A 56,070-nucleotide genomic window follows, 5' to 3' on the forward strand; every position below is an offset into this window, starting at 1 on the left:
CCACACCACGGGGGAAAGTGCGGGGGGGGGAAGGCAGAAGAACCCCCCCCCCCCCCCGGGACCCCCCCGGTGGGCTGGGCCACCCCCCCCCCGCGGGCCTCCCCCGGTCCGGTGGGGGCCGGGAACGGGTGCGGACCGACGGGTGATCGATCGGCGTCCGAACGGTTCCACCGACGGGTGAACCGCACCGGCCAGAGAACTCTGCACGATGACCACGTGAATGTTCGAGCGTCTCCGGGGGTTGTGAGACACTTCCGTCCGTCTCAGCGCCATGACCTGGGGTTTGGGACGCCAGGCCGATCAGGTTGGAGAAGCGGAGACGCCGAACGGCCCGGGCCGGGACCTGCCGCTCACCCGTTCCCCGTCCCCGTTTCTCGAGTTTGGAGCGCCCGCGTTGGGTTCCGCCTGGAAGCAGCTGCCCGAGGAGCTGTCCGAGCCCGCCAGACGCCTGGCGGAGGAGCTCCGGGCCATCAAGGACACCGCCGGACTGTCACTGTCCGAACTGGCCGCCCGGACCCACTACAGCCGGGCCTCCTGGGAGCGCTGGCTCAACGGCAAACGGGTCGTCACCGAGCAGGCGCTGGACGCGCTGGTCGGGACGGTCGACTGCGACGCGGCCGCGCTGCGGGCGCTGTGGCGGCGGGCGGTGGCGGGGCCGGAGGCCGCGGCGCCGGTCACGGGCCCGGACGCGGGCTCCGGCGCGGGCGCGAACGCGGGCGCGGGCGCGGCGGTCGCCGAGGAGCGCGACGGCCAGGGCCCGCAGCGGCCGGCCGTCGCTGAAGAACCCCCGGGCCCCGAGGAGCCCGCGGCCGAAAGCCCCGCCCCCGAGGAGACCACCGCCCCTGAACCGGCCGCCGGCGAGGCGCCGGTGACCGGGCAGGAGTCCGGGCCCGCCCCCCTCGTCTGGTGGCGGCGTCCGGCGGCGCTGCTCTCCGGCGCGGCCGTGCTGGCGCTGCTGCTGGTGCTGGTGGGCCTGCGGATCAGCCGGCACGACGGGCAGGCCTCGGCGGCCGACCGGCCCGCCGCGACGGCCGACGCCGGCACCTCCCCCAGCGCCAAGCCCGCCCCGGGCGCCCCGGCCTGTCAGGCCGTCGGCTGCGCGCACAAGGACCCGAAGACCACCGGCTGCGGCAAGGACGCCCGGACCCTGCAGACCCAGGTGATCGGCAAGGTGGTCGTCTACCTCCGGTACAGCCAGACCTGCCGGGCGGCCTGGGCGGCCATCACCGAGGGCGAGCCGAAGGACTACGCGACGATCAGCGACAGCGCCGGCGACGCCGAGACGGCGCTCATCCACTGGGGCTACGACAACTACTCGGCGATGCTGAACGCGGCGGACCCGACCGTCACCTTCCAGGTCTGCGGCTACCAGCCGGCCGGCCACGACTGCACCGGGGTGGTCTCCGACCTGGCCATGGTGGTGGCCTCCACCCCGATCCCGATCGGTCCCGCCTCTCCCCCGCCGGGCACCGGCGCGGGAGCGCCCACGACTCCGGCCCCGGCCACACCGGCCGACCCGTCGGCACCCGTCGACCCGCCGGCACCGCCGGCACCGACGGCACCGACCGGGCCGGCAGCACCGGCCGCCGCTCCGACCGAGTCGGCCGGTCCGTCCTGACCACGACCGGCCGCTAGTCGAGGTAGCCGCGCAGCTGCTCCGCGCCGGCGTGGTCGCGGAGCTTGACCAGGGTCTTCGACTCGATCTGGCGGATCCGCTCCCGGGTCACACCGAACACCGCGCCGATCTCCTCCAGCGTGCGCGGGCGGCCGTCGTCCAGCCCGTAGCGGAGCTGGACCACCTGGCGCTCCCGCTCCCCCAGGGTGGCCAGGACCGCCTCCAGGTGCTGGCGCAGCAGCAGGAAGGTCGCGGACTCGGCGGGCGAGGCGGCGTCGGCGTCCTCGATCAGGTCCCCGAGCGCGACGTCCTCCTCCTCGCCGACCGGCGTGTGCAGCGAGATCGGCTCCTGGGCCAGCCGCAGCAGCTCGCGCACCCGCTCCTCGGTCAGCTCCAGGGCGGCGGCGATCTCGGCCGCCGTCGGTTCCAGGCCGCGCTCCTGGAGCAGGCCGCGCTTGGCCCGGACCACCCGGTTGATCAGCTCGACCACGTGCACCGGCACCCGGATCGTCCGGGCCTGGTCGGCCAGCGCCCGGCTCATCGCCTGCCGGATCCACCAGGTCGCGTACGTGGAGAACTTGAAGCCGCGGGTGTAGTCGAACTTCTCCACCGCCCGGATCAGTCCCAGGTTGCCCTCCTGGACCAGGTCCAGCAGGGTCAGTCCGCGGCCGACGTAGCGCTTGGCGACGGAGACCACCAGCCGCAGGTTCGCCTCGATCAGCCGCCGCTTGGCGATCCGGCCCCGCACCACCAGGGAGTCCAGCTCGCCGGCCAGCGGGTCGGGCGGCGGCGGATCGCCGTTCAGCCGCTCCTCGGCGAAGATGCCGGCCTCCACCCGGCGGGCCAGCTCGACCTCCTCCGCGGCGGTGAGCAGGCGGATCCGGCCGATCTCGCGCAGGTACTGGCGCAGCAGGTCGGCGGCCGGGCCGGTGTCCTCGACGGGCCCCCGGCGCTCCCGCCGGTCCTCGGCCCCGGCCCGCGCCAGGGGCGAGGGCTCGGACCCGGACCCGGCCCCGAACTCGGCCTCGGGGACGGCCTCGGGGACCGGGCTGTCCGGGTGGCCCTCCGGCAGGCCCTGGGCGGGGATCCGGGCACCGTCCGGGGGCGCGGCCCGGGCCCGGCCGTGATGGGTCTCCTGCTCCCCGGTCTCCTGCGGACCGGCCGGTCCGGCCGGTCCGGCGGGCTTCGTTCCCGTACTGGTGGTGGTCGCTGCGACGAGGCCTTGCTCCACGGGCATCCCCTCGGGGCGGGCGCGACTCTGGCGGACCCGCGCTGTACGGAGGTGGGACGTCCTCCAGTGTGCGGTACGCCACGCTCCGTGGCCGAGACTCGTGCGCCGACTTTCTGTGGAGCGAACGCTAGAGAGCGGCCGCACCCCGGCTGCGCAGCTCCTGCCCGTACTGCTGGAGCTGCCACAGCTCGGTCTGCACCGCGTGAAGCTGTTCGGCCTCGGCCCGGGGGCCGAGCCGCTGGAGGTAGCCGCGGACCTCGGTGATCCGCCGGTCCACCGCCAGCATGCGCAGCTTGACCAGGAACTCCCCCGCGTAGATCGCGTCCACCTTGCGGCGCGAGCGCACCGGCTCGACGGTCAGCTCGGTGACCAGCGAGCGCACCCGGTCGTCCGGGGACGCCTCGCGCACCGCGCTGGTGAAGTCGGGCAGGCCCGCCCCGTGCGCGGCGCCGCCGGCCTTGGCGATGGCCTGCCGGACGGCGGTGTACGGCGGGGTCGGGAACTCGTCCTCGCCGTAGTGGTCGAAGGCCGGACTGACCAGGTCCGGGTGCTGGAGCGCCAGCTTGAGCAGCTCGCGCTCGACGAACTGGGCCGGGTCGCGCGGGTTGAGCCGGAAGGCGGGCTGCGCCGGGCGCTGCGGCTGGGCCTGCTCCGGGCGGCGCTGGGCGGCCGCGCCGCGCGGGTTCTGCTGGCGCTCGCGGTCCCAGCGGGCCAGCTGGGAGATCCGGCGGACGACGAACTGCTCGTCCAGGATGCCGAGCATGCCGGCCAGGCGGACGGCGTACTCGTGCTGGATCGAGCGGTCCTTGATCTTGGCGACGATCGGGGCCGACTCCTCCAGTGCCGCCGAACGCCCCTCCGGGGTGTCCACCCGGTGCCGGGCCACCACCGAGTTCAGCGCGAACTCGAAGAGCGGGACCGGGTTGTCGATCAGGTGCTTGACCGCCTCGTCGCCCTGGGCCAGGCGCAGCTCGCACGGGTCCATGCCGCCCGGGCTGACCGCGATGGAGGTCTTGGCGGCGAACTTCTGGTCGTCCTCGAAGGCGCGCAGGGCGGCCTTCTGGCCGGCCGCGTCGCCGTCGAAGGTGAAGACGGTCTCGCCCCGGTACTGCGAGGTGTCCATCAGCAGCCGGCGGATGATCTTGATGTGGTCCTCGGCGAAGGCGGTGCCGCAGGTGGCCACCGCCGAGGTGACCCCGGCCAGGTGGCAGGCCATCACGTCGGTGTAGCCCTCGACCACCACCGCGCGGCCCGACTTGGCGATCTCCTTCTTCGCCAGGTCGATGCCGTACAGCACGTGGGACTTCTTGTAGATCGGGGTCTCGGGCGTGTTGAGGTACTTCGGACCGTTGTCGTCCTCGCGCAGGCGGCGGGCGCCGAAGCCGACCACCTCGCCGGCGATGTCCCGGATCGGCCAGACCAGCCGGCCCCGGAAGCGGTCGATCAGGCCGCCGCGCTGGCCCTGCGAGGCGAGGCCGCCCAGCAGGATCTCCTTGTCCGTGAAGCCCTTGCCGCGCAGGTAGCGGACCAGGTGCTCCCACCCCACGGGGGCGTAGCCGACGCCGAAGACCGTGGCGGCCTCCTCGTCGAAGCCGCGCTCGGCCAGGAAGCGGCGGCCGATCTCCGCCTCCGGCGAGGCCAGCTGCTCCCGGTAGTAGGCGGCGGCCACCTTGTGCGCCTCGACCAGCCGGGTGCGCTCGCCCTGCTGGTGGCGGGGGCTGTAGCCGCCCTCCTCGTAGCGCAGGGTGATGCCGGCCTGGGCGGCCATCCGCTCGACGGCCTCGGCGAAGGTGAAGTGCTCGATCTTCATCAGGAAGGCGATGGTGTCGCCGTTCTCCTGGCAGCCGAAGCAGTGGAAGACGCCCTTGGCGGGGTTCACGTAGAAGGAGGCGGACTTCTCGTCGTGGAAGGGGCAGACGCCCTTGTACTCGCCACCGCCACCGTTGGTCAGCTGTACGTAGTCGCCGACCACCGCGTCGATCGGCAGTGCGCTGCGCACCGCCTGCACGTCTTCGTCCCTGATCCGCCCGGCCACCCCGGAAGTCTACTGGGACGGCCGGGCATTCGATCCGTGGCGGCCGCCTCCGGGCGGCTACGCCCAGGCGGCGCCGACCAGCTTGGCGTGCAGGGCCAGGGCCGAGGCGTCCGTGAGGGTGGCGATCTGGTCGATGACCGTGCGCAGGGCGGCGCGGTCGTCCTCGGCCTCGCGGTACATGGCGGCGAACACCGGGTCCAGCCCCTCGGGGGCGCGCTGGGTGAGGACGTACGCCAGCTCGGCGATCACGATCCGCTGGCGGGCCCGCAGCTGGGCCTGCTCGTCGCGCTGCATGACGTAGCGGACGGCGACCGCCTTGAGCACCGCGCACTCCAGCCGGACGTCCCTCGGCACCACCAGCTCGGCGGTGTAGCGGGTGAGCCGGCCGGGGCCGTAGCGGGCGCGGGTGGCCTGCTCGGCGGCCAGGCAGAAGCGGCCGATCAGCTGGCTGGTGAGGTCCTTGAGCCCGCCCCGGGCGCGGGCGGTGCCGTCGTAGGAGCGGGGCCACCACTCCTGGGCGAGCAGCCGGTCCAGGGCGTCGGACAGCTCCTGGGGCTCGGCGTCCCGGGCGTAGCGCTCGGCGACCTTGAAGAGCTCGGCGCGCTCACCGGGGGCGCGCAGGGCGGCCGGGTCGATGTGGCCGGCCTGGAGGCCGTCCTCGACGTCGTGGGTGGAGTAGGCCACGTCGTCGGACCAGTCCATCACGGTGGCCTCGAAGCACTTGCGCCCGGTCGGGGAGCCGGCCCGCAGCCAGCGGAAGACCGGCAGGTCGTCGGCGTAGACGCCGTACTTGGGCGAGGCCGGGTCGGTGGGGTGGGCGCCCTTGGTCCACGGGTACTTGGTGGCGGCGTCGAGGGCGGCCCGGCTCAGGTTGAGGCCGACGCTGCGGCCCGGCCAGGGGGCGAGCCGGGTGGCGGGCTGCTCCTCCTGGGGCGCGAAGCGCTTGGGTTCGAGCCGGGTCAGGATGCGCAGCGACTGGGCGTTGCCCTCGAAGCCGCCGCAGGCCTCGGCGGCCTGGTCGAGGGCCTCCTCGCCGGTGTGGCCGAACGGCGGGTGGCCGATGTCGTGGGCCAGGCAACCGGTCTCCACGAGGTCCGGGTCGCAGCCCAGGGCGGCCCCCAACTCCCGCCCGACCTGGGCGCATTCGAGGGAGTGGGTGAGCCGGGTGCGCGGGAAGTCGCTGCGCATCGGGGCGACCACCTGGGTGGTGCCGGCCAGCCGGCGCAGCGCGGCCGAGTGCAGCACCCGGGCACGGTCGCGCTGGAAGGCCGTACGGCCCGGGCGCTTGTCGGGTTCGGGGACCCAGCGGGCCTCGGCAGCGTGGTCGTACGGGATCGGGGCGGCGAGGCGGTGCGTGGTGTCGTCCATATGCCCTTCACCGTACGCCGGGCCCCCGACACGCGGGGTGTGCCGCGCGCGAAGGAGCGCGGGCCGGGGCGTGAACGGTGCGCGGCGCGCGGGTGCCCGCCCCGGCGAGTCGACCCCACCCGGACGGCGCAGCCCCGCGCGCCCCCTGCGCCCCCGCGTCTGCGTCCCCGCGTCTACGCCCCTACGCCCTGCGTCCCGAACCTCCCCCGGCCCGGGCGGCCTCAGCCCCTGATCGCCTTCAGGACCACGCCGGACACCGCCTCCTGCCCCTTGGCGTTGGGGTGGATCGGCACCAGCCCCTGGGCCGGCAGGGGCGGCTCCACCCAGCGCTTGTCCTCCCCCGCGCACATGTCGTGCCCGGCCGAGGGCCCGGCGAGGTCCACGAACACCGCTCCGGCGGCCTCCGCGCGCTTCTTGAGCATGCCGTTCAGCTGCTGCTGCTTCTCCACCAGGAAGCCCAGGTCGGAGGCGGCCACGGCGTTGCCGAGCACCGGCAGGCAGTTCGCCGGGTCGGCCGGGAGCAGCCCCGGGTACCCGATCACGTACACCCTGGCCTTCGGGGAGCGCTTCTTGACGTCCTGGAGCACCTGGCCGATCCGGTCGCCGGCCGCCTCCACCTTGCGCTGGACGTCGTCGGTGCCGCTGCCGGCCGCGTAGTGGTCCCGGCAGGGCGACTCGCTGATCCGGTCGGCACTGTCGGTGATCACGCCCTTGACGATGTCCACCAGGTTGGCCTTGGCGCACTCGGTCACGACCTCCATGAAGCCGGCGTCGTTGCCGCCGATCCCCAGGGTGACCAGCCGGGTGTCCGCGGTCAGCGCGTCCAGCTGGGCCGGGTTGGTGCCGTCCGCGACCTTCTGCGGACCGGTCAGGTCCCCGGTGCGGGCGCCGCTGCAGCTGACGTCCTTGAACTGCCCGGCGGCGAGCGAGAGCTCCTTCGCCACCAGGGACGGGTAGTTGGCCCCGGAGCGGTAGCAGGCGCCCGGCTCGCCGACCTGCGGCGGGAGCTTCATCCCGGCCGTGTACGAGTCGCCGAGCGCGACGTACGGGCCGGTCGGCGGCGGGGCGGCGGTCGGCGACGGGTTCCCGCCGGCCTGCGCGCGGGCGGGCGTCGCGCCCGCGGCGGCGCTCCCCTGCTGGTCGGTACCGGCGTTGTCGGTGCAGCCGGCCAGCAGTACTGCGGCCAGTCCGACGGTCAGGGCGATGGTCGGGCGTGCGGTCCTCGGCATGGTCTCCCCCCGGGGATACGGGTCACGGTCGGCTCCTTACGGCGGCCCGTCCCCCGGGCACACCAGGGGCCAACGAACGATCGCGGCCGATCACTCCCACCCGCGCCCGATCGCCGCGCGACGAGCCGGATCCGGCCGGAATCCGCCCCTGGGACCCCGTCCGGCCGCCCGGTTCCGCCCGCCCGCTCCGGCTGCCCCGGCTACTCCGCGCCGCGCTCGTGCTCGGCCAGGAACTGCTCGAAGCGCCGCCCCAGTTCGTCCGCCGAGGGCAGGTCCGCCGGCTCGGCCAGCAGGCTCTCCCGGCCCTCCGCGCCCGCCACGGCGTCGTACTGGCCCTCCATGCCGCGGATCGCCGAGCGCAACTCGCCGTCCCCCTGGGCCAGCTGCTCCTCGATGTCGGCGTAGACCTCGGGGACCCGCTCGCGCAGCCCGGTGCCGGGCAGCACCAGCCCGGTGGCGGACTGCACCGCCTCCAGGACCTGCACGGCCGCCGCCGGGTAGGCGGAGCGGGCCACGTAGTGCGGGACGTGCACGGCGAAGCCCAGGACGTCGTGCCCGGCCTCGCCCAGGCGGTACTCCACCAGCGCCTGGGCACTGCCCGGGACCTGCGCCTGCTCGAACCACTGCGGGTAGCCCGGGGCGAGGTCCAGCCGGTTGCCGTGCGGCGTCAGGCCGACCGGGCGGGTGTGCGGCACGCCCATCGGGATGCCGTGGAAGTCGATGGAGAGCCGCACCTCGAAGCGGTCCACCAGCTCGCGGACGGCACGCGCGAAGCGCTCCCACTCGACGTCCGGCTCGGGGCCGGTGAGCAGCAGGAACGGCGCACCGGCGGCGTCGTGGACGAGCTGGAGCAGGATCTCCGGCGGGTCGTAGGACGTCCAGTGGTCGTGGTCGAAGACCATCGCCGGGCGACGGGCCCGGTAGTCCACCAGACGGTCGTGGTCGAAGCGGGCCACCACCTGCGGCGCGCCCGTCTCCAGCAGGTGGGCCACCACCTGGCCGCCGGCCTCCCCGGCGTCCATGAAGCCCTCGAAGTGCTGGAGCAGCACCAGGCCGGCACCGGTGTCGCGCAACTGCTCGTTGGCCGCGGCAACGGCGGCCACGCCCTGCTGATCCAGCTCGTACAACGCCTGGAAGTCACGCACCGCGCACCCAACCCCGTTCCCTGCTCGTCCCGGTCGACCGGCTTCTCGTCCTGTCCAGCGCGCCGGGCGCCGCCGGAATTCCCGCGCCCGGCCCCCGTCCTGCGGACCTCCCGTCCGCGCGCCCCGCGGGGCGCGTCCTACGGCTCCCCGGGGGGCTCGCCCGACGGCCTCGGACGAGCGCTCCGGACCATGATCGCACCCGGCCGAAGACTCCCTGGTCAGGGCCCTGCGAGGGGTCGGTCCGCAGGGCACGCGAACGGCCCGCGCGGCCATTCGCGTGCCGCGAAGTGACGCACCGCCTTCTGGCGGGTATCGTCCTCTCGCTGCCTCGCATCGTCGCGTCGTCGCCACGTCGTCCGTAACGCCGTCGGCCACGTCCCGGTCCGGTGCTCGGCCAGCCACCCACGACGCATCTTGCCTTCACCTGGCCGCCTGCTTCCCTTCGCGCTCTCGTACCCTCCTCGGCCATCTCGCGGACGCACACTGTCCCGTCGCTCTTCCCGCCGGACCGGTCCGAGGATCCGTGTCCGTTCCGGCACCCCGCGCCGCCCGTTCCGGGCCGCCGCCCCCACCCCGTCCGACCGGACCTCCGGCGTGCGCGGGTACCCGGCCGGCGGACCCGGGCCCAGGCGTACCCAGCCCAGAGCACCCCGAGCCGTACCCCGGCGCGGGAGGCACCCTCCGACCGATGAAGGACCAAGGTTCCGTGCCCGTACCTGTCATCCTCACCGGCCGCACCGTGCGGCTGGAGCCACTCGCCGCGCACCATGCCGAGGCCATCGCCGAGGCCGGCGCCGAGGACCGTACGACCTACGCCTTCACCCCCGTCCCGCACGGCCGGGAGGCCGCCCGCGACTACGTCGCGCGGGCGCTCGCCGACCAGGCCGCGGGCCGGTCACTGCCGTTCGCGACGGTGAACCTCGCCGACGGCCGGGTGGTCGGCTCCACCCGGTTCCTGGAACTCGACTACTGGCAGGGCCCGATGGTGTGGCCGCCCGCGCCCGGGGTCCCGTTCGGCGATCCGGCCACGGCCGTCCCGGACGCGGCCGAGATCGGCAACACCTGGCTCTCGCCGCGTGCCCAGGGCACCGGCATCAACACCGAGGCCAAGCTGCTGATGCTGCGCCACGCCTTCGAGACCTGGGGCGTGCAGCGGATCTCGCTGCGCGCGGACGCCCGCAACCTGCGCTCGCGCGCCGCCATCGAACGGCTCGGCGCGACCTCCGAGGGCGTCCGCCGGGCGCACTCGCGCGGGCTGGACGGCGTGGTGCGCTCCACCGCGTTCTACTCGATCCTCGACGACGAGTGGCCGGCCGTCCGGGACATCATCGAGCTGCGGATCGCCGCCGCCACCTCGCCGAGCGCCCCGGATCCGGCGATCAACCAGGAGTGCCTTAGACAGGGCGGCAGCGGCGCCGGGCAGCTGATGATCACCGCCTGAGGCCGTCCCGGAACGGCTCGTGGCCGAGGCTCGCGGGTCCTGGCCCGACGCGAATGGTCAGACACGCCCCAGGACGGCCGGCAGGGTGGTGCGGTCGTCCCAGGCCCGGTGGCGTCCCGGGTGCGCCTCGACCAGGGCCTCCACCGGCCGCCAGCCGCCCCGCACCCGGGCCACCCGGACCCGGTAGACCTCCGCGCCACCCACGCCGCGGTGCAGGTGCAGCACGCCCTCGGAGACCACGGAGGCCCAGCGCTCGTCCGCCTCCCGGGCCCGCAGGCCGCGCCTGATCCGCTCCCAGTCGGCGTCCGACCAGAGCAGGTCGGGCACGGGGTGCGGGCGGGGCAGGCCGATCGGCGTCAGGTGCGGCTCGCCGGCCGCGCGGACGCCGCCCGGCTCCGGGAACGCCCAGTCGGGCAGCGGCTCGCAGGCGGCCAGCCAGGTCCGCGGGATGCCGCCGGTGCCGGTGTGCGCGGCCACCACCCCGCCGGTGATCGCCGCGACGGTGTCCATGTCGCCGCCGGCCGCGATCGCGTCCCACACGGCGGCGCGGTAGTCGGCCAGGTTCCGGGCGGCGCACCACAGCGCGTACGGGACGGTGTCCGCCGCGGACGTCCGGCCGCCGTTGCCGAGCACCTGCGCGGCGAGCCGGAAGTCCGGCCGGGCGAGCAGTCCGCGGGCCTCCACCAGGCCGTCCCTGACCGCCCCGTTCGGGGTGAGGCCGGCCACCGACTCCAGGAAGCGCTCCGGTGTCATCGGCCGGGTGCGGGCCCGCACCGCGTACGCGGCCGCCACCGCGACCGCGATCGCGCCGTCCACGGCCTGCGGATGGGTGTGGGTGATCAGGGCGGTGTCGGCGGCGGGCCGGACGACGGCGGCCGGATCCTCGGCGTACGCCGCCCCCAGCGGGGCGACCCGCATCGCGGCGCCGTTGCCGTAGGAGCCCTGGCCGTCGAAGAGTTCGGCGGCCAGCCGCCGGGCGTCGCCGCCCTCGCGGATCAGCCGGAGCAGCCGGTTGGCGGCCGGGCCGTAGCCGCGGTCGAAGTCGTGGCGCAGGGCGAAGGCGTAGGTGAGGTCGAAGGTGTCGATCGCGCCGCGCTCGGTGTGCGCGGCGTGGACCGAGCAGGCCATCTCGGTGTCGTCGGTCCAGGGCCAGGAACCGGGCGGTTCGGTGCGGGCGGCGAGGTGGGTCCGGGCGGTCTCCGGGACGAAGAACTGGGCTCCGAGGGCGTCGCCCGTGCGGAGGCCGAGGAGCGCGTCCAGCGCGGGGCCGGCGTGCGTGAATGGAATGGTCATATGGCATCCAGCTCAGCGGCTCGGCCGCCGTCGCGTCAACACCCGTGACCTCCGTCCCCACCGACGGGGGATGTTTCGCATACCTCCGATTCCGGCGGGCAGGCACCGGGGCATGACCCGCGCGAATCCCCTCGATCCGGTCGCCCTGCTCGGCGCCGACCAGCAGCACATCGCCACCCGCGCGCAGCTGCGCCGGCTCGGGGTGCCCTCCGGCACCATCGCCCACCGGCTGCGGCCGGGCGGGCCGTGGCAGCAGGTGCTGCCCCGGGTGATCTGCCTGCAGAGCGGAAGACTGACGTTCCATCAGCGGCTGCGGGCCGCCCTGGCGTACGCGACGCCGAAGGGGCGCGAACCACGGACCGGGGAGGTGCTGCTGACCGGCCTGGCGGTCCTGGCCGAGGCCGGACTGCCGAGCGCCGGCCACCCGTCCGACCTGAACGCGGTCGACATCCTGATCCCCGGCCAACGACGGGTCGGGGACCGGGAGTTCGTCCGGATCCACCGGGCGTCCGGGGCGATGCCGGGCGGCTTCGAGCGCGCCGACGGACTGTGGAGCACCACGGTCGCCCGGGCCCTGGCGGACCTCGCGCCGAGGGAGACCGGGCAGCGCCGGTTCCGGGCGCTGTGCGCGGAGGCCGTCCAGCGGCGGCACTGCGAACTCGGCGAACTGCTCGACCAGTTGCTGTCCCGCCCGGGTGCGCTCGGGCTGCCCCAGGTGGCCGGGGTGGTGGAGGAGCTGACGGTCGGGGTGCGGTCGGTGGTGGAGGGCGAGGCCCGCGAACTGCTGGCGCACGCCGGGCTGCCGGACCCGCTGTGGAACCCGGTGCTCTTCCTGGACGGCCGCTTCCTCGCCGTCCCGGACGCCTACTGGCCGCACGCCTGCGTGGCCCTGGAGATCGACTCCCGCGCCTGGCACCTGCGCCCGGCCGAGCACGAACGGGGCCTGGCCCGCGCCAACCGCCTCACCGCCGCCGGCCTCCCGGTGGTGCGCACCACCCCGGCCCAGCTCCGCCGCGACCCGGCCCCGGTGCTCCACGAGCTGACGGCCCTGGTCACCACCGGCCCGCACGCACCGCACCCCCGGATCACCTGGCGGCGGGCGAGGTGAGGCGGGCCCGCGCGGTGAGGCGGGCCGACGGCGCGGTGCGGGCGGCCCGGCCGGCCCCGCTCAGCAGCGGGAGTCGATCTCCTGGAAGGTGGCGTAGTGGTCGGCGGACCAGTACTGCTCGCCGGAGTCGCCGGTCACCACCCGGCGGGTGCCGCGGTCGTTGGAGCCCGGGGTGACCACGGTGTACTCGTGGTAGTAGCCGCCGGTCTTCTTGGGGAGGCGGCTCTCCCGGTTCTCGAAGACGATGCCGTCGCGGTTGTACGGGTAGGGCCCGCCCTTGGCGATCAGACCGAGGGTGTCCTGGGCCTGGCCGGGGAGCTTGGTGCGGCAGACGTCGGCCATTGCCGGGTCGGTCGGGACCCAGGAGCCGGCCGGGGCCGGGGTGCTGCCGGCGCCCCCGGCGGGCGGGGTCGGCTTGGGGGCCGAGGGCTTGGGCGCCGCGGACCCGGACGTCGTGGCACCGGTGCCGGCGGCCGCGCCGGCACTCCCGGTGGCGCTCGCGGCGGCCTTGGGGTGGCTGCTCCCCCGGTTGGCGAGGAGGTACCCGGCCCCGGCCAGGAGCGCCAGGATCAGCACGGCCACGACGACGAGCGGGTTTCTGCGGTTGGTCATGCGGTCCAGCTTGGCAGGCGGCCGGGCCGCCCCGGGGGAACCGCACACGTGGCCGCCGCCACACCGGCCGGCGCGGCGGGCCGGCACACGACGTACGGCAGGGGGGGGGAGAGAAAAAGGGGGGGCACCTGGGGGAAAAGAAGCCGGGGGTCGCTACACAAGGGGGCGGGAAGGGGGGCTGGAAAAATGAGGGCTGTTCGGGGGGGAGCGGACTCTTTTTTCCTTTCCCCCCCGGCCGTGTCACGTACGCCGGTTCTCCTGCGCCGAGCTCCGGTGTACGCCCTCCCGACGGGAGGGAGAGCGGTCAGTCGTACCCGCGCGTGCGGAGGGGATGCCTACCCTCCTCAGCGCGAGTCGCTGCCCGCCGTCTCGATGGCGGCGCGGCCGGCCTCCAGGCGCGCCACCGGGATCCGGAAGGGGGAGCAGGAGACGTAGTCCAGCCCCACCTCGTGGAAGAAGTGGACCGAGTCCGGGTCGCCGCCGTGCTCGCCGCAGACGCCGAGCTTGAGGTCGGGGCGGGTGGCCCGGCCGGCCTCGACGGCGTGCTTGACCAGCGAGCCGACGCCGTCGCGGTCGATGGTCTCGAACGGGGAGACCCCGAAGATGCCCTTCTCCAGGTAGGCGGTGAAGAACGAGGCCTCCACGTCGTCCCGGGAGAAGCCCCAGACCGTCTGGGTCAGGTCGTTGGTGCCGAAGGAGAAGAACTCGGCGGCCTCGGCGATCTGCCCGGCGGTCACCGCGGCGCGCGGCAGCTCGATCATGGTGCCGAGCTTGATGTCCAGCTGGACTCCGGTGGACCGGGCGACCTCGGCGAGCACCCGCTCGCACTCGTCGCGGACCAGCTCCAGCTCCTGGACGGTGCCGACCAGCGGGATCATCACCTCGGGACGCGGGTCCGCCCCGGCCAGCTTGCGCTCGGCGGCGGCCTCGGCGATGGCCCGGACCTGCATGCCGAACAGGCCGGGGATGACCAGGCCGAGGCGCACACCGCGCAGGCCGAGCATCGGGTTCTGCTCGTGCAGCTTGTGCACCGCCTGGAGCAGGCGCAGGTCGTTCTCGTTCGGGTCCTTGCGGGCCTCGGCGAGGGCGACGCGCACCGACAGCTCGGTGATGTCCGGCAGGAACTCGTGCAGCGGCGGGTCGAGCAGGCGGACGGTGACGGGCAGGCCGTCCATCGCCTGGAAGAGCTCCAGGAAGTCGCCCTTCTGCAGCGGCAGCAGGGTGGAGAGCGCGGCCTCGCGGTCCTTGTCGTTGTCCGCCAGGATCAGGTGCTCGACCTCCTTGCGGCGCTCCTCGCCGAGGAACATGTGCTCGGTGCGGCACAGGCCGATGCCCTGGGCGCCGTAGCGGCGGGCGCGCGAGCCGTCCTCGGCGTTGTCGGCGTTGGCGCGCACCGCGAGGCGGCGGCGGCCGTCGGCGTGGGACATCAGCCGGTGCACGGCCTGGACCAGACCGCCCTGGACGTCGGCGCCGGCGTGCAGGGTGCCCTCGAAGTACTCCACCACCGCGGAGGGGAGCACGGGTACCTCGCCGAGGTAGACCTTGCCGGTCGCGCCGTCGATCGAGACGACGTCGCCCTCCTCCAGCACCAGGCCGTCGGCGGTGGTCATCCGGCGGCGCTTGGTGTCGACCTCCAGCTCCTCGGCGCCGCAGACACAGGTCTTGCCCATGCCGCGGGCGACGACGGCGGCGTGCGAGGTCTTGCCGCCGCGCGAGGTGAGGATGCCCTCTGCGGCGATCATGCCGTCCAGGTCGTCCGGGTTGGTCTCGCGGCGGACCAGGATGACCTTCTCGCCGGAGCGGGACCACTTGACGGCGGTGTACGAGTCGAAGACGACCTTGCCGATCGCGGCGCCGGGCGAGGCGGCCAGGCCCCTGGCGATCTGCTGCGACTCGGAGTCGGGGGCGAAGCGGGGGAACATCAGCTGCGAGAGCTGGCCGCCGGTGACCCGCATCAGGGCCTCGTCCAGGTCGATCAGGCCCTGGTCGACGAGCTGGACGGCGATCCGGAAGGCGGCCGCGGCGGTGCGCTTGCCCACGCGGGTCTGCAGCATCCAGAGCTTGCCGCGCTCGATGGTGAACTCGATGTCGCAGAGGTCGCGGTAGTGGTTCTCGAGCTTCTGCATGATCGCCATCAGCTCGTCGTACGACTTCTTGTCGAGCTTCTCCAGCTCGGAGAGCGGCAGGGTGTTGCGGATGCCGGCGACGACGTCCTCGCCCTGGGCGTTGGACAGGTAGTCGCCGTAGACGCCCTGGGTGCCGGTGGAGGGGTCGCGGGTGAAGGCGACGCCGGTGCCGGAGTCCTCGCCGAGGTTGCCGAAGACCATGCTGCAGACGTTGACCGCGGTGCCCAGGTCGTTCGGGATGCGCTCCTGGCGGCGGTACAGCCGGGCGCGGTCGCCGTTCCAGGAGTGGAAGACGGCGTGGATCGCGAGGTCCATCTGCTCGCGCGGGTCCTGCGGGAAGGCCCGGCCGGTCTCGCGCTCGACGATGCCCTTGAACACCTCGACCAGGCCCCGGAGGTCGGCGGCGTCCAGGTCCAGGTCGTTGACGGTGCCCTTGGCGTGCTTGGCCTCGTCCAGGGCCTCCTCGAACAGCTCGCCGTCGACGCCCAGCACGGTCTTGCCGAACATCTGGACCAGGCGGCGGTAGGAGTCCCAGGCGAAGCGCTCGTTGCCGGACTGGGCGACGAGGCCGGCCACCGAGACGTCGGAGAGGCCGATGTTGAGGACGGTGTCCATCATGCCGGGCATGGAGAACTTCGCGCCGGAGCGCACCGAGACCAGGAGGGGGTTGTCGGCCTGGCCGAGCTTCTTGCCCATCCGCTCTTCGAGGGCGTCCAGGTGGGCGCTGATCTCCTCGTGCAGGGAGGACGGCTCGCTGCCGGTCTCCAGGAAGACCTTGCAGGCCTCGGTGGTGATGGTGAACCCCGGAGGGACGGGGAGGCCCAGGTTGGTCATCTCGGCCAGGTTCGCGCCCTTGCCGCCGAGAAGGTCCTTGAGGTCCTTGTTTCCTTCGGTGAAGGAGTAAACAAACTTCTGCTGGGACGGCACGGGTCGGTCTCCTCGTACGCGGTTGCCCTGACGCCGGAGAACATACCCATTTCGAAGGCACTTCTCTGCCCTGAATAGGCCACCCGAGGCTGGTACCCAGCGGTAACCCGCTAGATCGAAAGCACATAAAGGCGTTCACCTCTGTTGGTGAAATCGTCCGCCTGACGCGAGCAAGCGTTCAATTCTTGAACACAAGCAAACCCGAAGATCGCACGATCCGGACGCACGGTAGCGACCGCGGGTCGATGGCGTTGCCCCGGCTTGATTTCCTGCACCCGGATCGCCCGATCACCGGTCGACCGACTTCGGGAAGCGATTCACAGCCGACCTGTCCATTTCGTCCACTGACCGGCCGTCAGCCCCCACCGCATGTGGCAAGCGTCACCAGCGCATCTCACGGGTCGAACGTAGAGCGACTCCGCCGATCGTCGCACACCGTCCAGAAATGTGCTCTCTCCGTGACATTCGGACGACGAAAAGGAGCCCTCTTGTCCAGGATGGACAAGAGGGCTGGGACCTAGTGGCAGTCGGCCCCATCGGGCCGTTTTTGCCGGTCCGTACAGATCATCCGCCAGAGGTGTCCGATTCGGCGTCCACGCCCGGTCGGGCGCAGTCGTACGGATCGTCCAACCAGCCCTCCGGCAGGACCACCCGGTTGTTGCCGCTGGTCCGTCCGCGCGGGCCGTCCGCACCGTCCGGCCAGCCCTGGGACTGCTCCACCTGGGAGAGGGTTTCGGCCAGTTCGGCCAACGAGGAGGAGCCGGCCAGCTTCACCCGCAGCTCCGAGCCGACCGAGAAGCCCTTGGTGTACCAGGCGACGTGCTTGCGGAAGTCGACCACGCCGCGCGCCTCGTCGCCCAGCCACTCGCCGAGCAGCTGCGCGTGCCGCACCATCGCCGCGGCCACGTAGCCGAAGTCGGGGCGGGCGTAGTCCACGTCGCCCTCGAAGATCGCGACCAGGTCCCTGAACAGCCACGGCCGGCCCAGGCAGCCCCGGCCCACCACCACGCCGTCGCAGCCGGTCTCGCGCATCATCCGCAGCGCGTCGTCGGCCGACCAGATGTCCCCGTTGCCCAGCACCGGGATGTGCGCCGGGACGGACTCGCGCAGCCGGGCGATCGCCGACCAGTCGGCCGTCCCGCCGTAGTGCTGGGCGGCGGTGCGCCCGTGCAGGGCGATCGCCGCCACGCCCTCCTCCGCGCCGATCCGGCCGGCGTCCAGGTAGGTGAGGTGGTCGTCGTCGATGCCCTTGCGCATCTTCATGGTCACCGGCAGGTCGCCGGCGTTGGCGACGGCCTCGCGCAGGATCTCGCGCAGCAGGTTGCGCTTGTACGGCAGCGCCGAGCCGCCGCCCTTGCGGGTGACCTTGGGGACGGGGCAGCCGAAGTTGAGGTCGATGTGGTCGGCCAGGCCCTCGTCGGAGATCATCCGGGCGGCCTTTCCGACGGTCACCGGGTCCACCCCGTACAGCTGGATGGAGCGCGGCTTCTCGCTCGGGTCGAACTTGATCAGCTGCATGGTCTTGGCGTTGCGCTCGACCAGCGCCCGGGTGGTGATCATCTCCGAGACGTACAGGCCCCGGCCGCCGCTCTGCTCACGGCACAGGGTGCGGAACGGCGCGTTGGTGATGCCGGCCATCGGCGCCAGCACGACGGGCGGCCACACCCGGATCGGGCCGATGTCGAGCGGCGCGAACTCGGTGTCGGACGCGGTGGGTGCGGGCGTGGCTGTCATGCGCGGCTGACCTCGGGTGATGGGGACGGGACTCTCCATTGTCCCCCACCCGTCCGCCGCCCGGGTGAGCGGCCGCCGCCCGCTCCGAGGCGCTCCCGTTACGGAGCCGACGGCGGCACCGACGGCGCCGCGGACTGCGCGGGCTCCGCCGGGTCCGCCGGTTCCGCGGGCTCCGGCGGCTCCGAGCTCGCCGGGACGACGGTGATCGACCCGGAGGTGACCGCGGCGTGCAGCCGGTTCGGACTCGACGAGTCCGCCAGCCCCGTGTCGATCCGGCCGCTGCCGCTGCCGATCTCACTGGAGACGGCGTACCGGCTGTCCTTCGGCACGGTCAGCTCCACCGAGCCGGAGGTGGCCGTGGCGTCCACCTCGCGCGGGGCCTTCGCGAAGCCCAGCTGCACGGAACCCGAGCCGACCCGCGCCGTCACCCGCCGGGTGCTCAGGTTGGTGCCCCGCACCTGACCGGAGGTGGCGTGCGCGGACACGTTCCCGGAGGTGTCGAACAGCAGCAGCTGGCCGGAGGTCAGCTCCATCCGCACGTCCCCGCTCAGCCCCTCCACCTGGACGGAGCCGGAGCCCACCGAGCCGGACACCTCGGTCGCCGCCGGCACCTCCAGTTCGATCTCGGCGCCGCAGCCGACGTCCACGAACGGCAGGACCAGCCGACAGTGCATCCCGACCGTCAGCACGTCGCCGTCGAAGACGGTGGACACCACCGGTTTGCGCACCAGCCAGTCCAGGCTCTGCCGGACCACCACGTGGCCCTCCCGACCGGCCCGCACCTTGACCGAGGCGTTGCCGGTCTCCAACTGGAGCCGGTGGATCGCCACGTCGTACGGCCGGCTGGTGCTGGTCCGCTGCTGCACCGCCATCGACCAGGTCTGCAGTCCGGCCCCGATCATGACCAGCACGATCACGACCGTCCCGGCGGCCCGCCAGCGCTTCGCCCCCTTCACCGCTACCCGACCTCCAGGAAGCGCAGCACCGCCATCACCCGGCGGTGGCTGTCCGCGACCGGCGGCAGGTCGAGCTTGGTGAAGATCGAGTTGATGTGCTTGGCCACCGCGCTGTCGCTGACCACCAGCGAGCCCGCGATCGCGGCGTTGGAACGGCCCTCCGCCATCAGGGCGAGCACGTCGCGCTCGCGCGGGGTCAGCTTCTCCAGCGGGTCCCGGTGGCGGCGCACCAGCAGCTGGGCGACCACCTCCGGGTCCAGCGCGGTACCGCCCTCGGCGACCCGCTGGAGCGCGTCCACGAAGTCGTCGACATTGGCCACCCGCTGCTTGAGCAGGTAGCCGACGCCGCTGGTGTTGGTCGCCAGCAGGTCCGCGGCGTAGCGCTCCTCCACGAACTGGGAGAGCAGCAGGACGGCGGTGTCCGGCCACTGCCGGCGGATCACCATCGCCGCCTTCACCCCCTCGTCGCTGAAGCCTGGGGGCATCCGGACGTCGGCCACCACCACCTTCGGGCGGTGCTCCTCGACGGCGGCCAGCAGTTCGGTGGCGTCCCCGACGGCGGCCACGACCTCGAAGCCCACCGCCTCCAGGACCTTGACCAGGCCGACCCTCAGCAGGACCGAGTCCTCGGCGATCACAGCACGCACGGCAACTCCACGGTGATGGTGGTGGGGCCCCCGAGGGGGCTGAGAACGGACAGCGTGCCGTCGACCGAGGCGGCGCGCTTGCGCAGACCGGTGAGCCCGGTGCCGCGCGAGGCGTCCGCGCCGCCGACGCCGTCGTCGCTGATGACCAGCCGCAGCCGGCCGCCGACCGTCCGCACCGAGAGGTCGACCCGGTGGGCCCTGGCGTGCTTGGCCACGTTGGTGAGCGCCTCGGAGACGGTGAAGTAGGCGACCGCCTCCACGGTCGGGGCGACCTGCTCGGAGAGTGCCACGTCCAGGCGCACCGGCAGCGGGGCGCGGGCGGCGATGCCGGACAGCGCCGCGTCCAGACCGCGGTCCTCCAGGACGGCCGGGTGCAGGCCGCGGACCAGGTCACGCAGCTCGTCGATGGCCGCCTGGGCCTCCTCGTGCGCGTCGACGATCACCTGCATCACCTCGGGCGGCACGTCCTTGAGGGTGCGCCGGGCCAGGCCCAGGTTCATCGCGAGGGAGGTGAGCCGCTGCTGGGCGCCGTCGTGCAGGTCCCGCTCGATCCGGCGGCGCTCGGCGTCCACCGCGTCGACCAGCCCGGCCCGGCTCTCGGCGATCTCCTCGACCCGCCGCTCCAGCGCCTCCGTCCGGTCCGGGCCGAGCAGCCGCCGGGCCACCCACACCTCCAGCCGGGCCAGCTGGGTGCCCGCCGGCGGGAGGACCGCCAGCAGCAGCAACCCGCCGAGGGTGAGCAGGACGTCCTCCCCGGCCAGGCCGGAGCGCACCGCCGTGCCGGCGGGCAGCAGCCACATCCAGCCGTACACGGTGGCCAGCACCACGGCGGCCGCCCAGGCGTACAGCACCGCCAACGCGCCCGCCGCCAGCAGCGGACCGGCCACCAAGTGGTGGAGGGCCTGGCGCCAGGTCATCCCCAGCAGCCAGGCCCGACGCCCCGTCGGCGGGCGCAGCGGCGGCACCTCCACCCCGTGCAGGGCGCGCAGCCGGCCGCGCTGGAGGGCGGTCAGCGGGCGGGCGCAGAGCAGGACGGCGGCGAGCACCGGGAAGAGCAGCGTCGACTCGGTGACGGCCAGCCAGACCGGCAGCGCCATGGGTATTCCGGCGGCGGTGAAGCGGACGTCCCGCCAGACCTCGGGCGACCACGGTGGGCGCCGGAGGCTCCTGACGAGCGCTCGGCGCAACGTGGTGGAGGACATGCCGAACAGCGTAGGGCCCGGTGATCACGGGCCGCCATGAAGGGGGGTTCCGGGTGGGGGGTGTAGCTGGATACACCCCCGATTCGGTGTGGAGCACCACCGACAGGACCGGGGTCCCGGCGGAAAGCTTGAGGTCATGACGAGCACCGCATCGCACTCCGCCACTGCGCCGAACGGGCGGCCCGGCCCCGGAGGTGCCTCCGCAGCCCCGGAGGGGGCGCTGCCGGCCGGAGCCGGGCCCTGGTCGGTCCGCAGCGCCGGGTCCGGCCGCGGCCGGGCCGCGCTGGAGCTGTACCAGTACGGGGAGTTGACCGACGTCCTGGTCGCCGCCCGGCTCACCCCGCACCTGCTGCGCGGGGCCCGGCACTGCCCGTCCACCGGGCGGAACCGGCACGTGCTGGCCTGGGGCCGGCTGGCGGCCGACGGCGCCGCGCCCGCGGTGGTGTTCACCGGGCGGCGGCCGTTCCGCCGGGCGCGGTCGACGGCCGAGGTGGCCGTGGTGGCCGACCGGTTCTGGATCGCCTGGGCCGAGGGCCCGTTCGACGCGGTGCGGGTCGAGCACTCGGCGGGCGGGACGGCCGAGCGGCTGCCGCTGGAGCGGGTGCGGGGCATCGCATGAGTACCGCCGTCCTCTCCGTCCGCCCCACCTCCTCGTACGCCCCGCCCGCGCGCCTCGGCCGGCTCCCGGTCATGGCCGCGGTCGCGCTGCTGCCCTGGCTGGCGGTCCTCGCCGTCTGCCACGAGACCCCCTGGGTCGTGCTCGACCTCACCGAGTTCGCCGCCCTGCTCTCGCTGGACGCGCTGCTGCGCCGGCGCAGCCCCGCCGCGCTCTGGGCCGGCGCGGCGGTGGCCCTGCTGCTCGCCGGGGACGCCCTGGCCGACATCGCCTGCGCCGGGCCGGGCCTCCCGGTGCTCGCCGCGCTGGTCATGGCCACCTGCATCGAACTGCCGCTCGCCGTGGTGTGCCTGTGGCTCGGCCGGGACGCGGCGCTGCGGACCGCCTAGGGCGTCGGCAGCTCGTCCATCAGCGCGCGGGTCCCGTCGTCCAGCGGGGTGTACGTGATCATCCGTGTCCCCAGCTGCGGACTGAGCCAGAAGTTGGTGTACTCGCAGCGCAACAGCCCGACCCCGGGCACCTGGAACCGCTTGATCCCGTTGCCCGGCCGCATCACGTCGTGCCGCTGCCAGAGCTCCGCGAAGTCCGGCGAGGCCTTGAGCACCCGGGCCACCAGCGCCTTCCAGGCCGGCTCCGAGCTGTGGTCGGCCATCGCCGAGCGGAACCGGGCCACCATGCCGAGGCGCTCGGTGCGGTAGTCGATCAGCACGTCGCGGAACTGCGAGGGCGTGAACGCCATCCACATCAGGTTCCGGTCCTCCGGAGCCAGCCGGTCGAGGTCACCGACGATCGCGGTGTACTGGGCGTTGTGCGCCAGCACGTCGTAGCGGGAGTTGAGCACCACCGCCGGGTACGGCGCCAGCCGCTCCAGCAGCAGCCGCACGCTCGGGGTCACCGAGGGGCACTCCCGCACCGGCACCGGGTCGTCCGTGCCGGCCAGGGTGAACAGGTGGGCCCGCTCGCTCGGGTCCAGCAGCAGCGCCCGGGCCACCGAGTCCAGCACCTGGGCGGACACCTGGATGTCCCGCCCCTGCTCCAACCACGTGTACCAGGTCACCCCGACCGCGGCGAGCTGCGCGACCTCCTCCCGGCGCAGCCCCGGCGTCCGGCGGCGCCCGGTCATCGGCAGGCCCACCTGCTCGGGTGTCAGGCGCTCGCGGCGGCTGCGCAGGAACGCGGCCAGCTCGTGCCGGCGGGCTTCGTCGGGAGTGGCCGGGCGCGGACCGGCCGAACCGGTACGGGCTTGCGCGGGAGGTGTGGCGAGGCTCATGCTCCCCAGCATGCGACAGCCGTCAACCTGTTGCCAGGTACTTCTTATACCCGGATAACCACACTCTGGTACCAGGGTACGACCCGGCGGATCGTAGGACCCGTGACCCGACAACTCGCCGCCGCCCCCGCATCGAGCCGCACCGCCACCACCCCCGGCACCGCGGCCGCCCGTACCTCCGCCCCGGGACCGGCCGGCCCCGCCACCGCTCCCACCGGCCCCGCCGCCACCCTCGGCACCGCCGGGCTGGTCACCGTCCTGCTCGGCGCCTTCCTGCCGATGCTCGACTTCTTCATCGTCAACGTCGCCCTGCCCACCATCGACCACGACCTGGCCGCCGGGCCCGCCGTCCTCGAACTGGTCGCCGCCGGCTACGGCATCGCCTTCGCCGTGCTGCTCGTCCTCGGCGGACGCCTCGGCGACAACTACGGCCGCCGCCGGCTCTTCGTCGTCGGCGCCGTCGCCTTCGCCCTCACCTCACTGGCCTGCGGCCTCGCCCCCGGCGCGTGGTCCCTGGTCGCCGCCCGGGCCGCCCAGGGCGCCTCGGCCGCACTGCTGATCCCGCAGGTGCTCGGCACCATCACCGCCGCCACCGAGGGCGCCCGGCGCGGCCGCGCGCTCAGCGTCTACGGCGCGGTCGGCGGGATCTCGGTGGTGATCGGGCAGGTGCTCGGCGGCATGCTGGTCGCCGCCGACCTGTTCGGCACCGGCTGGCGCTCGGTGTTCCTGCTGAACGTGCCGTTCGCCCTGCTCGCCGTGGTGCTCGCGGTCCGCTACGTCCCGGAGAACAGGGCCGCCACGGCCGCCCGGGTCGACGTCCCCGGCACCGTCCTGCTCACCGCCACGCTGCTCTCCCTGCTCATCCCGCTGATGGAGGGCCGTGCCGCCGGCTGGCCGCTCTGGTCCTGGGTGCTGCTGGCCCTGTTCCCCGTCCTCGCCGTCGCCTTCGGCACCGTCGAACGCCGCGCCGAGCGGCGCGGGGACACCCCGCTGGTGCCGCCGTCCCTGCTGCGCATCCCGGAGATGCGGCGCGGCCTCGGCATCGCGCTCCCCTACTTCGCGGGCTTCGGCGGCTTCATGTTCGTCATCGCGGTCGCCCTCCAGCAGGGCCTCGGGCTCGGCCCGGTCGCGGCCGGCTGGGCGCTCGTCCCGATGGCCGTCGGCTACTTCTGCGCCTCGCTGGCCGGCCCGCGGCTGATCGGCCGCTGGGGCAGCCGGGTGCTCAGCGCCGGCGCCGTCGTCCAGGCCACCGGCCTCGCCACCCTCGCCCTGACCGTCCTGGCCGACTGGTCGCACTTCTCGCCACTGCGGATGGCCCCGGGCGTCGCCCTCGCCGGCATCGGGCAGGGCTTGATCGGCACCCCGCTGTTCCGGGTCGTCCTCTCCAAGGTGCCCGCCGCCCGGGCCGGCGTCGGCAGCGGCGTCCTCGCCACCGGGCAGCAGTCCAGCCTCGCCCTCGGCGTCGCCACCCTCGGCACCCTCTACCTCTCCCTCTCCCCCGTCCTCGGCATGGACCGCGCCCTCGCCCTGTGCCTGGGCATCCAGCTCCTCGGCTCCTTCACCATCCTCCACCTGACCACCCGCCTCCCCCGCTCCATCGGCTGAACCCCGGCCCGCGGGGCCGGCGAGCGCGTCGCGATCACCCGGAGCGGTCGGCCGATCGCCGCCCCCGCGCCGCCCGCGCCCGGTGTTCCGCACAGCCGTACGGCGACTTCGGACGATTCGAGTGCGACCGCCGAACGCCCATGAGATAAAAGTCAGACGCACTCGAACCGGGGGAAGATGACGTCATGGCTCTCGTCCTGGTGTTCCTGCTCGTGCTCGTCGGCACGGTCGTCGGTGCCACGCTCTACCTGGTGCTCCGGGAACGCGCTCGCCGGCACCAGTTCGACGACGCCGAGGGCCTGCTGATCGAACAGCAGCGGACCGCCCAGGCCACGCGCATGCGGGCGACGTACTCCAGCATCTCGGTCCACCACGGCACCGGCGTGATCGGCGACGAGGGGAACCACTACCGCTCCTGACGGCTCGCGGCCCGACGGCCGGCTCAGCGGCACAGGGCGGCGTCCACCACGTCCTCCAGGTGCCGGGTGACGGCGTAGTCGGCCGGAACGGTGGTCACCGCGATGTTCACGGCGCGCCCGTCGTCGGTGGCGCCGCCCCGGGTCTCGTAGCCCGGAATGTCGCCGCCGTGCCCCCAGTAGACCCCGCCGCAGGAGAGCGGCCGGCTGAAGACGCCCAGCCCGGAGCCCATGCCGCTGTCCCCGACCGGGACGGTGGTGCGCATCTGGGCGAGCTGGGCGGCGGGCAGCAGGCGGTCCGGGACCAGCAGTTCGGTGAAGAAGCGGTCGAGGTCCGCGTTGGTGGAGATCATCTGCCCGGCCGCCCAGCCCGCCGACGGGTCCAGCTCGGTGAAGTCGGTCAGCGGCCCGTCGGCGGAGTCCTTGCGGTACCCCTTGGGGTGGGCTTCCCGGATGGTCCGGTCGCCGGCGGCCGGGAAGTAGGTGTGCCGCAGCCCGATGCGCCGGACGATCCGCCGGTCGATCTCCTCGGCGAGCGGCCGGCCGGTCACCCGCTGGACGATCAGGCCGGCCAGCACGTAGTTGGTGCTGCTGTAGCCGAACTTCTCCCCGGGCGCGGAGACGGACTTCTGCCCGAGGGCGAGGTCCAGCAGCTCGCGGGGCTCGAAGTAGCGCTGCCGGAGGGAGGCTTCGTCCAGCAGCCCCTCGTAGTCGGGCAGGCCGCTGGTGTGCTGGAGGAGCTGCCGGACGGTGATGCCGCGCCCGTCCCCGCCCTCGCCGCGGACCAGGCCGGGGAGGTAGGTGTCGACGAAGGCGTCGAGGTCGACCTTCCCCTCCCCCACCAGCTGGAGCACGGCGACGGCGGTGAAGGTCTTGGTGTTGCTGCCGATCCGCACCTGCCCGCCGACGGGGACCTTCGCGCCGGTGGCCAGGTCCCCCACCCCTGCCGTGTAGTCGCGGGTCCGGCCCCGCCCGTCCCGGACGGTCGCGAGCGCGGCGGGCACCCCGTCCGTCCGCACCAGCGCGTTCAGGCCCTGCTGCACGACGTCCGGCGGGGCAGCGGCGGACGCGGCCGACGCCGCGGGCGGTGTCAGCGCCCCGACGGCCGCGGCGGTCGAGAGGGCGAGGGCGAGTGCCATGTGGCGGACACGCGAAGGACGCACGGGTCAACTCCTGTGGGATCGTGGGGATCGGGAACAGCTCCCGGTCACGATCGCCAGTCTGGCCGCGCGGCGGACGGCCGGCCTCCCCCGATCGAGGGAGCACCTCCGCAGGCGTCAGGGCCGGCCGGGTCCCCGCAGGGGCAGTGTCCGGCTGTAGACGACGCTCGTGGTGGTGCTGCCGAAGCCGGCCAGTTCGTCCACCAGGGTTTCCAGGTGTTCCATGGACGTCGCCGCCACCTTCAGGGTGTAGCAGTCGTCGCCGGTGGTGCGCAGGCACTCCAGGATCTCCCGCCGCTCGTCGAGCAGCCGCCGCAGCGGCTCGTGGCGGTTGCCCGGGTACTTCAGCCGGACGACGGCGAGCACCGGGTAGCCGACCTTCGCCAGGTCCACCGTCGCGCGGTAGCCGGTGATGACGCCCAGCGATTCCAGGTTCCGCACCCGTTCGGTGGTCGCCGACGCGCTCAGCGACACCCGCCGTCCCAGCTCGCTGAGCGAGATGCGGGCCTCCCGTTGCAGCTGCTCGATGATCGCCCAGTCGGTGTCGTCAAGATTCACGGCCATGACGCGAATCTACCGGGAGAACCACGGCGATCCGCCGGTCACAGCGGGAGAACCCCGTTCCGTCCGCCATGATCGCGGGGATAGCCTCGAAGCATGCAACTTGGCGTCAACGTACCGAACTTCGGCCCGGGAACCGACCCCGGCGTGCTGCGCGAGTGGGCCCGGACCGCGGAGGGCCTCGGCTTCGACCTCCTCATGGTGTCGGACCACGTGGCGGTGACCCCGGACGTCGCCGAGCGGTACCCGGAACCCTTCTACGAGCCCTTCACCACGCTGTCCTGGCTCGCCGGAGTCGCCCCGAACCTGCGGCTGGGCACGACCGTGCTGATCCTGCCCTACCGGAACCCGCTGCTGGTGGCGCGGATGACGGACACCCTCGACCGGCTCAGCGGCGGCCGGTTCGTCCTCGGCGTGGGAGTCGGCTGGGCCCGCCGGGAGTTCGCCGCCCTCGGCGTGCCGTTCGGCGAGCGCGGCAGACTGACCGACGAGTACCTGGGCACCCTGCGCGACGCCCGGGCCGAGGAGCCCGACCGCCGGTCGGTACCGGTCTGGGTCGGCGGCCACAGCGAGGCCGCGCTCCGGCGGGCACGCCGGTTCGGCGACGCCTGGCACCCGCTGCGGCTGTCCCTCGCCCGGATGCGATCGATCCTGGCCGAGCACCCGATGCCGGGGTTCGCGCCCCGCATCGCCCTGCGGCCGACCGGCACGCCGGTCGACGACCCCGAGCGGCCCGCCGGCGTCGGCACCGTCGACCAGATCCTCGACGACCTCCGCCACCTGCGCGATCTCGGCGCGGAGACCGTCGTCCTCGACCCCTACCACGGCGATCCGGAGGAAACCCGCCGCCCGCAGCGGGCCTGGCAGGACCTCACCACCGTGGCCACCCGGTGGAGGGCCGTGTGATCACCGACGCCGACCGGGCCCTGCTCCGCCGCGCCCTCGCCATCGCCGCCCACGCGATCACCCTGGGCGACGCCCCCTACGGCTCCCTGCTCGCCGGCCCGGACGGCGGGATCCTCGCCGAGGCCCACAACACCGTACGGCGCGACGACGACATCACGGCCCACCCCGAACTGAAGCTCGCCCGCTGGGCCGCCCGCGAACTGGCCCCCGGCACCGCCGCGCGCACCACGATGTACACCAGCTGCCAGCCCTGCGGCATGTGCGAAGGAGGCATCCTCCGCTCCGGCCTCGGCCGGGTCGTGTACGCGCTCTCCACGGCGCAACTCGTCGAGCTCAACCCCGACTCGGGCGCCTGGAGGCCGGTACCGACGGACGGCCCGGCCCTGCCCGACGAGGCCCGGGCCCCGATCACGGCCTACTACGGTCCGCGCTGAGCAAGAGCACCACCGGCAGGGTGAACACCGAGATCGCCACTCCGACGAGCCCCCGGGCACTCGCAGGCACCGCCATGGTCTCCCCTCCCGGCCGACATGCACGCACGTTCAACCCAACAGGGCGAGTGTCAGTGGCATCGGGAAAGCTCGGCGGATCACGTCACCGACCGGAGGGAACCACCGATGCCGATCCACGTCGCGAGCCGCCGCCGCACGACGGCCTCGCTGACCGCCGCCTTCCCCGGCGCGGAGATCATCGACGTCACCTCCAGGGCGCCGGACCCGTGGGTCCGGCTGAGCCCGTTCCATCCGCACGGCGGCATCCCGGTCCCCTGGAGCGACGGCGTGACCAGCGAGTCCGTGGAAGGCGTCTGGCAGGCCCTCAAGGTCTTCCGGGACGCCGACGTCGACCCCGCGAAGCTGCGCGTCACCTCGATGAAGGGCCTCAAGCGGACGGTGCGCCGGTACGGCCCCGTCCAGGGCCACCGGACCGGCCTGCACGGCGACCGGCTCCTGCCCTACGAGACGGCCCGCCGCCGCGTCTACCTCCCGGCCTACCGCTGGGTCCTCGAACACCGCGTCGCCGATCTGGTCGAGCGGCTCCGGGAGAAGGACGAGGTCGTGCTCCTGGACTACACCACCAACGGCGACGTCGCCGACCCCACCAGCCCGCTCTCCCACGCCGCGCTCATCCGGCTCCACCTGGAGGACCGTTGGCCCGACGAGGACGACACGGACGGGCAGCCCCGATAGCCCCGGCCCGGACCGCCTCTCCGGCGCCCGACCCGTCCTGGGGAAAAGCAGTTGGTCCGACCGCGCCACGAGTTCGACAATCGTCGGATGACCGATGACCAGAGCGCGGTCCAGCGGCGCCGCGCGGCCCGCATGACCTGCAAGCGCTTCCTCTCCGGCGACCGCGTCCTCAGCATCCGCGAGCGCCTCGCCCAACTCTCCGCCCTGGACGGCCTGGACGTCCCCCACGACTTCTACGGCAGCGACGGGCCCGTGCGGCAGCTGGAGGAACGGACCGCCGCACTGCTCGGGAAGGAGGACGCGGTCTTCTTCCCCACCGGGACGATGGCCCAGCAGGTGGCCCTGCGCCACCACGCCGAGCGCACCGGCAACACGGCGGTGGCCCTGCATCCGCTCAGCCACATCGAGCGGCACGAGCGGCACGCCTACACCCAGCTCACCGGCCTGCGCGGCCTCTGGCCCACCACCGAGCAGCGCCAGCCGACGCCCGGCGAACTCGGCGCGCTGGGCGAGCCGTTCGGCACCCTGACGGTCGAACTCCCGCTGCGCGACCCCGGCTACCTGCTCCCCGACTGGGACGAGCTGACCGCCCTCGTCGCCGCCGCCCGCGAGGCCGGCGCCCGGGTGCACTTCGACGGCGCCCGGCTCTGGAACACCACGGCCCACTTCGGCAAGCGGCTCGACGAGATCGCCGCCCTCGCCGACAGCGTCTACGTCTCCTACTACAAGGACCTCGGCGGGATCAGCGGGGCCGCCCTCGCCGGCGATGCCGCCCTCGTCTCCTACGCCCGCACCTGGCGCCACCGCTACGGCGGCCAGCTCTCCCAGCAGTGGCCGGCCGCCATCGCCGCCCTCCACGGCCTGGACACCGCCCTGCCGCGCATCCCCGGCCTGATCCGCCACGCCGCGTCCACCCTCACCCCGGCCCTGGCCGCGCTCCCCGGCGCCCGCCTGTATCCCGAGGTGCCGCCCACCCACGAGTACCAACTCTGGCTCCCGCACCCGGCCGAGGCCCTGAACGCCGCCCACCTGGCCCTGGCCGAGCAGGAGGGCGTCTGGTTCGTCCCGCACTGGGAGGACGCCGCCCCCGGCCTCGCCGTGGCCGAGGTCAGCCTCGGCGAGCCGGCGCAGGCGTGGACGGCGGAGGAGGTGACGGAGGTCGGGCTGCGCTTCCTGGAGCTGGCGATCAGGGGCTGACGGCGGGGATCCCGCGAGGAGCGCCGCGGTCGAACGGGTTCGCGGCCACCACCCCTTTGTGTCAGACTGACGATATGAGCGAGATGCACGTGGGGGACCTGGCCGCCGTCCGCAGCCGCGAGGAGCTGACCGCGCTGATGGCCGACGGGCTGCGGCCGAAGTGGGTGATGTTCTGGGGGCACACCGAGCGCAAGGGCGGTGGCACCCGACAGGAGTGCCTGAGCCAGTGGTGGCCCGGCGAGTTCACCGTCGACGGGCTCACCTACACCTCCGCCGAGCACTGGATGATGGCCGGCAAGGCCCGGATGTTCGGTGACGAGGAGATCGCACGGCGGGTGCTCGCGGCCCGGACCCCCGCCGAGGCGAAGAAGCTGGGGCGGCTGGTCAAGGACTTCGACGAGAAGGTCTGGACGGCCGGCCGGTTCGAGCTGGTGGTGGCGGGCAACGTCGCGAAGTTCGGACAGGACGAGGCGCTGCGCGACTACCTCCTGGGCACGGGCGACCGGGTGCTGGTCGAGGCCAGCCCGCTGGACCGGATCTGGGGCATCGGGCTCGCCGCCGACGACATCCGGGCCCAACAGCCCGCCGAGTGGCGCGGGTCGAACCTGCTCGGATTCGCCCTGATGGAGGCGCGGGCGCGGTTGGCCGCATGAGCGCGATCGCTGCGCTGCTGGACGGGACGGTGGTGGCCTCGGCCGCCGCCGCCCTGCTCCTGGCGCCGGGGGTGTTGCGGCGGAAGGCCCGGCCCCCGCGGCGAGAAGGAACGTACGGGCCGGAGCCGCTGCTGGCGGCCGTCGTCGTGCTGATCCACCTCAACCAGGTGCTCGTCGCGGTCTACGTGAACCGGGTGCACCACGGGGACGTCTCCTTCATCGCCCGCCACCTGCCGCCCGGCTGGTTCGACGTGCCCCGCCTGGACTTCCTCGCCGCCCGCTTCCCGGCCCCGGAGCTCCTGGCGCCGTCGGTGCTCCGGGTGCAGGCGTTCCTCGAACTGCCGCTGGTGCTGCTGGCGTTCGTCGCCGTCGTCCGGCGGCTGGACCGCGCGCTGTACGTCCGGCTGGCCCGCTCGCCGTTGATCCCGCTCGCCGCCGTCTCGTACACGGTGGCGTTCTGCGCGGTGGAGTGGGACCTGCGGAACCCGTACACCGTGGACGACCTCGTCCTGCGGGTGCTCGCGGCCTGCCTCACGCCGCCGCTGATCGCCCGGCTGGCCCGACGCGAACCCGAAGCGGACGCCGAGCCCGCCCGCGGCCCGTTCCGCTTCGCGCTCGACCTGTGGGCGTACGGCCAGCTGATGCTGGTGCTGTACGACACCGCGCTGCTCTACAACCTCGCCCGGCTCGGGGACCATCTCCCGTCCGCCGCGGCCGCGTTGGCGGTGCTCGTCGCCACCCGTACCCTTCCGCGCCGGATTCCGCGCGGGCGGCCCGGCCCGTACACCGCCGCGCTCTCCGGGACGGTCGGCCGGGCACTGGCGCTGTTCCTCGTCCCCGCCCTGTCGATCCGCTACGCGCAGTCCTTCGGCACGCCCGAACTCTCCGCCCTGGCCGGGCTCCTGGTGATCGGGGCGGCGGTCCGCCGGGACGCGCTGCCCCTCCTGCCGCCCGCGCTCGTGGGCGCGCTGGTCGGATACGCCGTCGCGGTGCTCGCTCCCGGCCCGTACTACGAGGCGACCCTCCTCCGGAGCGCGACCGGCGCACTCCTCGCAACGACCGCCGTCTGCGCGCTCCTTGACACCACTCGGACACGACTGGTCGTGCACTCTTAACTCCCACGCCACATACTGACGCCAGGATGTCACACAGTCAGGGTGCAGATGGACAGGTTGGGGCGATCATGCGCATGCGGCCGACGGCACAATCCGCAGGCCAGCGGCCGGAAGGCGAGCAACAGGCCGAGGAACTCCGCGCAGAACTGGACGAGTTACTCCGTGCGAGCCGCTACGCGGGCCAACGTGAACGGCGCCTGAACGAGGCGATCGGGGCCACCCCGGGCCGCCAGCGGCCGGACGGGGAGCTGCTGCGCCAGCTCGCCCAGGCCCGCACGCTCCGCGAGGGACTGGGCGCCCGCTGCCTCCAACTCAGCGACCAGCTGGAGGCGTTGGAGAGCCGGATCAGACAGCGGCAGCAGCCACCGCCGCCGCCGCACCAACAGGCACCGGCCCATCAGCGGCCCGCACAGCAGCCACCGCGACAGCAGCGGCCACCTCAGCAGCAGCCGCCGGCGCCCGCCCGCCCCGACCTCGGCGCTCTCACCGAGCGGATCACCGCCCTCCACCGGGCCGGCTCCCTCGCCGAGGCCACCGGGGTGATAGACGCGGCCGCCGCTCGTCTCACCCCCTCCGACGCCGCGCTTCTGGTCGGCATGCTGGCCAGGTACGGTCCGACCGGCGGCTCGCTCCTCCTCGCCCGCAGCATCGCCCGGTCCGCACCCGACCATTCCGTCACCGTGCTCGCCGAGTTGCGCGAACTGGGCCTGGCCGAGGAGGCGGCCGAGGTGTTCCACGCCTTCTGGGGCTACCCGGCCGCCTCCGTCCCCGGCCTGCTCTCCGCGCTGGACCGGGCCGGGCTGGCCGCCGACAGCGCGACGCTGCTCTGGGAGTGGGGGTCCGCGCCGATGCCCGAGCTGACCTCCCTGGCCGCCTGCCTCCAGCAGCACGGCCGGTCCGCCGACGTCAGGACCCTGCTGCGGCAGGCCGCGGGCCGCTCCACCGCCGACCTCGCCGACCTCGCGGCCGGGCTGCCGCCTGCGCTCGCCGCCCTCCTGCTGAGCGAGCTGGCCGTCCTGCGCCCGCCCGCCGAGGTGGTCCGGCTGGCCGCCGCCCTGGACGGCGCCGGCAGTTCCGGGCTCTACGCGCAGCTGCTGGCCGCGCTGCTCGCCGACGAGGCCCGCCACCGCACCACGCTCGCAGCCCTGCGCACCGCCGGCCTCCCGACCCGCCCGCCCACGGCCCCGCGCTCGCGCTGGGGACGGCGGTAGCGGCGGCCGCACGCGACCCCCTGCCCCGGACAGCAAGGAGCCCCCGTCCGCCCCACCAGGGCGGACGAGGGCTCCCGGGCCGTGCCCGAGGCTGCTAGCAGCCGATCAGCCGCGCGCCCAGGTACGCCTTGACCTGGTCCAGCGAGACGCGCTCCTGCGACATGGTGTCGCGGTCGCGGACGGTCACCGCGTTGTCCTCAAGGGTGTCGAAGTCGACGGTGACGCAGAACGGCGTGCCGATCTCGTCCTGGCGGCGGTAGCGCTTGCCGATGGCGCCGGCGTCGTCGAACTCGACGTTCCACGCGGTGCGCAGGTCGGCGGCCAGGCCGCGGGCCTTCGGGGACAGCTCGGCGTTGCGCGACAGCGGCAGGACGGCGACCTTGACCGGGGCCAGGCGCGGGTCGAGCCGCATGCCGACGCGCTTCTCCATGACGCCCTTGGCGTTCGGCGCCTCGTCCTCGAAGTAGGCGTCGATCAGGAAGGCCAGCATGGCGCGGTTGAGGCCGGCCGCCGGCTCGATGACGTACGGGAAGTACCGCTCGCCGGACTCCTGGTCGAAGTACTTCAGGTCCTGGCCGGAGGCCTCGCTGTGCACCCGCAGGTCGTAGTCGGTGCGGTTGGCGACGCCCTCCAGCTCGGAGAACTCGGAGCCGCCGAAGTTGAAGCGGTACTCGATGTCCACCGTGCGCTTGGCGTAGTGGGAGAGCTTCTCCTTCGGGTGCTCGAAGAAGCGCATGTTCTCGGTGCGCAGGCCGAGGCCGACGTACCAGTCCCAGCGCTGCTGGAGCCAGTACTCGTGCCACTGCTCGTCCTCGCCCGGCTTGACGAAGAACTCCATCTCCATCTGCTCGAACTCGCGGGTGCGGAAGATGAAGTTGCCGGGGGTGATCTCGTTGCGGAAGCTCTTGCCCGTCTGGGCGATGCCGAACGGCGGCTTCTTGCGCGAAGTGGTCTGGACGGCCTTGAAGTTGGTGAAGATGCCCTGGGCGGTCTCCGGGCGCAGGAACGCCAGGCCGCTCGCCTCCTCGGTGACACCGAGGTGGGTCTTCAGCATGCCCGAGAAGTCCTTGGGCTCGGTGAACTGGCCCTTGGTGCCGCAGTCGGGGCAGTTGACGTCCTGGAGACCGTTCGGCGGCGGGAAGCCGTGCTTGGCCTCGTACTTCTCCTCCAGGTGGTCGGCCCGGTGGCGCTTGTGGCAGGAGAGGCACTCGGTCAGCGGGTCGTTGAAGGTGGCGACGTGACCGGAGGCCTCCCACACCTCGCGGGCGAGGATCACCGACGAGTCGAGTCCGACGACGTCCTCACGGGCCTGGACCATCGCGCGCCACCACTGGCGCTTGATGTTCTCCTTGAGCTCGACACCCAGCGGCCCGTAGTCCCAGGCGGCACGCGTGCCGCCGTAGATCTCGCTGCAGGGGTAGACGAAGCCACGGCGCTTGCTCAGGCTGACGATCGTGTCGATCTTGTCGGCGGCCACAGTGCTCTCTTCAGTACGTACGGCACGGTCAGGGCACGGCTGGTTGCGCGTACCCGAATACCTCAGGTTACCGGCCATACGGGTACGTGATTCAAATCGGTATCGTCCGGCCGCCCCCACCCTCCGTCACCTTCCGTTCACCCGCCCGAGTGATTTGACAATCATTTCCATTTGAGATGAGAATGATTGTCATGATGATCGGACTGCCTCGACTCGGACTGTCTCGCCGGACCCGCCGCTCCATGGCGCTCGGCACCACCGCCCTCGCCGCCACCCTCGTCCTCACCGCCTGCGGAGGCAGCAGCAGCGCCGACAGCGGCACGGGCAAGCTGAAGGTCGTCGCCTCCTTCTACCCGATGGAGTACCTGGCCCAGCAGATCGGCAAGGAGCACGTCGCGGTCACCGACCTGACCGCCGCCGGCGTCGAGCCGCACGACCTGGAGCTCACCGCCAAGCAGGTCGGCACGGTCCAGAAGGCCGACGCGATCATCTACCTCAAGGGCCTCCAGCCCACCGTCGACCAGGCCGTCGCGCAGTCGTCCAGCAAGCACAAGATCGACGCCACCGCCGCCAGCCCGCTGGTCGACCACCACCTCGACGAGGACACCGGGGACGCCGACCACGGCGGCGACGGCCACGGGACCGACGGCCACAAGCACGAGGACCCGGCCGGCGACCCGCACATCTGGCTCGACCCGACCCGCTACGCGGCGATCGCCAAGAGCGTCGGCGACGAGTTCGCCAAGGCCGACCCGGCCCACGCCGAGGACTACCGGAAGAACACCGACGAGCTGGTCACCAGGCTCACCGCGCTCGACCAGGAGTTCCGGGACGGGCTGAAGGACGCCAGCACCCGTACCTTCGTCACCAGCCACGCCGCGTTCGGCTACCTCGCCGACCACTACGGCCTCACCCAGGTCGCCATCAACGGCGTCGACCCGGAGTCCGAGCCCACCCCGGCCCGCCTCGCCGCGGTGCAGAAGGCCGCCAAGGACAACGGCGTCTCCACCGTCTTCTTCGAGACCCTGGTCAGCCCCAAGCTCGCCGAGACCGTCGCCAAGGACCTCGGCCTCAGGACCGCCGTCCTGGATCCGCTGGAGGGCGTCAAGGACCCGTCCAAGGACGACTACCTGACCGTGATGAAGCAGAACCTGGCCAACCTCCGGGCCGCCCTCGGCGCCCCGGCCGGCACCGCCCCGGCCGCCCCCGCCGGGACCGACGCCGCCACCCCCGCCCCCGCGAACTGACGGGACCGAGCACCATGACCGACCCGATACCCCCGGCCGTCCGCCTCCGTGACGCCGTCGCCTCGCGCGGCGGCCGGCCGGTGCTGCGCGGCGTCGACCTCACCGTCCGGCCCGGAGAGGTCGTCGCCCTGCTGGGCGCCAACGGCTCCGGCAAGTCGACCACCGTCAAGGCCGTGATCGGCTCCGTCCCGCTGGAGCACGGCACCCTGGAGCTGTTCGGCATCCCGTTCCGCTCCTTCCGCGCCTGGCACCGGATCGGGTACGTCCCGCAGCGCACCACCGCCGCCTCCGGCGTCCCCGCCACCGTGCGGGAGGTGGTCTCCACCGGACGGCTGCCGCAGCACCGGCTGCTGCCCTTCCGCCGCAAGGACCGCGAGGCGGTGGACCGCGCGCTGGCCGCCGTCGGCATGCTGGAGCGGGCCTCGGACGGCGTGGCCGACCTGTCCGGCGGCCAGCAGCAGCGGGTGCTGATCGCCCGCGCCCTGGTCGGCTCCCCCGACCTGCTGATCATGGACGAGCCGATGGCCGGCGTCGACGCCGCCAGCCAGCAGGTGCTCGCCGACACCCTGCGCACCGAGGTCGGCCGCGGCGCCTCCGTCCTCCTCGTGCTGCACGAACTCGGACCGCTGGAACCGCTGATCGACCGCGCCGTGGTGCTGCGGGACGGCTGCGTCGCCCACGACGGCCCGCCCGTGCCCAACACCGGCCTGCACGCGCTGCCCGGCCACGACCACGTCCACCCGCACGCCGACCTGACCCCGCCGAGGCTGCTCGCATGACCGAGATGCTGTCCTACGACTTCATGCAGCGGGCCCTGCTCGCCGCCGTCCTGGTCGGGATCACCGCCCCGGCCGTCGGCATCTACCTGGTGCAGCGCCGCCAGGCCCTGATGGGCGACGGCATGGGCCACGTCGCGATGACCGGCGTCGGCCTCGGCTTCATCTTCCAGACCAGCCCGGTCTGGATGGCCGTGCTGGTCTGCGTGCTCGGCGCCGTCACCATGGAGCTGGTCCGCTCGCGCGGCAACCAGCGCGGCGACATCGCCCTCGCGATGCTCTTCTACGGCGGCATGGCCTGCGGCAAGCTGCTGGTCTCGATGTCCGCCCAGGCCGGGGCCGGCTCGCTGGAGAGCTACCTGTGGGGCTCGATCCTCACCGTCGCCCCCGCGGACCTGGCCACCATCGCGGTGCTCGGCGCGGTGGTCATCGCGGTCACCGTCGGCCTGCGCCGCCAGCTCTTCGCGATCTGCCAGGACGAGGACTTCGCCCGGGTCACCGGCGTGCCGGTGCGCACCCTCAACCTGCTGCTCGCGGTGATGGCCGCGGTCACCGTCACGGTCGCCATGCGGGTGGTCGGGCTGCTGCTGGTCAGCGCGCTGATGGTGGTCCCGGTGGTCGCCGCCCAGCAGCTCACCCGCTCCTTCGCCGCCACCCAGGCCGCCTCGATCGCGCTCGGCGTGGTCGTCTCGCTGGCCGGCGTCACGGGCTCCTACCAGCTCGACGTGCCCTCCGGCCCGGCCATCGTGCTGCTCGCCATCGCGGTGTTCGCGGTGTTCAGCCTGCTCGCCGCGCCACTGGCCCGGCGGCGCCACCGCGGCACGGGCGAGAACGGACCGAAGGTGTGCGACGTCGAACTGCCGGGGCAGGCCGTCTCCGGGCCGTCCGGCACGACCACCCCTGAGCGGCGGGCCGGGCTGGCACAATGATGTGCGAGACGCCCACGACCCCAGGAGGACCCACGGTGACCACCGCAGGCCCGTCGCCGCGCGCCCGCTCGACCCGGCAGCGTGCCGCCGTCTCGGCAGCCCTGGACGAGATCGCGGACTTCCGCAGCGCGCAGGAGCTCCACGACCTGCTCAAGCACCGCGGGGACTCCGTCGGTCTGACCACGGTCTACCGCACGCTCCAGTCGCTCGCGGACGCCGGTGAGGTGGACGTGCTGCGCACCGCCGACGGCGAGGCGGTCTACCGCCGGTGCAGCAGCGGGCACCACCACCACCTGGTCTGCCGGCACTGCGGCGCGACCGTCGAGGTGGAGGGGCCCGCGGTGGAGCGCTGGGCCAACTCGGTCGCCGCCGAGCACGGCTTCAGCGACATCGCGCACACCCTGGAGATCTTCGGGACCTGTGCGGAGTGCGCCAAGAAGGCCTGAGCCGCCGACACGAAGGAGAGGACCCGCCGGGCAGATCCCGGCGGGTCCTCTCCTTTTCGTCCGGTACGGCCGTCGCGGCCAGTGCGGCCAGTGCGGCCGGCACGGCCCTCGGGACCGTACGCCCGTCAGCGCTGGGACGGCACCGGCGCGCCGACCTCGTTGGGGATCGCCCCGCCGAAGCGCCGGTCGCGCATCGCGTACTGCTCGCAGGCGCGCCACAGGTCACGGCGGTCGAAGTCCGGCCAGAGCACGTCCTGGAACACGAACTCGGCGTAAGCCGACTGCCAGAGAAGGAAGTTGGAGGTGCGCTGCTCGCCGCTGGGGCGCAGGAAGAGGTCCACGTCCGGCATGTCCGGGTGGTACATGTACTTGGCCAGGGTCTTCTCGTTGACCTTCTTCGGGTCGAGCTTCCCGGCCGCGACGTCCTGGGCGATCGCCTGAGCCGCGTCGGCGAGTTCGGCGCGGCCGCCGTAGTTGACGCACATGTAGAGCGTGACGGCGTCGTTGTCCTTGGTCTGCTCCTCGGCGACCTGGAGCTCCTGGACGACGCTCTTCCACAGCTTGGGCATCCGGCCCGCCCAGCGGATCCGCACGCCCATCGCGTCCATCTCGTCGCGGCGGCGGGCGATGACGTCCCGGTTGAAGTTCATCAGGAACTTCACCTCGTCGGGCGAGCGCTTCCAGTTCTCGGTGGAGAACGCGTACAGCGAGATGTTCTTGACGCCGAGCTCGATGGCGCCCTTGAGGACGTCCAGCACCACGGACTCGCCGACCTTGTGGCCCTCGGTGCGGGGCAGCCCGCGCTCCTTGGCCCAGCGGCCGTTGCCGTCCATCACGATCGCGACGTGCTCGGGGACCAGCTCGCCGGGGATCTTCGGGGGCTGTGCGCCGCTGGGGTGCGGGGTCGGGGGGACGTACGTCCGCTGCTTGCCGCCGCCGAAGAGCCGTCGCGCTGCCATGTGCTCACTTCTCCACGTATCTCATCGAGCGGATGCCCCGCTCCAGGTGCCACTGCAGATAGGCCGCGACCAGGCCGCTGCCCTCCCGCCAGTACCGCGGCTCGCAGGCGTCGGCCGTCTGCCAGTCCCCTGACAGCAGCGCCCCGAGCAGTACCAGTGTCTCAGGGGAGGGTACGGCACATCCGGGCACTCGGCAGTCCCCGCAGAGCACCCCGCCCGCGGGGAGGGAGAAGAAACGGTTCGGCCCTTCCAGGCCGCATTTGGCGCAGTCGGTGAAGCTCGCGCCGTACCCGTTCACCGCGAGCGAGCGCAGCAGGAAGGCGTCCAGTACCAGGTGCGACTCGTGCAGCCCGGCCGCCAGCGTGCGCAGCCCGCCGACCAGCAGCAGGTACTGCTGGACGGCCGGCTCGCCCTCGTTCTCGGCGAACCGCTCGGCGGTCTCCAGCATCGCGGTGCCGGCCGTGTAGCGGCCGTAGTCGGCGACGATCGGGCCGCCGTACGGCGCGATGGTCTCCACCTGGGTGCAGAGCGGCAATCCGCGGCCGATCAGCTCACTCCCCCGGCTGAAGAACTGCACGTCCACGTGCGAGAACGGCTCCAGGCGGGCACCGAACTTGGACTTGGTCTTCCGCACCCCGCGCGCCACCGCCCGCACCTTGCCGTACTTGCGGGTCAGCAGGGTGATGATCCGATCGGCCTCGCCGAGCTTCTGCGCCCGCAGCACGACGCCGTCGTCCCGGAAAAGACTCATGGGGACCATTCTCCCCCACCGCCCCCCGGCGCCGGACAGCCGTGTTGCCCGCACCGGCGGCCGTGGGGGAGGCCATGCGGTGCGGGTCACGGCGGGCCCGGGGTGGGGAGTCCAAGGCCCGTTGTGGGGGATTCGGAGATGGTCTGCGGGTTCCGGAGGTCCGGACGGCGCTCGGCGGGCGGTGGTGGTGGCCGGTGATCGCGAGCGGTGATCGTGAGCGGTGAGAGGTGGTCGGCGAGCAGCGCCGCGGGCGGGCGGGCCGGCGGGCGGCGCTACTTGTACGGGGTCCTGGTCGCCGCCTCCAGCAGCGCCCCGACCCGGGACTTCGGCAGGTCCAGGCAGCCCCCGACCGCGGCGAGCGCGTCGCGCTCCTGCGGCAGGTAGCGCCCGTCCGCCAGGGCGATCGCCGCGCCCTGCAGCAGCAACCGCTCGCGGCCGTGGTGGGCCAGGTGCGGGGTGAGCGGTTCGAGCACCGCGTGCAGTTCGACGGCCAGTCCGCCGGACATCCCCCGGGCGTCGTGGAGTTCGCCGCCGAGCCCGGAGAGCGCGGCGAGCGCGGCCAGCACCTGGGCCTCGCCGCAGTCCTCGAACCCGGCCTCGCGGACCGCCGCGCAGGCCGCGTCGCGGGCCGCCCGGTGGGCGGTGCCGCCGGCCGCGAGCAGGGCCAGCGCGATGGTGTACTGGGCGTCCCGCAGCATCGCGCCGAGGCGCACGCTGGTGGGCTGCTCCAGGCTCTCGACGCCGTACCGGCCGTGGCAGCTGGTGCACTGCACACTGCCGATCACCGGACCGAGCGGGACCACCGGGGTCCCCAGCAACCGCAGCCACCGCCGGCCGTGCTGCCGGCGGTAGTTGCGGTCCCCGCCACAACCCGGGCAGAAGAAGTCACCGAGAACGTCAGTCCGCCACCGCGGGCGAACACCCCACAACCTGGTCACGGCGCCACTCCCCAGACATGGCAGGCGGCCTGCTCGACAATGGGCAGGTCACGCGACCGGACACCGAGGCCGTCCCACCGACCCGGCTTTCCGGTGGATCGATGTTGCCACGGTTACCGGCACGTGTCAGTACCTCGAACGGCTTCCGATTCGAAAAAATGTGGCGCAGGACACAACCCCAGGCCGGCACGGCGAAGGGCCGCCCCGCGGGACGGCCCTTCGCACACCACCCGTTCGAATTAGCCGCGCTGCGAGCGGTTGACGGCGCTGATCATGGCCTTCAGCGAGGCCAGCACGGTGTTGCCGTCGATGCCCACGCCCCACAGCACCTTGCCGTCCACCGCGCACTCCACGTACGCGGCGGCCTGGGCGTCGCCGCCCTCGCTCAGCGCGTGCTCGGCGTAGTCCAGGACGCGCACGTCCACGCCGATCCGGGCCAGCGCGTCGGCGAAGGCCGAGACCGGGCCGTTGCCGGTACCGGTCAGGGTGGTCGGGACGCCGTCCACCAGGGCCTCGGCGGTCAGCGCGTCCCGGCCGTCCTCGGTGGTCAGGGTGCGCGAACCGCTCAGCGAGATCCGGCCCCACGGGTTGTCGGTGGTCGGCAGGTACTCGTCCTCGAAGACCCGCCAGATCTCGGCCGGGCTGACCTCGCCGCCCTCGGCGTCGGTCTTGGCCTGGATGATCCGGGAGAACTCGATCTGCATCCGGCGCGGCAGGTCCAGCTTGTGGTCGTTCTTCAGCACGTACGCCACGCCGCCCTTGCCGGACTGGCTGTTGACCCGGATGACCGCCTCGTAGGTGCGGCCGACGTCCTTCGGGTCGATCGGCAGGTACGGCACGCCCCAGGTGTGCTCGTGCACCGGTACGCCCGCGGCCCTGGCGTCCGCCTCCAGGACGTCGAAGCCCTTCTTGATGGCGTCCTGGTGCGAGCCGGAGAAGGAGGTGTACACCAGGTCGCCAGCGTACGGGTGGCGCGGGTGCACCTCCATCTGGTTGCAGTACTCGGCGGTGCGGCGCACCTCGTCGATGTCGGAGAAGTCGATCTGCGGGTCGATGCCCTGCGAGAACAGGTTCATCCCCAGCGTCACCAGGTCGACGTTGCCGGTCCGCTCGCCCTGGCCGAACAGGCAGCCCTCGATGCGGTCGGCGCCCGCCATGTAGGACAGCTCGGCGGAGGCGACGGCGGTGCCGCGGTCGTTGTGCGGGTGCACCGACAGGCAGACGAACTCGCGGCGGGACAGGTGGCGCGACATCCACTCGAACTGGTCGGCCTGGACGTTCGGGGTGGCCCGCTCGACGGTGGCGGGCAGGTTCAGGATGATCTCGCGGCCCTCGCCCGGCTGCCAGACGTCCATGACCGCCTCGCAGACCTCCAGCGCGAAGTCCAGCTCGGTGTCGACGAAGATCTCCGGCGAGTACTGGTAGCCGAAGACGGTGTCGTCGCCCAGCAGCTTCTCCGCGTACTCCATCACCAGCCGGGTGCCCTCGGTGGCGATCGCCCTGGTGGCCGCCCTGTCGTTGCGGAACACCACCCGGCGGAACAGCGGCGCGGTCGCGTTGTACAGGTGGACGGTCGCCCGCGGGGCGCCGACCAGCGACTCCACGGTCTTCTCGATCAGCTCCTCGCGGGCCTGCGTCAGCACCGAGATGGTGACGTCCTCGGGGATCGCCCCCTCCTCGATCAGCGAGCGCACGAAGGCGTGGTCGGTGGCCCCGGAGGAGGGGAAGCCGACCTCGATCTCCTTGTAGCCCATCTTCACCAGCAGGTCGAACATCATGCGCTTGCGGGCCGGCGACATCGGGTCGATCAGCGCCTGGTTGCCGTCCCGCAGATCGGTGGAGAGCCAGCGCGGCGCCTTGGTGATCACCTTCTCCGGCCAGCTGCGGTCCGCCAGGTCGACGGTGCCGAACGGCAGGTAGCGCCCGTGACGCATGCCCGAGGGCCGCTGGCGCACCGAGGCGGCGGTGATCGGGGTGGGGCGGTCGACGAAGGGACGGCCGGCGGGAACGGACGCGGCGGAGTTCTGCTCGGTCATGGAGGTGACTCGGCTTCCTGTGATGCGTGGTGCGGGCGGGTCGGGAGGGGTCAACACCTGGTCGACACCGACTGGCCGGCCTCGGCTGCCGCTCGCGATACACCATTGGATCGCCGATCGCGCGCACAGCTCGTTCCCCGCGGCGAGGGTGCCGGCCCGGTGGACTACAGGCCCTCGACGCGGCAGCTAAGAAGAAGCAGCCCGTTGCGCATGATGGCCCCAGCGTAACCCAGCGCCGCGCGCCCCCGAAGTGATCCGGGCTTCCGTTCCACCCCTTGAGACGTCGGCCGGTCATGCCGAAGGTGGTGACAACCGGTCATCGAGGCCTCACCCTGGGCCACATGACTGCAGCAGTACCGATCTGCACGATCGTCCCGCCGTACGTCCTGGACCGCCTCGCCGAGGCCGGTCACGAGCCCGCCGTCCACTCCCTGGCCCTCGACGCGGAGCACCGCGCGGCCCGACTCTCCCCGCCCCCGCCCGTCGCCGCCACCCCGGGCCTCAACCGGGTGATCTACGACGCCGGACACGGCCAGCGGCTGCCCGGGCGCAGCGTCCGCACCGAGGGCCGCGGCGCGTCCTCCGACAGCTCCGTCAACCACGCCTACGACGGCCTCGGCGCCACCTTCGCGCTCTACGCCGACGTCTTCGGCCGGCACTCGATCGACGACCGGAACCTGCGGCTGGACGCCAGCGTCCACTACGGCCGCAACTACGACAACGCCTTCTGGAACGGCCACCAGATGGTGTTCGGCGACGGCGACAACGTGGTGTTCGGCGACTTCACCGCCTGCATCGACGTCATCGGCCACGAACTCACCCACGGCGTCACCCAGTTCACCGCCGGGCTGGACTACCAGGACCAGCCCGGCGCGCTCAACGAGTCGGTCTCCGACGTCTTCGGCTCGCTGGTCAAGCAGTACTCGCTGCACCAGAGCGCCGCCGACGCCGACTGGCTGATCGGCGCCGGGCTGCTCGCCCCGGGCGTGCAGGGCGTGGCGCTGCGCTCGATGAAGGCGCCCGGCACCGCCTACGACGACCCGCAGCTGGGCAAGGACCCGCAGCCCGCGCACATGCGGGACTACGTGAACACCTCCCAGGACAACGGCGGGGTGCACATCAACTCCGGCATCCCCAACCACGCGTTCTACCTGCTGGCCACCGCGCTCGGCGGCTCGGCCTGGGAGCGCGCGGGGCGGATCTGGTACGACGCGCTGACCGGGCGCACGCTGCCCGCCGACGCCGACTTCACCGCCTTCGCCCGGGCCACCGTGGCCGCCGCCAAGGCCCGCTACCCCGACGACCGGTCGGTCGTGGACACCGTCACGGCCTCCTGGGCGCAGGTCGGGGTCAGCCCGGGGTGACCCTCCGGGGGCGCGGCCCGCGGGGCTCGCCCGGAGCCCCAGGAGCCCGGCCGGAGCCACCGGAGCGTGACTGAAGGGTGGTTGAGACCGGGTTGAGGCGGGCTTAAGGTCACGGTCCGGGAAAAGCCCGGCAAACCCCCTCCCTGCGTAGCACCATGGACACCATGCGTATCCAGGTGACCCGGACCGGCGGTTTCGCGGGGCTCGTCCGCCAGGCGGAGATCGACACCGCCGACCGCACGGACGCCCCGCACGTGCACGCGCTCGCCCGCGAGGCCGTCGCGGGCGGGCTGCGCGCGCCCTCGTACGGGGTGCCGGACGGCTTCCACTACGAGATCACCGTCGACGGCCGGTCGGTGTACTGCGCCGACCCGAAGCTCACCGACTCCCAGCGCGAGCTGATCTCCCTGGTGCTGCGCGAGGGCGCGTAGCACCGGGGTCGCGCGGCAGGGCCCGCCCGCAGAGCGCGGAGGACCCGGCCGCCCGGGAGGGTCAGAGCCAGCCGTCGAGCGCGGCCAGGAAGCCGGCCGGGTCGTCCCGGTGGACGGTGTGGCCCGTGCCGGGCACGGTGCGCACCTCGAAGCCCCGGGCGCTCAGCGCCCGGGCGCTGGACGCGTCCACCAGCAGGCTGCGGTCGGCCAGCACCGCCAGCGAGGGCACCGCCGGCCGGGTCGGCAGGTCCGAGCGCTGGTCGGCCAGGGCCCACGCCGAGTCCTCGTCCCAGGCCGCCGCGGCGGCGAGTTCGGCGTCCACGTCGTCCGGCTCCCAGCTCGGGCTGAGCGCGACGATCTGCTCCCGGGTGAGGTGCCTCAGCTCCGCCATCACCCGCGGGTCCATCCCGGTCTGGGCGAACCGCCAGGCCGGATCGACGTACACCGCGCGGGCCGGCTCCAGCCGTTCGACCGCGCCCGCCAGCGCGATGCCGCCCAGCGAGTGGCCGATCGCGAGCTCGACGCCGGTCGGCAGGTTCTCCACCAGGTCGTCGGAGTACGCCTCCAGGGGGTAGCGCTCCAGCGGGCTCCCGCCGGTGCCGCGCGGGCTGCGCCCGTGCCCGCGCAGGTCCACCGCGAGAACCCGGTAGCCCCGCTCGGCCAGCGCCGGACCGATCAGCCGCCAGGTGCGGTGGTCGGACATGATGCCGTGCACCAGCACGGCCAGCCGGTCCCCACGGCCCCACTCCCGGATGTGCAACTTCATCGCGCTGTGCCCCTTCTGACGTCGCGTACGGCCGGACCACGACGAGGGCCCGCCCGGACGCACAACGTCCGAACGGGCCCCGGGCCTCCCGGTGGCTCGAACCCGCCGGTCCGGAGCCCCGGACTCAGAAGCCGAGCTTGCGCAGCTGCTTGGGGTCGCGCTGCCAGTCCTTGGCGACCTTGACGTGCAGGTCCAGGTAGACCGGCGTGCCGAGCAGCGCCTCGATGTGCTTGCGGGCGGTGGTGCCGACGTGCTTGAGCCGCGAGCCCTTCGCGCCGATCACGATCGCCTTCTGGCTCTGCCGCTCGATGTAGACGTTGGCGTGGATGTCCAGCAGCGGGCGGTCCGCCGGGCGGCCCTCGCGCGGCAGCATCTCCTCGACCACCACGGCCAGCGAGTGCGGCAGTTCGTCGCGCACGCCCTCCAGCGCGGCCTCGCGGATCAGCTCGGCGACCATGATCTGCTCGGGCTCGTCGGTGAGGTCGCCCTCCGGGTAGAGCTGGTCGCCCTCCGGCAGCAGCTTGGTGAGAAGGTCGGCGACCAGTTCCACCTGCTTGTCGCCCACGGCGGAGACCGGGATGATCTCGGCCCACTCGAAGCCCAGCTCGATGCCGAGCTGGTGGATGGCGATCAGCTGCTCGGCCAGGCGCTTGGAGTCGACCAGGTCGGTCTTGGTGACGATGGCGACCTTCGGGGTCTTCTTGATCCCGGCGATCTCCTTGGCGATGAACTTGTCGCCGGGGCCGATCTTCTGGTCGGCGGGCAGGCAGAAGCCGATCACGTCGACCTCGGCCCAGGTGGTGCGGACCAGGTCGTTGAGGCGTTCGCCGAGCAGGGTGCGCGGCTTGTGCAGGCCGGGGGTGTCGACCAGGACGAGCTGGGCGTCCGGGCGGTGCACGATGCCGCGCACGGTGTGCCGGGTGGTCTGCGGGCGGTCGGAGGTGATCGCGACCTTCGTCCCCACCAGGGCGTTGGTCAGGGTCGACTTGCCCGCGTTGGGCCGGCCGACGAAGCACGCGAACCCGGAGCGGTACGAGGAGGAAGGGGCATTCATGGGCTCCATTCTCCCTGATCACCGGAGCCCCGCCGTCCGGGCCCACCCCCGGGGGTCTTCGGGGGCGCGTTCAGCCCTTCTTCCCGCTCTTCCCGCCCTTGCCGTCGGTGGGGATCAGCGAGACCACCACCAGCACCAGCAGGAAGCCGAGCGAGCCGAAGAGCCAGAGCTCCGACTTGGTCTCCTGCCACTTGCCCAGCCCCATCACGAACAGCAGCAGCCCGGCGAAGAACGCCACCGCCCCCATGCCCCAGCCCCCTCAGCGCATCCACTCCCCCGGTGAGATTATCTGCCGGGCGTGGGCCGGGACCATGCCCCTCGGCACGGCCGCCGAAGGCCCGGGGCACGGGCCCCGGCGGCCCCGCCCAGGCCTCCCGGCGGGCCCCGCCGGGCCTCAGCGAGCCTCGGCGGACACCCGCAGCGCCCCGTCCGGCCCGGCCAGCAGCACCGGCGTCCCGGCCCCGCCCAGGTCCCGCACGGCCGCCAGGTCCGCCTCGGCCGGCTGCTCCGCCTCGCTCACCACCGCCGCCGCCTCCAGCGACCTGGCGCCGCTGGCCACCGCCATCGCCACCGCCGCCTGGAGGGCGCTCAGCCGCAGCGACTCCAGCGCGACCGTCCCGGCCACGTAGGTGCGTCCGGTCTCGTCACGCACCGCGGCCCCCTCGGCGACGCCGTTGCGGGCGCGGGCCGAGCGGGCCAGGGTGATGATCTTCTTGTCTTCGGGGTCGAGCTCGACGATGTCACTCATGCCGCCGAGCATAGGCACCCGGCGCCGCTCAGTGGCCGACCGGGTGGGTCGGCCCCGGGTTCGGGTGCAGGACCTTGACGAAGGTCTTCGGCCCGGACGGCATCGGCTCCTCACGCCCGATGCGCTCGCGCCAGAACGGGTTGTCGTGCGGCAGGTGGCTGCTCACCCGGCCGTACATCCCGAAGGTCGTCAGGACGATCCCGAAGATGAACGCGAACAGCACGTTCGACATCCGGAAGTTGAGGATGTTCGCCTCCGGCCGCTCCAGCACCGTCAGGCCGTAGAAACCGGACAGGACGAACAGCACGCCCACCGCCATGTTGAGGTTGGACGCGAAGTTCCCCCCGATCACCGCCCCCACCAGCAGGACCGCGCCCGCCACGATGGACAGGATGCTCAGCGCCCCGTTGGTCGACAGCCCGGCGACCTGGTCGCCGTGGGTGGACAGGAAACCGGGGTGGTCGGCCAGCCCCAGGCTCCCGAACACGATCAGGAAGATCCCCCCGGCCCCCGCCCCGATCCGCCACACCATGGCGAGACGGCGGTCGACGGGCTTCAGCGTGTCTTGCAGCTTCATGGCGACCTCCAGAGCTCGGCCATGGTCTAGCTGTAGGGATGGAGCTTCTCCATGTGCGGGGTCTCGTGCATGTAGAGCGAGCCGCACTGCTGGCAGCAGCGAAGCCCGGTGCCCCACTCCTCCTCGGGCCGCGTCTCGGCGTCGTCGGGCATGTCCCGGCCGCAGAGCGCCACCGACAGGTCCTCGTCCCGCACCACGTGCCAGGACTTGACTCCGCCGGCCGCCCCCTGCGGGCCGTACTCCGCGCGAAGTTTGTGCGTCATGCCCTCCATGGTCGCTCGGCGACCGCCCGGCCGCTACTCGCCCGCCGGAGCCCCGGCGTCCTCGGTGCGGCGGACGGGGGCGGCGACCATGGAGCCGATCCGGTTGCGGCGGCCGGCCGAGGACTCGGCGGTCAGCAGGATGCCGGTCAGGCCGCCCCCGACCGGCTCGGGCAGCGGGATCTCGCAGGACGAGCCGGGGATCGGCACCCGGCCCAGGTGCTTGGCCAGCAGGCCGCCGACGGTCTCGACGTCCTCGTCCTCCAGCTCGATGCCGAACAGCTCGCCCAGGTCCTCCACCAGCAGCCGGGCGGTGATCCGGTACGAGCCGTCGCCGAGGTCCTCCACCGGGGCGATCTCCCGGTCGTACTCGTCGGTGATCTCGCCGACGATCTCCTCCAGGATGTCCTCGATGGTGACCAGCCCGGCCGTGCCGCCGTACTCGTCGATCACGATCGCCACGTGCGAGCGGCGCTGCTGCATCTCGCGCAGCAGGTCGCCGGCCGGCTTGGAGTCGGGGACGAAGACGGCCGGGCGCATCACCGCGCCGACCTCCTCGGACTCCGCGTCCCGGTTGATGTGGGTGCGCCGCACCAGGTCCTTGAGGTAGACGATGCCGACCACGTCGTCCTCGTTGTCGCCGACCACCGGGATGCGCGAGAAGCCGGAGCGCAGCGCCAGGGTGAGCGCCTGCCGGACGGTCTTGTGCCGCTCGATCATCACCAGGTCGGTGCGCGGCACCATCACCTCGCGCACGATGGTGTCGCCCAGCTCGAAGACCGAGTGCACCATCCGGCGCTCCTCGTCCTCGATCAGGTCGTCCTTCCCGGCGAGGTCCACCAGGGCCCGCAGCTCCGCCTCCGAGGCGAACGGACCCTCCCGGTAGCCCTTGCCCGGGGTCAGCGCGTTGCCGAGCAGGATCAGCAGCCGCGGGATCGGGCCCAGCACCGCGGCCAGCGGCAGCAGCACGAAGGAGGCCGCGGTCGCGGTGGTGATCGGGTGCTGGCGCCCGATCGTGCGCGGCGAGACCCCCACCGCGACGAAGGACACCAGCACCATCACGCCGAACGCCAGCAGCACGGCCTGCCAGGTCGGGCTGACGTTGCGCACGCACACCACGGTGACCAGGACGGCCGCCGCCATCTCGCTGGCCACCCGGATCAGGGTGGCCAGGTTGAGGTAGCGGATCGGGTCGGAGGCGACGGTCAGCAGCCGCGCGGAGCCGCGCCGGCCGCTGCGCACCGCCTCCTCCGCCCGGAACCGGGAGACCCGGGAGATGCCCGCCTCGGCGCACGCGGCCAGCCAGCCGAGCACGACGAGCAGCACGGCACCGAGGATGAAGCTCGTACTCTCACCACTCACAGGGGTTCGGGCTCCGCGCTCAGTGGGTGGTGGGGGCCGGGGAGATGCCGCCGAGGCCGCGGCCCGCCCGCCAGTCGTCCAGGATGCGCTTCTGGAGGGCGAACATCTCCTCCTCCTCCTCCGGCTCCTCGTGGTCGTAGCCGAGGACGTGCAGCACCCCGTGCACGGTGAGCAGTTGCAGCTCCTCGTCCATCGAGTGCTTGGAGGGGGCGGCCTGGCCCTGCTGCTCGGCGACCTCGGGGCAGAGCACGATGTCGCCGAGCAGGCCCTGCGGCAGTTCCTCGCCCTCCTTGCCGGGACGCAGCTCGTCCATCGGGAAGGACATCACGTCGGTGGGCCCGGGCAGGTCCATCCACTGGATGTGCAGCTCCTCCATCGCCGCACTGTCCACCAGGATCACGGACAGTTCTGACTGCGGGTGGATCCGCATCTTGTCCAGGGCGAAGCGGGCGACGTCGAGGATGGACTCCTCGTCGGCTTCCCAACCGGACTCGTTGGCGATGTCGATCGACATGACGGGCTGTGTGCTCAGCTTTCGGTGCGATGGGACTGTCGGGGAGCGCGGGGCGCGGTGGCCTTGCCGGGGCGCCGCTGGGCGGGCTTGCGGGGAGCCGGGGAGCCGTCCTCGGCCTCCTGCCGGGCGTCCCAGCGCTCGTAGGCGTCCACGATCCGGCCGACCAGCTTGTGGCGGACCACGTCGGTGCTGGTGAGGACGGAGAAGTGGATGTCGGGCACGTCGGCCAGGATCTCCTGGACGACCTTGAGTCCGCTGCGGGTGCCGCCCGGGAGGTCGATCTGGCTGGTGTCGCCGGTGACCACCACCCGGGAGTTGAACCCGAGGCGGGTGAGGAACATCTTCATCTGCTCGGGCGAGGTGTTCTGGGCCTCGTCGAGGATGATGAAGGCGTCGTTGAGGGTGCGGCCGCGCATGTACGCGAGCGGGGCGACCTCGATGGTGCCGGCCGCCATCAGGCGCGGGATGGAGTCCGGGTCCATCATGTCGTGCAGCGCGTCGTACAGCGGGCGCAGGTACGGGTCGATCTTCTCGTAGAGGGTGCCGGGCAGGAAGCCCAGCCGCTCCCCCGCCTCGACCGCCGGGCGGGTCAGGATGATCCGGTTGACCTCCTTGGCCTGGAGGGCCTGGACGGCCTTGGCCATCGCCAGGTAGGTCTTGCCGGTGCCGGCCGGGCCGAGGCCGAAGACGATCGTGTGCTTGTCGATCGCGTCGACGTAGCGCTGCTGGTTGAGGGTCTTCGGGCGGATCGTGCGGCCCCGGTTGGACAGGATGTTCGCGGTGAACACCTGGGAGGGCGCCGGGCTGTCCGGGTCCTGTTCCTGGCTGCGGAGCATGGCGATGGAGCGCTCCACGGAGTCCTCCGTCAGGGGCTGGCCGGTGCGCAGCACCAGCATCATCTCGTTGAAGAGCCGCTGCACGAGGGCGACCTCGGCCCGGGCTCCGGTGGCGGTCACCTCGTTGCCGCGGACGTGGATGTCGGCGGCGGGGAAGCCCTGCTCGATCACGCGCAGCAGCGAGTCCGCGGTGCCGAGCAGGGTGACCATCGGGTGCTTCTCGGGGATGACGATCCGGGCGCTGACGCGGCCGTCGTCGGCCGGTTCGGTGCGCGACTGTCCGTTGGTACGGGTCTGCGATGTGTCACTCATAGGTCGGCGCTGGGGCCTGCCTCATCCCATCCGTGGTCTCGGGTGCCGCTCGGTGTCTCCGGGGCACCAGGGTACGCCGCGAGCGTGATCGCCGTGGCGGGCGGCGGGGCCGCACCCGACGATGCTGCGGCAGATCGGAGGCCGATGCGAGCGTATTTTTCCCGTCGGCCGCGGCTCGGCGTTCCCGGGCCGGTCACGACGGGCGGCGGGCCGGGACGGGCACCCGGTCGAGGTCGGCGGCCAGCACCAGTTCCCCGTCGAAGTGCTTGCGGGCGTCGGCCAGGTGCTGGCCGAGGTCCGGGTAGCGCTGCGAGAAGTGGGTCAGCACCAGGGTGCGCACCCCGGCCTCGGCGGCGACCTTGGCGGCCTGCCCGGCGGTGAGGTGGCCGTGCTCCTCCGCGAGGCGGGCGTCGGCGTCGGTGAAGGTCGCCTCGACGACCAGCAGGTCGGCGCCCTCGGCGAGGGTGTGCACGCCCTCGCACAGCCGGGTGTCCATCACGAAGGCGAACTTCTGGCCCGGCCGCGGCTCGCTGACCTCGCCCAGCGTGACGGTGCGGCCGTCCACCTCGATCGCGCCCTCGTGCTGGAGCCGGCCGACCGCCGGGCCGCGCACGCCGAGCGCGGCGAGTCGCTGCGGCACCAGCCGGCGGCCGTCCGGCTCGGACAGCCGGTAGCCGAAGGACTCCACCGGGTGGTCCAGCCGGACGGCGTCCAGCGCGAAGCGGGCGCCGGGCGCGGGCAGCGGACCGGGCTCGTCGATCGGCCGGGGCCGCAGCACGGCCGTCTCGTGGTAGGCGGTGGAGTGCCGCAGCCGCTCGAAGTAGACCTCGCCGGAGGCCGGGAAGTAGACGTCGACGGGGTGCGGGACCCGGTCGAGGTTGATCCGCTGGATCACCCCGGCGAGGCCCAGGCAGTGGTCCCCGTGGAAGTGGGTGACGGCGATCCGGGTGATCTGGGTGGCCGTGACCCCGGCGTGCAGCATCTGGCGCTGGGTGCCCTCACCGGGGTCGAACAGCAGGCCCTCGCCGTCCCAACGCAGCAGGTAGCCGTTGTGGTTGCGGTGCCGGGTGGGCACCTGGCTGGCGGTGCCGAGGACGACGAGTTCGCGCTGGGACACCTGCGGTCAGACCATGCTCTCGGTCATCTTCGCCCCGCCGAGCACGTGGACGTGCGCGTGGAAGACGGTCTGTCCGGCGCCCGCACCGGTGTTGAAGATCAGCCGGTAGTCCTCGATGCCCTCGTCCCTGGCCACCGCGCCCGCCTCGGCGAGCAGTTCGCCGGCGATCTCCGGCTCGGCGGCGGCCAGCGCGGCCGCGTTCGGGTAGTGCGCGTGCGGGACCACCAGCACGTGCACGGGCGCCTTGGGGGCGATGTCGCGGAAGGCGAGGGTGCGCTCGGTCTTGCGCACCACGGTCGCCGGGATCTCGCCCGCCACGATCTTGCAGAACAGGCAGTCGGGCTGCGGCTCGCCGGCCATGGTTCCCTCCTCGGGATCGGTACGTCGGGTGGTGGGGCCGTACGGGCGCAGCCTAGCCGAGCGGGGCGACGGCCTGCTGGTACTCCTGGAGGTGCTTCCAGCGCACCGAGCGCATGCCGACGACGTCACCCTCGTCCGTGTCGAAGTCCTCGGTGAGGAAGGAGACCGCGAGGATGACGAAACCGATCAGCCAGCGCCTGGTGAGCCGCCAGGTGTTGGGCCGCATCACGCCCTTGCGGCGCACCACCCGCATCGCCATGACCCCCTTGCCGACGCTGAAGCCGGTCAGCCGGGCGAGCACCACCTGGTTGAGGAAGGACGCGGCCAGGCCGACGGCCAGCAGCGCCACGAAGTAGGGCACCACCGGTCCGCTCTGCACGGCGTGGCCGGCCGCGTGCCCGGTCCTCGGGCGGCTCGCGGCGTTGGCGGCGACGAAGCCGAGGCCGATCGCGAACAGCCAGTCCAGCACGATCGCCAGGAACCTCCGGCCGCCGCCCGCCTCCTTGGGGCAGGGCGGCAGCGCCCGCCGCGGCTGCTCGCTCCGCGGGTACGGGTCCGGGTACGGCTGCGGGTACGCCTGCGGGGCGTGTCCCTGCGGCGGGTACGGCTGCGCCGGCGGCTGCTGGTACGGCTGTGCCGGCGGGTACGGCTGCGGCGCGGCGTACCCCTGCGGCGGGTACGGCTGCGGCGAGTACGGCTGCGGCGAGTACGGCTGTGCCGGCGGCTGCTGGTAGGGCTGCGCCGGCGGATGGGGCTGCGGCTGCTGTGCGTAAGGATTCTGGCCGTACTGCGGCGGCGGGTAGCCCTGCGCCATGTGGTTCCCCCGTGAGCTGTGGATCAAGAAACAGCCCCGCATCCTACCCACGCCCCCGCGCCCCGGAGCGGGAAGCCGGCCGGTACGGCCTCCCGCTCCGAGGACGGCGCCCCGCTACCGCCAGGGCAGCGGCGGCGCCGTACGGGCCGGGGTCTCGGCGAGCCGCTCCAGGGCGAGCCGGACGCCCTCGGCCAGCTGGGGGTCCTCGCCGGCCGCCCAGTGGTGCGGGGCGAACGGCACCTCGACGTCCGGGTCGACGCCGTGGTTCTCCAGGCCCCAGCCGTAGTTCTCCAGCCAGAGCGCGTACTTGGGCTGGGTGACCAGGGTGCCGTCGACCAGCCGGTAGCGGCTGTCGATGCCGATCACCCCGCCCCAGGTGCGGGTGCCGACCACCGGGCCGATGCCGAGCGCCTGGACGGCGGCGTTGACCACGTCGCCGTCCGAGCCGGTGAACTCGTCGGCGAGCGCGACCACCGGACCGCGCGGGGCGTCCGCCGGGTAGGGCACCGGGTGGTCGGTGTCCCGGATGACGTCCCAGCCGATGATCCGGCGGGCCAGCTTCTCGATCACCAGCTGCGAGGTGTGGCCGCCCCGGTTGCCCCGGACGTCGACGACCAGGCCCTCCCTGGCCATCTCGCTGCTCAGGTCGCGGTGCAGCTGGGCCCAGCCGGCCGTCTGCATGTCGGGCAGGTGCAGGTAGCCCAGCCGCCCGCCGGACAGCTCGCGCACCGCGGCCCGCCGCCCGGCCACCCAGTCGTGGTAGCGCAGCGCCTCCTCGTCGGCGAGCGGGACGACCACCGGGTGGCGCCGGTCGGTGCCGTCCTTCCCGGCCACGGTCAGCTCGACCGGCTGGCCCGCCGTGCCGGCCAGCAGCGGGGCCGGGCCGGTGACCGGGTCCACCGGGCGGCCGTTGACGGCCAGCACCGCGTCGCCCGGGCGGACCGCCGCGCCGGGCGCGGCCAGCGGCGAGCGGGCCCTGGGGTCGGAGGACTCCCCGGGCAGGATCCGGGCGATCCGCCACCGCTCGCCGTCCCGGACCAGGTCGGCGCCGAGCAGGCCCTGGCGCCGGGCGGGCTCGGTGTACCGGCCGTAGGGCATCACGTAGGCGTGCGAGGTGCCCAGTTCGCCGTGCACCTCCCAGAGCAGGTCGACCAGTTCGTCGTGCGAGCCGACCCGCTCGACCAGCGGCCGGTAGCGCTCCAGCACCCCGTCCCAGTCGACGCCGGAGAGGTCGGGGCGCCAGAAGTTGTCCCGCATCAGCCGGCCGTTCTCGGCGTACATCTGCCGCCACTCGGCGGCCGGGTCGACGGTCACCCGCAGCCGGGCGAGGTCGACGGTGGTCTCCTCGTCGTCGCCGCCCTTGTGGTCGGCCGGGACGACCCGCAGCTCGCCCTCGTCCAGCACGGCCGCCCGGGTGCCGTCCGCGCTGACCGAGAAGCCGTCCAGGCCGTGCACCAGCTGCTCGACCCGGCGCTTCCTCAGGTCGAAGCGCTCCAGCACCGGGCGGGGCCGGTCGTCGTCCAAGGAGGCGGCCTCGTCGCCGAGTTCGCCCATCAGCGGGGCCCTGGTCCAGAGCACGCCGTCCTTCGCGGCGGCCAGGTCCTCGAAGCGGCCGCCCTCGACCGGGAAGGGGACGATCCGGTCGGCGATGCCGTCCAGGTCCACCCTGGTCACCGGCGCGGCGTCGGCCGCCGCCTCCTCGCCGTCCGCCTTCCGGGCCTTCGGCTCGTCCTCCTCCCCGCCGAGCGGGCGCCCGGCCCGCTGCGGCCCGAACGGGGAGGGCGTGTCGGCGGCCAGCGTGACCAGGTAGGGGCGGCAGCCGTTCGGGAAGGACAGGTCGAAGACGTGCGCGTCGTAGACCGGGTCGAAGTTGCGCACCGACAGGAAGGCCAGGTAGCGCCCGTCCGCGGTGAAGGAGGGCGAGGTGTCCACGAAGCGCGGCTGGGTGACCTCGCCGACCGTCCGGGTGGCCAGGTTGGCCAGCACGATCTGGCGCAGCGAGTGGGGGCCCATCCCGCGCACCGGGCGCGACCAGGCCAGCCAGGCCGAGTCCGGGCTGAAGGCCGGCCCGCCGGCCTCTCCGTCGGCGCTGCGGTCCAGCTCGTGCACGGCACCGTCGGCCAGCGAGACCAGCAGCACCCGGCCGTCGTGCACGCCGAGCGCGGCCTGCTTGCCGTCCGGGGAGACCACCAGCGAGTTGACCCGGCCGAGCTGCCCGGCGGCCAGCCGGCGGCGCTCGGCGCCGTGCAGGTCGGGGGCGAACTCCAGGGCGTCCTCGCCCTCGGCGTCGGACACCCACAGCACGCCCTGGGCGCCGTCCTCGCCCGGCACCACCCGGACCAGCCGCCCGCGCACGCCCGGGGTCTCGTCCAGCACCCGGGCCGGGCCCTCGCGGTGGGTCAGCCAGTGCACGCTGCCGCGCACCACCACGGCGCTGCCCCGGCCGGTGCGGTCGGGGGCGACGGAGTCCAGCCAGTGCGCGGCGGGCACCGGGCGGGGGCGGCGCCCGGCCCGCGGACCGGCGAGGCGGACGTCCAGCCGGCGCGGCTCGGCACCGTCCAGGTCGTCCAGCAGCCAGAGGTCGCCGGCCCGGTGGAGGACCACCCGGGTGCCGTCGGTGGTGGCGCCGCGGGCGTAGAAGCCGTCCGGGTCGGCGGTGTGGCGGCGCAGGTCGGTGCCGTCCGGGCCGCTGGACCACAGCTCGCCGACGCCCTCGTGGTCGGACAGGAAGGCGATCCGGCCGTCCCGCCCGCCCGGCCCGGCCACCCACAGCGGGGAGTCCAGCTGCCCGTCCAGCTCCGCGTGGACGCGGACGAACTCGTCCCGGCCCAGCCACAGCTTGCCGGCCCGCCCGCCCCGGTACCGCTTCCACCAGGCCGGGTCGCGACCGTTGACGCTGCTCAGCAGCACCCGGTCCCCGCCCGGCTCGAAGGCGAGCCCGCCGACCGGCCCGTACGGCAGCCGCTGCGGCTCGCCGCCGTCCAGCGGCACGGCGTGCGCCCAGGTGCGGCGGAAACTGGCCTCGCCCGCGGCGGTGGCGGCGATCGGGCGGCCGTCGGCGGTCCAGCCGAGCACCCGGGTCTGGTGGCTGCCCCAGTGGGTGAGCCGGCGCGACGGGCCGCCGTCCACCGGCACCACGTGCACCTCGGGCGCGCCGTCCCGGGTGGAGGTGAAGGCGAGGTGCCGCCCGTCCGGGGAGAACCTCGGGTGGTGGACCGGCAGGTGGTCCGCCGTCAGCCGCCAGGCCCGGCCGCCGTCCAGCGGGGCGAGCCAGAGGTCGTCCTCGGCGACGAAGGCGACCAGGTCGCCGTGCAGGTGGGGATGGCGCAGGTAGGCGCCCGCCGAGCTGTTCGAGGAGGTGCTCAGGGAGTCCGTCACCCGGCCAGCCTAAGCAGGTGCGCGTACGATCCGCGCCGTTTTTCCCAGACTT

At 73.3% G+C, this 56,070-nt stretch carries 53 protein-coding genes; 20 read left to right on the forward strand and 33 right to left on the reverse strand.

Annotated elements, in window-relative coordinates:
• The first annotated feature begins 394 nt into the window (after positions 1-394).
• The gene (locus ACFVGO_RS02345; protein ID WP_380630658.1) at positions 395-1,618 is read left to right on the forward strand and encodes a DUF2690 domain-containing protein; all 1,224 of its coding nucleotides are present in this window, start codon (positions 395-397) and stop codon (positions 1,616-1,618) included.
• A gap of 13 nt (positions 1,619-1,631) precedes the next feature.
• Here ACFVGO_RS02345 and ACFVGO_RS02350 read toward each other — a convergent pair whose 3' ends face one another.
• The 5 genes from ACFVGO_RS02350 to ACFVGO_RS02370 all read right to left on the reverse strand — a co-directional run bounded on the left by ACFVGO_RS02350 (position 1,632) and on the right by ACFVGO_RS02370 (position 8,623).
• A complete protein-coding gene (locus ACFVGO_RS02350) occupies positions 1,632-2,852 on the reverse strand; it encodes an RNA polymerase sigma factor (protein WP_380630659.1) in 1,221 nt (406 codons plus the stop codon).
• A 121-nt stretch (positions 2,853-2,973) separates the two neighbouring features.
• Entirely contained in the window at positions 2,974-4,881 is a 1,908-nt protein-coding gene (gene dnaG / locus ACFVGO_RS02355) for a DNA primase (RefSeq protein ID WP_359902919.1), read from the reverse strand.
• A 57-nt stretch (positions 4,882-4,938) separates the two neighbouring features.
• The gene (locus ACFVGO_RS02360; protein WP_359902922.1) at positions 4,939-6,249 is read right to left on the reverse strand and encodes a deoxyguanosinetriphosphate triphosphohydrolase; all 1,311 of its coding nucleotides are present in this window, start codon (positions 6,247-6,249) and stop codon (positions 4,939-4,941) included.
• 221 nt (positions 6,250-6,470) lie between these two features.
• Positions 6,471-7,478 carry an SGNH/GDSL hydrolase family protein gene (locus tag ACFVGO_RS02365; RefSeq protein WP_380630661.1) on the reverse strand — a complete coding sequence of 336 codons (1,008 nt, stop codon included), beginning with the start codon at positions 7,476-7,478 and terminating at the stop codon, positions 6,471-6,473.
• Positions 7,479-7,678: 200 nt separating this feature from the next.
• Complete coding sequence (locus ACFVGO_RS02370) at positions 7,679-8,623, reverse strand: PAC2 family protein (protein ID WP_359902927.1); 945 nt, start codon at positions 8,621-8,623, stop codon at positions 7,679-7,681.
• 706 nt (positions 8,624-9,329) lie between these two features.
• Between ACFVGO_RS02370 and ACFVGO_RS02375 the strand changes: the two genes are divergently transcribed.
• Positions 9,330-10,064 (forward strand): GNAT family protein, encoded by a 735-nt coding sequence (locus tag ACFVGO_RS02375; RefSeq protein ID WP_359902930.1) that lies wholly within the window; start codon positions 9,330-9,332, stop codon positions 10,062-10,064.
• A gap of 57 nt (positions 10,065-10,121) precedes the next feature.
• Here the strand turns inward: ACFVGO_RS02375 and ACFVGO_RS02380 are convergent, their stop codons facing one another.
• Positions 10,122-11,357, reverse strand: coding sequence for an ADP-ribosylglycohydrolase family protein (locus tag ACFVGO_RS02380; RefSeq protein WP_380630662.1), 1,236 nt, complete (start codon positions 11,355-11,357; stop codon positions 10,122-10,124).
• Positions 11,358-11,469: 112 nt separating this feature from the next.
• Here ACFVGO_RS02380 and ACFVGO_RS02385 point away from each other — a divergent pair, with 112 nt between their 5' ends.
• Positions 11,470-12,465 carry a hypothetical protein gene (locus tag ACFVGO_RS02385; protein WP_359902935.1) on the forward strand — a complete coding sequence of 332 codons (996 nt, stop codon included), beginning with the start codon at positions 11,470-11,472 and terminating at the stop codon, positions 12,463-12,465.
• Between the two features lie 60 nt (positions 12,466-12,525).
• Here ACFVGO_RS02385 and ACFVGO_RS02390 read toward each other — a convergent pair whose 3' ends face one another.
• The 6 genes from ACFVGO_RS02390 to ACFVGO_RS02415 form a co-directional block, all read right to left on the reverse strand.
• Positions 12,526-13,077 carry a ribonuclease gene (locus tag ACFVGO_RS02390; protein ID WP_359902938.1) on the reverse strand — a complete coding sequence of 184 codons (552 nt, stop codon included), beginning with the start codon at positions 13,075-13,077 and terminating at the stop codon, positions 12,526-12,528.
• Between the two features lie 344 nt (positions 13,078-13,421).
• A complete protein-coding gene (gene ppdK, locus ACFVGO_RS02395; RefSeq protein WP_359902941.1) occupies positions 13,422-16,130 on the reverse strand; it encodes a pyruvate, phosphate dikinase in 2,709 nt (902 codons plus the stop codon).
• 564 nt (positions 16,131-16,694) lie between these two features.
• Complete coding sequence (gene dusB / locus ACFVGO_RS02400; protein ID WP_359902944.1) at positions 16,695-17,864, reverse strand: tRNA dihydrouridine synthase DusB; 1,170 nt, start codon at positions 17,862-17,864, stop codon at positions 16,695-16,697.
• Between the two features lie 98 nt (positions 17,865-17,962).
• Positions 17,963-18,820: a DUF4097 family beta strand repeat-containing protein gene (locus ACFVGO_RS02405; protein ID WP_380347984.1), complete on the reverse strand. Its 858-nt coding sequence runs from the start codon at positions 18,818-18,820 to the stop codon at positions 17,963-17,965.
• A 2-nt stretch (positions 18,821-18,822) separates the two neighbouring features.
• A complete protein-coding gene (locus tag ACFVGO_RS02410; RefSeq protein WP_359902950.1) occupies positions 18,823-19,467 on the reverse strand; it encodes a response regulator transcription factor in 645 nt (214 codons plus the stop codon).
• Positions 19,455-20,669, reverse strand: a complete 1,215-nt coding sequence (locus ACFVGO_RS02415) for a histidine kinase (protein ID WP_359902953.1) — start codon at positions 20,667-20,669, stop codon at positions 19,455-19,457. The genes ACFVGO_RS02410 and ACFVGO_RS02415 overlap by 13 nt, the downstream gene beginning before the upstream one ends.
• 136 nt (positions 20,670-20,805) lie before the next feature.
• Here ACFVGO_RS02415 and ACFVGO_RS02420 point away from each other — a divergent pair, with 136 nt between their 5' ends.
• Both ACFVGO_RS02420 and ACFVGO_RS02425 read left to right on the forward strand, forming a co-directional pair.
• Positions 20,806-21,288, forward strand: a complete 483-nt coding sequence (locus tag ACFVGO_RS02420; protein WP_359902956.1) for a hypothetical protein — start codon at positions 20,806-20,808, stop codon at positions 21,286-21,288.
• A complete protein-coding gene (locus ACFVGO_RS02425; protein ID WP_359902959.1) occupies positions 21,285-21,674 on the forward strand; it encodes a hypothetical protein in 390 nt (129 codons plus the stop codon). Before ACFVGO_RS02420 ends, ACFVGO_RS02425 begins: the two co-directional genes overlap by 4 nt.
• Here the strand turns inward: ACFVGO_RS02425 and ACFVGO_RS02430 are convergent.
• Complete coding sequence (locus ACFVGO_RS02430) at positions 21,671-22,555, reverse strand: helix-turn-helix transcriptional regulator (RefSeq protein ID WP_359902961.1); 885 nt, start codon at positions 22,553-22,555, stop codon at positions 21,671-21,673. The genes ACFVGO_RS02425 and ACFVGO_RS02430 overlap by 4 nt on opposite strands.
• 102 nt (positions 22,556-22,657) lie before the next feature.
• Between ACFVGO_RS02430 and ACFVGO_RS02435 the strand changes: the two genes are divergently transcribed.
• A complete protein-coding gene (locus tag ACFVGO_RS02435; RefSeq protein ID WP_359902963.1) occupies positions 22,658-24,160 on the forward strand; it encodes an MFS transporter in 1,503 nt (500 codons plus the stop codon).
• Between the two features lie 185 nt (positions 24,161-24,345).
• Positions 24,346-24,579, forward strand: coding sequence for a hypothetical protein (locus ACFVGO_RS02440; protein WP_359902966.1), 234 nt, complete (start codon positions 24,346-24,348; stop codon positions 24,577-24,579).
• A gap of 23 nt (positions 24,580-24,602) precedes the next feature.
• Here ACFVGO_RS02440 and ACFVGO_RS02445 read toward each other — a convergent pair whose 3' ends face one another.
• A complete protein-coding gene (locus ACFVGO_RS02445) occupies positions 24,603-25,715 on the reverse strand; it encodes a serine hydrolase domain-containing protein (RefSeq protein WP_380630714.1) in 1,113 nt (370 codons plus the stop codon).
• 138 nt (positions 25,716-25,853) lie between these two features.
• Positions 25,854-26,300: an Lrp/AsnC family transcriptional regulator gene (locus tag ACFVGO_RS02450; protein ID WP_359902968.1), complete on the reverse strand. Its 447-nt coding sequence runs from the start codon at positions 26,298-26,300 to the stop codon at positions 25,854-25,856.
• 93 nt (positions 26,301-26,393) lie between these two features.
• Here ACFVGO_RS02450 and ACFVGO_RS02455 point away from each other — a divergent pair, with 93 nt between their 5' ends.
• The 7 genes from ACFVGO_RS02455 to ACFVGO_RS02485 all read left to right on the forward strand — a co-directional run bounded on the left by ACFVGO_RS02455 (position 26,394) and on the right by ACFVGO_RS02485 (position 32,566).
• Positions 26,394-27,203 carry an LLM class flavin-dependent oxidoreductase gene (locus tag ACFVGO_RS02455; protein WP_359902971.1) on the forward strand — a complete coding sequence of 270 codons (810 nt, stop codon included), beginning with the start codon at positions 26,394-26,396 and terminating at the stop codon, positions 27,201-27,203.
• Positions 27,200-27,637, forward strand: coding sequence for a nucleoside deaminase (locus tag ACFVGO_RS02460; protein WP_359902974.1), 438 nt, complete (start codon positions 27,200-27,202; stop codon positions 27,635-27,637). Before ACFVGO_RS02455 ends, ACFVGO_RS02460 begins: the two co-directional genes overlap by 4 nt.
• A gap of 183 nt (positions 27,638-27,820) precedes the next feature.
• Complete coding sequence (locus ACFVGO_RS02465; RefSeq protein WP_359902977.1) at positions 27,821-28,390, forward strand: DUF6939 family protein; 570 nt, start codon at positions 27,821-27,823, stop codon at positions 28,388-28,390.
• A gap of 87 nt (positions 28,391-28,477) precedes the next feature.
• The gene (locus tag ACFVGO_RS02470; RefSeq protein ID WP_380630664.1) at positions 28,478-29,587 is read left to right on the forward strand and encodes a threonine aldolase family protein; all 1,110 of its coding nucleotides are present in this window, start codon (positions 28,478-28,480) and stop codon (positions 29,585-29,587) included.
• Between the two features lie 74 nt (positions 29,588-29,661).
• Positions 29,662-30,240 carry an NADAR family protein gene (locus tag ACFVGO_RS02475; protein WP_380630665.1) on the forward strand — a complete coding sequence of 193 codons (579 nt, stop codon included), beginning with the start codon at positions 29,662-29,664 and terminating at the stop codon, positions 30,238-30,240.
• A complete protein-coding gene (locus ACFVGO_RS02480) occupies positions 30,237-31,355 on the forward strand; it encodes a hypothetical protein (RefSeq protein ID WP_380630666.1) in 1,119 nt (372 codons plus the stop codon). The genes ACFVGO_RS02475 and ACFVGO_RS02480 overlap by 4 nt, the downstream gene beginning before the upstream one ends.
• Before the next feature lie 68 nt (positions 31,356-31,423).
• Positions 31,424-32,566 (forward strand): hypothetical protein, encoded by a 1,143-nt coding sequence (locus ACFVGO_RS02485; protein WP_380630667.1) that lies wholly within the window; start codon positions 31,424-31,426, stop codon positions 32,564-32,566.
• A gap of 94 nt (positions 32,567-32,660) precedes the next feature.
• On the opposite strand, the gene ACFVGO_RS02490 is transcribed toward ACFVGO_RS02485, so the two are convergent.
• Positions 32,661-34,043 carry a glycine--tRNA ligase gene (locus ACFVGO_RS02490; protein ID WP_359902988.1) on the reverse strand — a complete coding sequence of 461 codons (1,383 nt, stop codon included), beginning with the start codon at positions 34,041-34,043 and terminating at the stop codon, positions 32,661-32,663.
• A 191-nt stretch (positions 34,044-34,234) separates the two neighbouring features.
• Here ACFVGO_RS02490 and ACFVGO_RS02495 point away from each other — a divergent pair, with 191 nt between their 5' ends.
• The 4 genes from ACFVGO_RS02495 to ACFVGO_RS02510 are packed head-to-tail and all read left to right on the forward strand — an operon-like array spanning position 34,235 to position 37,441.
• A complete protein-coding gene (locus ACFVGO_RS02495) occupies positions 34,235-35,290 on the forward strand; it encodes a metal ABC transporter substrate-binding protein (RefSeq protein WP_380630669.1) in 1,056 nt (351 codons plus the stop codon).
• A gap of 14 nt (positions 35,291-35,304) precedes the next feature.
• Positions 35,305-36,069, forward strand: coding sequence for a metal ABC transporter ATP-binding protein (locus ACFVGO_RS02500; RefSeq protein WP_359902991.1), 765 nt, complete (start codon positions 35,305-35,307; stop codon positions 36,067-36,069).
• Positions 36,066-36,995: a metal ABC transporter permease gene (locus ACFVGO_RS02505; RefSeq protein WP_359902994.1), complete on the forward strand. Its 930-nt coding sequence runs from the start codon at positions 36,066-36,068 to the stop codon at positions 36,993-36,995. Before ACFVGO_RS02500 ends, ACFVGO_RS02505 begins: the two co-directional genes overlap by 4 nt.
• A gap of 35 nt (positions 36,996-37,030) precedes the next feature.
• Positions 37,031-37,441: a Fur family transcriptional regulator gene (locus ACFVGO_RS02510; RefSeq protein WP_189918013.1), complete on the forward strand. Its 411-nt coding sequence runs from the start codon at positions 37,031-37,033 to the stop codon at positions 37,439-37,441.
• 125 nt (positions 37,442-37,566) lie between these two features.
• Here the strand turns inward: ACFVGO_RS02510 and ACFVGO_RS02515 are convergent, their stop codons facing one another.
• The 4 genes from ACFVGO_RS02515 to leuA all read right to left on the reverse strand — a co-directional run bounded on the left by ACFVGO_RS02515 (position 37,567) and on the right by leuA (position 42,125).
• Positions 37,567-38,400 carry an isoprenyl transferase gene (locus ACFVGO_RS02515; protein ID WP_359902997.1) on the reverse strand — a complete coding sequence of 278 codons (834 nt, stop codon included), beginning with the start codon at positions 38,398-38,400 and terminating at the stop codon, positions 37,567-37,569.
• A gap of 4 nt (positions 38,401-38,404) precedes the next feature.
• Positions 38,405-39,151, reverse strand: a complete 747-nt coding sequence (recO, locus tag ACFVGO_RS02520; protein ID WP_359903000.1) for a DNA repair protein RecO — start codon at positions 39,149-39,151, stop codon at positions 38,405-38,407.
• A 272-nt stretch (positions 39,152-39,423) separates the two neighbouring features.
• Positions 39,424-39,969, reverse strand: coding sequence for a TerB family tellurite resistance protein (locus ACFVGO_RS02525; protein WP_359903002.1), 546 nt, complete (start codon positions 39,967-39,969; stop codon positions 39,424-39,426).
• A 359-nt stretch (positions 39,970-40,328) separates the two neighbouring features.
• Positions 40,329-42,125, reverse strand: a complete 1,797-nt coding sequence (gene leuA / locus ACFVGO_RS02530) for a 2-isopropylmalate synthase (protein ID WP_359903005.1) — start codon at positions 42,123-42,125, stop codon at positions 40,329-40,331.
• Positions 42,126-42,466: 341 nt separating this feature from the next.
• Between leuA and ACFVGO_RS02535 the strand changes: the two genes are divergently transcribed.
• Both ACFVGO_RS02535 and ACFVGO_RS02540 read left to right on the forward strand, forming a co-directional pair.
• A complete protein-coding gene (locus ACFVGO_RS02535; protein WP_359903008.1) occupies positions 42,467-43,489 on the forward strand; it encodes a M4 family metallopeptidase in 1,023 nt (340 codons plus the stop codon).
• A 164-nt stretch (positions 43,490-43,653) separates the two neighbouring features.
• Positions 43,654-43,920 (forward strand): protealysin inhibitor emfourin, encoded by a 267-nt coding sequence (locus tag ACFVGO_RS02540; RefSeq protein ID WP_359903011.1) that lies wholly within the window; start codon positions 43,654-43,656, stop codon positions 43,918-43,920.
• Between the two features lie 61 nt (positions 43,921-43,981).
• Here the strand turns inward: ACFVGO_RS02540 and ACFVGO_RS02545 are convergent, their stop codons facing one another.
• The 13 genes from ACFVGO_RS02545 to ACFVGO_RS02605 form a co-directional block, all read right to left on the reverse strand.
• Positions 43,982-44,686 carry an alpha/beta hydrolase gene (locus ACFVGO_RS02545; protein ID WP_359903013.1) on the reverse strand — a complete coding sequence of 235 codons (705 nt, stop codon included), beginning with the start codon at positions 44,684-44,686 and terminating at the stop codon, positions 43,982-43,984.
• Positions 44,687-44,810: 124 nt separating this feature from the next.
• Positions 44,811-45,740, reverse strand: a complete 930-nt coding sequence (gene era / locus ACFVGO_RS02550; RefSeq protein ID WP_316521324.1) for a GTPase Era — start codon at positions 45,738-45,740, stop codon at positions 44,811-44,813.
• Between the two features lie 70 nt (positions 45,741-45,810).
• Positions 45,811-45,987 carry a hypothetical protein gene (locus ACFVGO_RS02555; RefSeq protein ID WP_380348010.1) on the reverse strand — a complete coding sequence of 59 codons (177 nt, stop codon included), beginning with the start codon at positions 45,985-45,987 and terminating at the stop codon, positions 45,811-45,813.
• Between the two features lie 147 nt (positions 45,988-46,134).
• Positions 46,135-46,488, reverse strand: coding sequence for a cytidine deaminase (locus tag ACFVGO_RS02560; RefSeq protein ID WP_359903020.1), 354 nt, complete (start codon positions 46,486-46,488; stop codon positions 46,135-46,137).
• A gap of 28 nt (positions 46,489-46,516) precedes the next feature.
• Entirely contained in the window at positions 46,517-47,065 is a 549-nt protein-coding gene (locus tag ACFVGO_RS02565) for a DUF4383 domain-containing protein (RefSeq protein WP_359903023.1), read from the reverse strand.
• Between the two features lie 26 nt (positions 47,066-47,091).
• Positions 47,092-47,328: a hypothetical protein gene (locus tag ACFVGO_RS02570; RefSeq protein WP_359903026.1), complete on the reverse strand. Its 237-nt coding sequence runs from the start codon at positions 47,326-47,328 to the stop codon at positions 47,092-47,094.
• Positions 47,329-47,361: 33 nt separating this feature from the next.
• The gene (locus ACFVGO_RS02575) at positions 47,362-48,687 is read right to left on the reverse strand and encodes a hemolysin family protein (RefSeq protein ID WP_359903029.1); all 1,326 of its coding nucleotides are present in this window, start codon (positions 48,685-48,687) and stop codon (positions 47,362-47,364) included.
• A 19-nt stretch (positions 48,688-48,706) separates the two neighbouring features.
• The gene (ybeY, locus tag ACFVGO_RS02580) at positions 48,707-49,201 is read right to left on the reverse strand and encodes an rRNA maturation RNase YbeY (RefSeq protein WP_359903032.1); all 495 of its coding nucleotides are present in this window, start codon (positions 49,199-49,201) and stop codon (positions 48,707-48,709) included.
• Between the two features lie 14 nt (positions 49,202-49,215).
• Positions 49,216-50,349 (reverse strand): PhoH family protein, encoded by a 1,134-nt coding sequence (locus ACFVGO_RS02585; protein WP_380348012.1) that lies wholly within the window; start codon positions 50,347-50,349, stop codon positions 49,216-49,218.
• Between the two features lie 193 nt (positions 50,350-50,542).
• Positions 50,543-51,466, reverse strand: a complete 924-nt coding sequence (locus ACFVGO_RS02590) for a ribonuclease Z (RefSeq protein WP_359903035.1) — start codon at positions 51,464-51,466, stop codon at positions 50,543-50,545.
• A 6-nt stretch (positions 51,467-51,472) separates the two neighbouring features.
• Positions 51,473-51,826, reverse strand: a complete 354-nt coding sequence (locus ACFVGO_RS02595) for a histidine triad nucleotide-binding protein (protein WP_359903038.1) — start codon at positions 51,824-51,826, stop codon at positions 51,473-51,475.
• Between the two features lie 52 nt (positions 51,827-51,878).
• The gene (locus ACFVGO_RS02600; RefSeq protein ID WP_380630671.1) at positions 51,879-52,667 is read right to left on the reverse strand and encodes an RDD family protein; all 789 of its coding nucleotides are present in this window, start codon (positions 52,665-52,667) and stop codon (positions 51,879-51,881) included.
• A gap of 87 nt (positions 52,668-52,754) precedes the next feature.
• A complete protein-coding gene (locus tag ACFVGO_RS02605) occupies positions 52,755-56,018 on the reverse strand; it encodes a PDZ domain-containing protein (protein ID WP_380542295.1) in 3,264 nt (1,087 codons plus the stop codon).
• Positions 56,019-56,070: the final 52 nt, after the last annotated feature.

The sequence above is a fragment of the Kitasatospora sp. NPDC057738 genome (genome assembly GCF_042798815.1).
In the GTDB taxonomy this organism is placed as follows: domain Bacteria; phylum Actinomycetota; class Actinomycetes; order Streptomycetales; family Streptomycetaceae; genus Kitasatospora; species Kitasatospora lactacystinica.

Coding starts and splice junctions, on each gene's coding strand:
- ACFVGO_RS02350 (WP_380630659.1), bottom strand. CDS start 2,852: ATGCCCGTGGAGCAAGGCCTCGTCGCAGCGACCACCACCAGTACGGGA.
- ACFVGO_RS02360 (WP_359902922.1), bottom strand. CDS start 6,249: ATGGACGACACCACGCACCGCCTCGCCGCCCCGATCCCGTACGACCAC.
- ACFVGO_RS02365 (WP_380630661.1), bottom strand. CDS start 7,478: ATGCCGAGGACCGCACGCCCGACCATCGCCCTGACCGTCGGACTGGCC.
- ACFVGO_RS02380 (WP_380630662.1), bottom strand. CDS start 11,357: ATGACCATTCCATTCACGCACGCCGGCCCCGCGCTGGACGCGCTCCTC.
- ACFVGO_RS02385 (WP_359902935.1), top strand. CDS start 11,470: ATGACCCGCGCGAATCCCCTCGATCCGGTCGCCCTGCTCGGCGCCGAC.
- ACFVGO_RS02390 (WP_359902938.1), bottom strand. CDS start 13,077: ATGACCAACCGCAGAAACCCGCTCGTCGTCGTGGCCGTGCTGATCCTG.
- dusB (WP_359902944.1), bottom strand. CDS start 17,864: ATGACAGCCACGCCCGCACCCACCGCGTCCGACACCGAGTTCGCGCCG.
- ACFVGO_RS02415 (WP_359902953.1), bottom strand. CDS start 20,669: ATGTCCTCCACCACGTTGCGCCGAGCGCTCGTCAGGAGCCTCCGGCGC.
- ACFVGO_RS02420 (WP_359902956.1), top strand. CDS start 20,806: ATGACGAGCACCGCATCGCACTCCGCCACTGCGCCGAACGGGCGGCCC.
- ACFVGO_RS02425 (WP_359902959.1), top strand. CDS start 21,285: ATGAGTACCGCCGTCCTCTCCGTCCGCCCCACCTCCTCGTACGCCCCG.
- ACFVGO_RS02430 (WP_359902961.1), bottom strand. CDS start 22,555: ATGAGCCTCGCCACACCTCCCGCGCAAGCCCGTACCGGTTCGGCCGGT.
- ACFVGO_RS02440 (WP_359902966.1), top strand. CDS start 24,346: ATGGCTCTCGTCCTGGTGTTCCTGCTCGTGCTCGTCGGCACGGTCGTC.
- ACFVGO_RS02445 (WP_380630714.1), bottom strand. CDS start 25,715: ATGGCACTCGCCCTCGCCCTCTCGACCGCCGCGGCCGTCGGGGCGCTG.
- ACFVGO_RS02450 (WP_359902968.1), bottom strand. CDS start 26,300: ATGGCCGTGAATCTTGACGACACCGACTGGGCGATCATCGAGCAGCTG.
- ACFVGO_RS02455 (WP_359902971.1), top strand. CDS start 26,394: ATGCAACTTGGCGTCAACGTACCGAACTTCGGCCCGGGAACCGACCCC.
- ACFVGO_RS02465 (WP_359902977.1), top strand. CDS start 27,821: ATGCCGATCCACGTCGCGAGCCGCCGCCGCACGACGGCCTCGCTGACC.
- ACFVGO_RS02470 (WP_380630664.1), top strand. CDS start 28,478: ATGACCGATGACCAGAGCGCGGTCCAGCGGCGCCGCGCGGCCCGCATG.
- ACFVGO_RS02475 (WP_380630665.1), top strand. CDS start 29,662: ATGAGCGAGATGCACGTGGGGGACCTGGCCGCCGTCCGCAGCCGCGAG.
- ACFVGO_RS02480 (WP_380630666.1), top strand. CDS start 30,237: ATGAGCGCGATCGCTGCGCTGCTGGACGGGACGGTGGTGGCCTCGGCC.
- ACFVGO_RS02485 (WP_380630667.1), top strand. CDS start 31,424: ATGCGCATGCGGCCGACGGCACAATCCGCAGGCCAGCGGCCGGAAGGC.
- ACFVGO_RS02495 (WP_380630669.1), top strand. CDS start 34,235: ATGATGATCGGACTGCCTCGACTCGGACTGTCTCGCCGGACCCGCCGC.
- ACFVGO_RS02500 (WP_359902991.1), top strand. CDS start 35,305: ATGACCGACCCGATACCCCCGGCCGTCCGCCTCCGTGACGCCGTCGCC.
- ACFVGO_RS02505 (WP_359902994.1), top strand. CDS start 36,066: ATGACCGAGATGCTGTCCTACGACTTCATGCAGCGGGCCCTGCTCGCC.
- ACFVGO_RS02515 (WP_359902997.1), bottom strand. CDS start 38,400: ATGGCAGCGCGACGGCTCTTCGGCGGCGGCAAGCAGCGGACGTACGTC.
- recO (WP_359903000.1), bottom strand. CDS start 39,151: ATGAGTCTTTTCCGGGACGACGGCGTCGTGCTGCGGGCGCAGAAGCTC.
- leuA (WP_359903005.1), bottom strand. CDS start 42,125: ATGACCGAGCAGAACTCCGCCGCGTCCGTTCCCGCCGGCCGTCCCTTC.
- ACFVGO_RS02535 (WP_359903008.1), top strand. CDS start 42,467: ATGACTGCAGCAGTACCGATCTGCACGATCGTCCCGCCGTACGTCCTG.
- ACFVGO_RS02540 (WP_359903011.1), top strand. CDS start 43,654: ATGCGTATCCAGGTGACCCGGACCGGCGGTTTCGCGGGGCTCGTCCGC.
- ACFVGO_RS02545 (WP_359903013.1), bottom strand. CDS start 44,686: ATGAAGTTGCACATCCGGGAGTGGGGCCGTGGGGACCGGCTGGCCGTG.
- era (WP_316521324.1), bottom strand. CDS start 45,740: ATGAATGCCCCTTCCTCCTCGTACCGCTCCGGGTTCGCGTGCTTCGTC.
- ACFVGO_RS02555 (WP_380348010.1), bottom strand. CDS start 45,987: ATGGGGGCGGTGGCGTTCTTCGCCGGGCTGCTGCTGTTCGTGATGGGG.
- ACFVGO_RS02560 (WP_359903020.1), bottom strand. CDS start 46,488: ATGAGTGACATCGTCGAGCTCGACCCCGAAGACAAGAAGATCATCACC.
- ACFVGO_RS02565 (WP_359903023.1), bottom strand. CDS start 47,065: ATGAAGCTGCAAGACACGCTGAAGCCCGTCGACCGCCGTCTCGCCATG.
- ACFVGO_RS02570 (WP_359903026.1), bottom strand. CDS start 47,328: ATGACGCACAAACTTCGCGCGGAGTACGGCCCGCAGGGGGCGGCCGGC.
- ybeY (WP_359903032.1), bottom strand. CDS start 49,201: ATGTCGATCGACATCGCCAACGAGTCCGGTTGGGAAGCCGACGAGGAG.
- ACFVGO_RS02585 (WP_380348012.1), bottom strand. CDS start 50,349: ATGAGTGACACATCGCAGACCCGTACCAACGGACAGTCGCGCACCGAA.
- ACFVGO_RS02595 (WP_359903038.1), bottom strand. CDS start 51,826: ATGGCCGGCGAGCCGCAGCCCGACTGCCTGTTCTGCAAGATCGTGGCG.